Source organism: Pseudomonas sp. DG56-2 (assembly GCF_004803755.1).
Lineage (GTDB): Bacteria > Pseudomonadota > Gammaproteobacteria > Pseudomonadales > Pseudomonadaceae > Aquipseudomonas > Aquipseudomonas auratipiscis.
In genome coordinates this window covers 4082363-4140033 of sequence record NZ_CP032311.1, presented here as the reverse complement: position 1 = coordinate 4140033, position 57671 = coordinate 4082363, and the positions used below count along the sequence as shown (strand labels likewise).

At 58.7% G+C, this 57671-nt stretch carries 50 protein-coding genes, 1 other RNA gene and 1 pseudogene (2 of these 52 running past the window's edge); 17 read left to right on the top strand and 35 right to left on the bottom strand.

Annotated elements, in window-relative coordinates:
- The 7 genes from D3Z90_RS18900 to puuE form a co-directional block, all read right to left on the bottom strand.
- Nucleotides 1-776: the 5' portion of an outer membrane protein OmpK gene (locus D3Z90_RS18900; RefSeq protein WP_136477458.1), read on the bottom strand. The gene continues 13 nt to the left of window position 1, outside the view; the window shows 776 of its 789 coding nt (coding positions 1-776); it begins with the start codon at nt 774-776; its stop codon lies off the left edge, out of view.
- Between the two features lie 363 nt (nt 777-1139).
- Entirely contained in the window at nt 1140-1925 is a 786-nt protein-coding gene (locus D3Z90_RS18895) for an outer membrane protein OmpK (protein ID WP_136477457.1), read from the bottom strand.
- A 134-nt stretch (nt 1926-2059) separates the two neighbouring features.
- A complete protein-coding gene (locus D3Z90_RS18890; protein ID WP_136477456.1) occupies nt 2060-3415 on the bottom strand; it encodes a nucleobase:cation symporter-2 family protein in 1356 nt (451 codons plus the stop codon).
- Between the two features lie 119 nt (nt 3416-3534).
- Nucleotides 3535-4860: a urate hydroxylase PuuD gene (locus D3Z90_RS18885; RefSeq protein WP_136477455.1), complete on the bottom strand. Its 1326-nt coding sequence runs from the start codon at nt 4858-4860 to the stop codon at nt 3535-3537.
- Nucleotides 4861-4910: 50 nt separating this feature from the next.
- On the bottom strand, nt 4911-5414 hold the full coding sequence (locus D3Z90_RS18880; protein WP_136477454.1) for an ureidoglycolate lyase: 504 nt from the start codon (nt 5412-5414) through the stop codon (nt 4911-4913).
- A 48-nt stretch (nt 5415-5462) separates the two neighbouring features.
- The gene (gene uraD, locus D3Z90_RS18875) at nt 5463-5978 is read right to left on the bottom strand and encodes a 2-oxo-4-hydroxy-4-carboxy-5-ureidoimidazoline decarboxylase (protein WP_136477453.1); all 516 of its coding nucleotides are present in this window, start codon (nt 5976-5978) and stop codon (nt 5463-5465) included.
- Nucleotides 5978-6904, bottom strand: a complete 927-nt coding sequence (gene puuE / locus D3Z90_RS18870) for an allantoinase PuuE (RefSeq protein WP_136477452.1) — start codon at nt 6902-6904, stop codon at nt 5978-5980. The genes uraD and puuE overlap by 1 nt, the downstream gene beginning before the upstream one ends.
- A gap of 384 nt (nt 6905-7288) precedes the next feature.
- Between puuE and uraH the strand changes: the two genes are divergently transcribed.
- The gene (gene uraH, locus D3Z90_RS18865) at nt 7289-7642 is read left to right on the top strand and encodes a hydroxyisourate hydrolase (RefSeq protein ID WP_038613230.1); all 354 of its coding nucleotides are present in this window, start codon (nt 7289-7291) and stop codon (nt 7640-7642) included.
- Nucleotides 7643-8510: 868 nt separating this feature from the next.
- On the opposite strand, the gene D3Z90_RS18860 is transcribed toward uraH, so the two are convergent.
- Complete coding sequence (locus D3Z90_RS18860; protein WP_136477451.1) at nt 8511-9860, bottom strand: NCS2 family permease; 1350 nt, start codon at nt 9858-9860, stop codon at nt 8511-8513.
- A gap of 357 nt (nt 9861-10217) precedes the next feature.
- On the opposite strand from D3Z90_RS18860, the gene D3Z90_RS18855 reads away from it, so the two are divergent.
- Nucleotides 10218-10985, top strand: a complete 768-nt coding sequence (locus D3Z90_RS18855) for a GntR family transcriptional regulator (RefSeq protein ID WP_136477450.1) — start codon at nt 10218-10220, stop codon at nt 10983-10985.
- A 151-nt stretch (nt 10986-11136) separates the two neighbouring features.
- Complete coding sequence (gene aqpZ, locus D3Z90_RS18850; protein WP_136477449.1) at nt 11137-11874, top strand: aquaporin Z; 738 nt, start codon at nt 11137-11139, stop codon at nt 11872-11874.
- Here the strand turns inward: aqpZ and guaD are convergent.
- The 4 genes from guaD to xdhA all read right to left on the bottom strand — a co-directional run bounded on the left by guaD (nt 11831) and on the right by xdhA (nt 17909).
- Nucleotides 11831-13135: a guanine deaminase gene (gene guaD, locus D3Z90_RS18845; protein ID WP_136477448.1), complete on the bottom strand. Its 1305-nt coding sequence runs from the start codon at nt 13133-13135 to the stop codon at nt 11831-11833. The two genes, aqpZ and guaD, sit on opposite strands and share 44 nt — an antisense overlap.
- A 10-nt stretch (nt 13136-13145) precedes the next feature.
- Entirely contained in the window at nt 13146-13991 is an 846-nt protein-coding gene (gene xdhC, locus D3Z90_RS18840) for a xanthine dehydrogenase accessory protein XdhC (RefSeq protein WP_136477447.1), read from the bottom strand.
- A gap of 74 nt (nt 13992-14065) precedes the next feature.
- On the bottom strand, nt 14066-16462 hold the full coding sequence (gene xdhB, locus D3Z90_RS18835; RefSeq protein ID WP_136477446.1) for a xanthine dehydrogenase molybdopterin binding subunit: 2397 nt from the start codon (nt 16460-16462) through the stop codon (nt 14066-14068).
- Nucleotides 16455-17909: a xanthine dehydrogenase small subunit gene (gene xdhA / locus D3Z90_RS18830; RefSeq protein WP_136477445.1), complete on the bottom strand. Its 1455-nt coding sequence runs from the start codon at nt 17907-17909 to the stop codon at nt 16455-16457. Before xdhA ends, xdhB begins: the two co-directional genes overlap by 8 nt.
- Before the next feature lie 270 nt (nt 17910-18179).
- Between xdhA and D3Z90_RS18825 the strand changes: the two genes are divergently transcribed.
- The 6 genes from D3Z90_RS18825 (at nt 18180) to ffs (ending at nt 27334) form a co-directional block, all read left to right on the top strand.
- Complete coding sequence (locus D3Z90_RS18825) at nt 18180-18839, top strand: GntR family transcriptional regulator (protein ID WP_136477444.1); 660 nt, start codon at nt 18180-18182, stop codon at nt 18837-18839.
- 2 nt (nt 18840-18841) lie between these two features.
- Nucleotides 18842-22330, top strand: coding sequence for a chromosome segregation protein SMC (gene smc / locus D3Z90_RS18820; RefSeq protein ID WP_136477443.1), 3489 nt, complete (start codon nt 18842-18844; stop codon nt 22328-22330).
- Between the two features lie 203 nt (nt 22331-22533).
- Entirely contained in the window at nt 22534-23409 is an 876-nt protein-coding gene (gene zipA / locus D3Z90_RS18815) for a cell division protein ZipA (RefSeq protein ID WP_136477442.1), read from the top strand.
- A 127-nt stretch (nt 23410-23536) separates the two neighbouring features.
- A complete protein-coding gene (ligA, locus tag D3Z90_RS18810; protein WP_136477441.1) occupies nt 23537-25891 on the top strand; it encodes an NAD-dependent DNA ligase LigA in 2355 nt (784 codons plus the stop codon).
- A 59-nt stretch (nt 25892-25950) separates the two neighbouring features.
- The gene (locus D3Z90_RS18805) at nt 25951-27090 is read left to right on the top strand and encodes a putative zinc-binding metallopeptidase (RefSeq protein WP_136477440.1); all 1140 of its coding nucleotides are present in this window, start codon (nt 25951-25953) and stop codon (nt 27088-27090) included.
- A gap of 147 nt (nt 27091-27237) precedes the next feature.
- Nucleotides 27238-27334: signal recognition particle sRNA small type (gene ffs, locus D3Z90_RS18800), an RNA gene on the top strand.
- A gap of 779 nt (nt 27335-28113) precedes the next feature.
- On the opposite strand, the pseudogene D3Z90_RS27410 reads toward ffs, so the two are convergent.
- The 3 genes and pseudogenes from D3Z90_RS27410 to D3Z90_RS18785 form a co-directional block, all read right to left on the bottom strand.
- A pseudogene (locus tag D3Z90_RS27410) lies at nt 28114-28547 on the bottom strand (hypothetical protein); the annotation flags it as partial.
- A 202-nt stretch (nt 28548-28749) separates the two neighbouring features.
- Entirely contained in the window at nt 28750-28884 is a 135-nt protein-coding gene (locus D3Z90_RS27145) for a hypothetical protein (protein ID WP_256658256.1), read from the bottom strand.
- 186 nt (nt 28885-29070) lie between these two features.
- Nucleotides 29071-29502: a helix-turn-helix domain-containing protein gene (locus D3Z90_RS18785; RefSeq protein ID WP_136477438.1), complete on the bottom strand. Its 432-nt coding sequence runs from the start codon at nt 29500-29502 to the stop codon at nt 29071-29073.
- A gap of 81 nt (nt 29503-29583) precedes the next feature.
- On the opposite strand from D3Z90_RS18785, the gene D3Z90_RS18780 reads away from it, so the two are divergent.
- A complete protein-coding gene (locus tag D3Z90_RS18780) occupies nt 29584-30078 on the top strand; it encodes a DUF2938 domain-containing protein (protein ID WP_136477437.1) in 495 nt (164 codons plus the stop codon).
- Nucleotides 30079-30084: 6 nt separating this feature from the next.
- On the opposite strand, the gene D3Z90_RS18775 is transcribed toward D3Z90_RS18780, so the two are convergent.
- Nucleotides 30085-30846, bottom strand: a complete 762-nt coding sequence (locus D3Z90_RS18775) for an ABC transporter substrate-binding protein (RefSeq protein WP_136477436.1) — start codon at nt 30844-30846, stop codon at nt 30085-30087.
- Nucleotides 30847-30975: 129 nt separating this feature from the next.
- On the opposite strand from D3Z90_RS18775, the gene dnaX reads away from it, so the two are divergent.
- The 3 genes from dnaX to recR all read left to right on the top strand — a co-directional run bounded on the left by dnaX (nt 30976) and on the right by recR (nt 34125).
- Nucleotides 30976-33030, top strand: coding sequence for a DNA polymerase III subunit gamma/tau (dnaX, locus tag D3Z90_RS18770; protein WP_136477435.1), 2055 nt, complete (start codon nt 30976-30978; stop codon nt 33028-33030).
- Nucleotides 33031-33099: 69 nt separating this feature from the next.
- Nucleotides 33100-33426 carry a YbaB/EbfC family nucleoid-associated protein gene (locus D3Z90_RS18765; protein WP_028945400.1) on the top strand — a complete coding sequence of 109 codons (327 nt, stop codon included), beginning with the start codon at nt 33100-33102 and terminating at the stop codon, nt 33424-33426.
- A 96-nt stretch (nt 33427-33522) separates the two neighbouring features.
- Nucleotides 33523-34125 (top strand): recombination mediator RecR, encoded by a 603-nt coding sequence (gene recR, locus D3Z90_RS18760; protein WP_136477434.1) that lies wholly within the window; start codon nt 33523-33525, stop codon nt 34123-34125.
- Nucleotides 34126-34216: 91 nt separating this feature from the next.
- On the opposite strand, the gene D3Z90_RS18755 is transcribed toward recR, so the two are convergent.
- From D3Z90_RS18755 to ccoN (D3Z90_RS18680), 16 genes are all read right to left on the bottom strand, one after another.
- The gene (locus tag D3Z90_RS18755) at nt 34217-34765 is read right to left on the bottom strand and encodes an adenine phosphoribosyltransferase (RefSeq protein ID WP_136477433.1); all 549 of its coding nucleotides are present in this window, start codon (nt 34763-34765) and stop codon (nt 34217-34219) included.
- Nucleotides 34766-34820: 55 nt separating this feature from the next.
- Nucleotides 34821-35555 (bottom strand): Crp/Fnr family transcriptional regulator FnrA, encoded by a 735-nt coding sequence (gene fnrA, locus D3Z90_RS18750; RefSeq protein ID WP_136477432.1) that lies wholly within the window; start codon nt 35553-35555, stop codon nt 34821-34823.
- Nucleotides 35556-35734: 179 nt separating this feature from the next.
- On the bottom strand, nt 35735-37117 hold the full coding sequence (hemN, locus tag D3Z90_RS18745; RefSeq protein WP_136477431.1) for an oxygen-independent coproporphyrinogen III oxidase: 1383 nt from the start codon (nt 37115-37117) through the stop codon (nt 35735-35737).
- Nucleotides 37118-37222: 105 nt separating this feature from the next.
- Nucleotides 37223-37906 carry a sulfite exporter TauE/SafE family protein gene (locus D3Z90_RS18740; RefSeq protein ID WP_136477430.1) on the bottom strand — a complete coding sequence of 228 codons (684 nt, stop codon included), beginning with the start codon at nt 37904-37906 and terminating at the stop codon, nt 37223-37225.
- Nucleotides 37899-38111, bottom strand: coding sequence for a cbb3-type cytochrome oxidase assembly protein CcoS (gene ccoS, locus D3Z90_RS18735; RefSeq protein WP_136477429.1), 213 nt, complete (start codon nt 38109-38111; stop codon nt 37899-37901). The genes D3Z90_RS18740 and ccoS overlap by 8 nt, the downstream gene beginning before the upstream one ends.
- Nucleotides 38112-38123: 12 nt before the next feature.
- Nucleotides 38124-40577, bottom strand: a complete 2454-nt coding sequence (locus tag D3Z90_RS18730; RefSeq protein ID WP_136477428.1) for a heavy metal translocating P-type ATPase — start codon at nt 40575-40577, stop codon at nt 38124-38126.
- Between the two features lie 77 nt (nt 40578-40654).
- The gene (locus D3Z90_RS18725) at nt 40655-41194 is read right to left on the bottom strand and encodes a FixH family protein (protein WP_136477427.1); all 540 of its coding nucleotides are present in this window, start codon (nt 41192-41194) and stop codon (nt 40655-40657) included.
- A gap of 12 nt (nt 41195-41206) precedes the next feature.
- Nucleotides 41207-42622 carry a cytochrome c oxidase accessory protein CcoG gene (gene ccoG / locus D3Z90_RS18720; RefSeq protein ID WP_136477426.1) on the bottom strand — a complete coding sequence of 472 codons (1416 nt, stop codon included), beginning with the start codon at nt 42620-42622 and terminating at the stop codon, nt 41207-41209.
- A gap of 274 nt (nt 42623-42896) precedes the next feature.
- Nucleotides 42897-43877 (bottom strand): cytochrome-c oxidase, cbb3-type subunit III, encoded by a 981-nt coding sequence (ccoP, locus tag D3Z90_RS18715; protein ID WP_136477425.1) that lies wholly within the window; start codon nt 43875-43877, stop codon nt 42897-42899.
- Nucleotides 43874-44071 carry a CcoQ/FixQ family Cbb3-type cytochrome c oxidase assembly chaperone gene (locus D3Z90_RS18710; RefSeq protein ID WP_010225992.1) on the bottom strand — a complete coding sequence of 66 codons (198 nt, stop codon included), beginning with the start codon at nt 44069-44071 and terminating at the stop codon, nt 43874-43876. The genes ccoP (D3Z90_RS18715) and D3Z90_RS18710 overlap by 4 nt, the downstream gene beginning before the upstream one ends.
- A 5-nt stretch (nt 44072-44076) precedes the next feature.
- Nucleotides 44077-44685 carry a cytochrome-c oxidase, cbb3-type subunit II gene (gene ccoO, locus D3Z90_RS18705; protein ID WP_136477424.1) on the bottom strand — a complete coding sequence of 203 codons (609 nt, stop codon included), beginning with the start codon at nt 44683-44685 and terminating at the stop codon, nt 44077-44079.
- Nucleotides 44685-46127, bottom strand: a complete 1443-nt coding sequence (ccoN, locus tag D3Z90_RS18700) for a cytochrome-c oxidase, cbb3-type subunit I (RefSeq protein WP_136477423.1) — start codon at nt 46125-46127, stop codon at nt 44685-44687. Before ccoN (D3Z90_RS18700) ends, ccoO (D3Z90_RS18705) begins: the two co-directional genes overlap by 1 nt.
- A 487-nt stretch (nt 46128-46614) precedes the next feature.
- Complete coding sequence (gene ccoP, locus D3Z90_RS18695; RefSeq protein WP_136477422.1) at nt 46615-47562, bottom strand: cytochrome-c oxidase, cbb3-type subunit III; 948 nt, start codon at nt 47560-47562, stop codon at nt 46615-46617.
- Entirely contained in the window at nt 47559-47756 is a 198-nt protein-coding gene (locus tag D3Z90_RS18690) for a CcoQ/FixQ family Cbb3-type cytochrome c oxidase assembly chaperone (RefSeq protein ID WP_136477421.1), read from the bottom strand. The genes ccoP (D3Z90_RS18695) and D3Z90_RS18690 overlap by 4 nt, the downstream gene beginning before the upstream one ends.
- A gap of 5 nt (nt 47757-47761) precedes the next feature.
- Complete coding sequence (ccoO, locus tag D3Z90_RS18685; RefSeq protein ID WP_136477420.1) at nt 47762-48370, bottom strand: cytochrome-c oxidase, cbb3-type subunit II; 609 nt, start codon at nt 48368-48370, stop codon at nt 47762-47764.
- 10 nt (nt 48371-48380) lie between these two features.
- Entirely contained in the window at nt 48381-49805 is a 1425-nt protein-coding gene (gene ccoN / locus D3Z90_RS18680) for a cytochrome-c oxidase, cbb3-type subunit I (protein ID WP_136477419.1), read from the bottom strand.
- Nucleotides 49806-49854: 49 nt separating this feature from the next.
- Between ccoN (D3Z90_RS18680) and D3Z90_RS18675 the strand changes: the two genes are divergently transcribed.
- The gene (locus tag D3Z90_RS18675; RefSeq protein ID WP_136477418.1) at nt 49855-50556 is read left to right on the top strand and encodes an alpha/beta family hydrolase; all 702 of its coding nucleotides are present in this window, start codon (nt 49855-49857) and stop codon (nt 50554-50556) included.
- A 106-nt stretch (nt 50557-50662) separates the two neighbouring features.
- Here D3Z90_RS18675 and D3Z90_RS18670 read toward each other — a convergent pair whose 3' ends face one another.
- Nucleotides 50663-50947, bottom strand: a complete 285-nt coding sequence (locus D3Z90_RS18670) for a pyrimidine/purine nucleoside phosphorylase (protein ID WP_136477417.1) — start codon at nt 50945-50947, stop codon at nt 50663-50665.
- 70 nt (nt 50948-51017) lie between these two features.
- A complete protein-coding gene (locus D3Z90_RS18665; RefSeq protein ID WP_136477416.1) occupies nt 51018-51569 on the bottom strand; it encodes an exonuclease domain-containing protein in 552 nt (183 codons plus the stop codon).
- 169 nt (nt 51570-51738) lie between these two features.
- On the opposite strand from D3Z90_RS18665, the gene D3Z90_RS18660 reads away from it, so the two are divergent.
- Nucleotides 51739-52542: an ABC transporter substrate-binding protein gene (locus D3Z90_RS18660; protein WP_136477415.1), complete on the top strand. Its 804-nt coding sequence runs from the start codon at nt 51739-51741 to the stop codon at nt 52540-52542.
- 59 nt (nt 52543-52601) lie between these two features.
- On the top strand, nt 52602-53612 hold the full coding sequence (locus tag D3Z90_RS18655) for a GNAT family N-acetyltransferase (protein WP_136477414.1): 1011 nt from the start codon (nt 52602-52604) through the stop codon (nt 53610-53612).
- Nucleotides 53613-53677: 65 nt separating this feature from the next.
- Here the strand turns inward: D3Z90_RS18655 and D3Z90_RS18650 are convergent, their stop codons facing one another.
- Complete coding sequence (locus tag D3Z90_RS18650) at nt 53678-54208, bottom strand: RNA polymerase factor sigma-70 (protein ID WP_136477413.1); 531 nt, start codon at nt 54206-54208, stop codon at nt 53678-53680.
- Nucleotides 54209-54544: 336 nt separating this feature from the next.
- Here D3Z90_RS18650 and D3Z90_RS18645 point away from each other — a divergent pair, with 336 nt between their 5' ends.
- Nucleotides 54545-57671: the start of a non-ribosomal peptide synthetase gene (locus tag D3Z90_RS18645; protein ID WP_136477412.1), read on the top strand. 9836 nt of this gene lie beyond the right edge of the window; the window shows 3127 of its 12963 coding nt (coding positions 1-3127); its start codon is at nt 54545-54547; its stop codon lies off the right edge, out of view.

Genomic DNA, 57671 nt, shown 5'->3' with positions numbered 1-57671 from the left:
TTGACCAGGAAGCTGGCGGTGTTCTGATCGGTATCGAAGGCGTCGCTGTCTTTGATCCCGTACTTGTTCTTCCAGTAGTCGTATTCAAAACCGACGTACAGTTGCTTCTCACCCCAGTTCAGCGCTTTACCCAGGTCATACTTGACCTGTGGGTTGAAGTGCAGGTTGGCGTGGTAGGTGCCACGGCGGCTGGTGGCATCGTTGTCGACGACCCAGTCCATGAAACCATCGATGAGAATGTCGGATTTGCCCACAGGAATGGTGTAGGACCATACCGGGGTGATCTGCCAGACATTGTCACCGGCACGGCTGCCTTCGGTATTGCGCTGGTAGAAGTTCAGCTGGAAGTAATCGAAGCCCGGGATTGCCAGGTCGAAACCAGGGCCGATCAGATAGGACTCGGTATCGCCTTCGCCAAACTCGTAGGTCATGGCCAGCAGCACGTCCTTGATCGGACCAAACTCGAGTTTCTGATCGAAGATCTTGCCGAACGACAGGCGTGGGCTGAACTCGCCGTAGTAGGTGTTGGGACCGTTGTTGAAGTCCTTGTCACCGTTGTAGAAGATCTTGTCGACGAAGAAGAAGTTGTCACCGTATTTCCAGCCATCGGCGTGCTCGAAGGTCACGGTCTGCTGAACTTCCGGGTTGACGGCAAAGTTCTTGCCCCACAGATAGGTCAGGCTGTTGTTCTGCCATTGCAGCAGATCACCGGCGGTGGCGGCCGTGCTGGCCGCCAGCAAGCTGCCGGCAAGAATCAGGCTATTGGTCATGCGCATCGCTGAGTTGCTCCCTTGATTGAATCTGTTGGTCGGTACTCTGAGTGGCACCGTTGGGTCCAAATACTTGTCTTTTGAGTCAGTTTTTTTCGATTACCCACAGCTATTTGGCAAGAGCTGCGCCAACTTTCCGCGTACGGCGCAACAATCCTGCTCGACATCGTTCTGAACAGATGAAAAGGGTGTTTCAGGCTGGCGTAACGCTTGCCAACCGCCCGAATTCATTGACTGAGCGGTCAGCAAACGCAGGCAAGATCCCTCTTGCCCTGATCGAGAGGGCGCGCAGATTACTGGCTTGCGCGCTGGTCCTCAAGTGCTCCGTCATGGAGCAGGTATAGCTAAAACTGTGCGTTTGGTCAGGTTTTAGAAATGAAACTTAACCAGGGCGCTGGTCACGTTCTGATTGGTGTCGAGGCGCCCATTGTTTTCAATGCCGTATTTATCTTTCCAATAGCTGTACTCGATACCGACGTACAACTGCTTGGCACCGAAGTCCAAGGCCTTGCCCAGGTCGTATTTGACCTGAGGGTTGAAGTGCAGGTTGGCGTGGTAGGTGCCCCGTCGGCTCTCGTCGTTGTCCACTACCCAATCAATGTAGCCATCGAACAGGATGTCGGATTTGCCCATTGGAATGGTGTAGGAAAAAGTCGGAGTAATCTGCCAAACGCCGTCACCTGGGCGGCTGCCCTCGGTGTTGCGTTGCATGATGTTGAGGGTGAAGTAGTTGAAGCCGGGAATCGCCAGATCAAAGCCGGGGCCGATCAGGTAGGCCTCGTTGTCGCCTTCGCCAGACTCGTAGGTCATGGCAATCAACACGTCCTTGATCGGGCCGAACTCGAATTTGCGATCGAAGATCTTACCGAGCGACAAACGTGGGCTGAACTCACCGTAGTAGGTGTTACTGCCCTTGTTGCGGTCGGTACCGCCGTTGTAGAAGATCTTGTCGATGAACAGGAAGGTGTCGCCGTATTTCCACTTGTTGGCGTGCTCGAAGGTCACGGTCTGCTGGATGGCAGGGTTGACCTTGAAGTCTTTGCCGTAGAGATACGTCAGACTTTCGGTGTGCCAGAGCAGCAGGTCTCCTGCGGTGGCTGGCAAAGCGGCCAGCAGACTGCTACCCAACAGGAGGGAAGTGGTGATGCCTTTCATGTTGTGATTCCCGGCATTGTTATTGTTGGTTTTGGGTTGTTTCGGCGCGAAGCGCCCCGGTCGGCTCGCTCCCACGAGCCGACGGTCCTGCGTGTTGCTCGGGTAAAACCGGGCGGCAAGCGCCGCCCAAAGGCTTAGTGCTGGTGGACGGCGTCGTTATGCGCCGCACGCTCGGCGCCGCCGAGGATGTTGAACAAAAGATTGAGGATCAGCGCGCTGACCGTCGCCATGGCGATGCCGCTATGGGTGATCGGCTCCATCCACTGTGGCATTTGCGCGAAGAACTCCGGACGGACCACCGGAATCAGGCCCATGCCTACGCTGACGGCGACCAGCAACTGGTTACGGCGATCGGCGATGTCCGCTTCCTGGAGGATCTTGATCCCGGTGGCTGCGACCATGCCGAACATGGCAATCGACGCCCCGCCCAGCACTGCAGGCGGAATTGATGCGATCAGGAAGGCAGCCTTAGGCAGCAGGCTGAGCAGAATCAGGAAGCCCCCGGCAACGACGGTGACGTAACGGCAACGCACGCCGGTCATTTGCACCAGACCGATGTTCTGGGCGAAGGAGGAGTGGGTAAAGGTGTTGAAAAAGCCAGCGACGAAGGAGGCACCGGCATCGCACATCAGGCCGCGGCGCAACATGCCAGGGGTGACCTCACGGTCGGTAACCTTGCCCAGTGCCAGGAACATGCCGGTGGACTCGACGAAGATGATGACCACGACAAGACACATGGACAGAATCGGCGCGAGGCTGAAGGTCGGCATGCCGAAGTGCAGCGGCGTCACGACTTGTACCCAAGGTGCTTCGTTGAGACCGGAGAGATCGACCATGCCGATCGATCCAGCCAGTATGTAGCCCAGGCCCATGCCGATGAGCACCGAGACATTGACCCAGAAGCCGCGCATGAAACGATTGACCAGAAGGATGGTGATCAACACCAGCGCGGCCACGAGCAAGTAGATAGGGGAGCCGAAGGTTTCCGCTTCAGCGCCGCCACCGGCCCAATTGACCGCTACCGGAAACAGCGAAAGACCAATCGAGGTGATGACCGTGCCGGTCACCAGCGGCGGGAAGAAGCGCACCACTTTGGACATGAACGGGGCGATCAGCATGCCGAAGAAGCCGGCGGCAATGGTTGCACCAAAGATGCCTTGCAGGCCGACACCGGGCATACCGGCCATGGCTACCATGCTGCCGACTGCAGCAAAACTTGCGCCCATCATCACCGGCATACGAATGCCGACTGCGCCAATGCCGAACGACTGGACGATGGTGGCGACACCAGCGACCAGCAGGTCGGCATTGATCAGGAAAGCGACTTCTTCACGAGAAAGGCCGGCGGCCTGGCCGATGATCAGCGGTACGGCAATCGCACCCCCGTACATCAGCAAGACATGTTGTAGACCCACCAGGAACAGTTGGAACATTGGTAGTGGCTGTCGTGGGGGCGCAACAGGAATGTACGCCTTGCGTGACTCGGACATGCAACACCTCGGTTTTGTTTTTATTCTTTAGAGCTGCAAGCTCAAGCGCCAGGCTTCGAGTAGAAGCAGGAATACGCGCCTGGCTTGCAGTTTGTAGCTTGTTGCTTGGAACCTGTTGCTTAGTTCGTTGGTGCACCCTTGGCGATCCACGCGCCAATCAGTTCACGTTCCTGCTGGGTCATCTGTGTGATGTTGCCCAGGGGCATGATCTGGGTGGCGACAGCCTGTGCCTGAATGCGCGCAGCTTGTTGCTGGATCTGCTGCGGGGTGTCGAGCATTACCCCGGCAGGCGCAGCGCTGAACAGTGGGCTGGTCGGCTTGGCCGAATGGCACACGGCGCAACGTTCCTGGATCACGCTGTGGATCTTGTTGAACCCGGCATCGTCGAGTTTGGCAACGTTAGCAGCGGGGGCTTCGACAGGCGCAGCAGCCTGGGCAGGCTCGGCGGCTTTCTCAGCAGCTTTTTCGGCAGCGGTCTTGCCACCCAATGCGGTTTCCGGCAGTGGTTGGTACTCGACTTTGGCGGCGGCCTGCTCAGGTGCGGTTGGCATTGGCGCAGGGCCAGTGACGTAAGCCAGGCAGATCATCGACAGGGCACCGACCGGCAGGGTCCATGCATACTTGTTGCTGTCGTGACGGGTGTTGAAGTAATGACGAACCAAGACTGCAGCCACTGCGATACCAGCGAGGATCAACCAGTTGTACTGGCTGCCGTAGGTGCTCGGAAAGTGGTTGCTGATCATGATGAACAGCACCGGCAGGGTGAAGTAGTTGTTGTGGCGCGAACGCAACAGGCCCTTGGCTGGAAGCAGCGGGTCAGGCGTCTGGTTGGCTTCGATAGCGGCTACCAGTTGGCGCTGGGCCGGCATGATGATGCGGAACACGTTACCGACCATGATGGTGCCGATGATCGCGCCGGTGTGCAGGTAAGCACCGCGGCCGCTGAACACTTGGCTGAAACCGTAGCAGGCAGCGATAACCAGCACGAACAGCACCAGGCCGAGAAGGCCAGGACGCTTGCCCAGTGGCGAGTCGCACAGGAAGTCGTAGATGAACCAGCCTGCGATCAGCGAGCCAACACCAATAGCGATACCTTCAGCACCGCTCAGAGAGCTACCTGGGGCCAGCAGGTACAGAGTTGGGTTCCAGTAGAACACCAGGCACAGCAGGGCAATACCCGACATCCAGGTGAAGTAGGCTTCCCATTTGAACCAGTGCAGGTTCTCCGGCATTTTCGGCGGAGCCAGCTTGTATTTCTCCAGGTGGTAGATCCCGCCACCGTGAATCGCCCAGAGATCGCCAGATAGACCATCGCGCGGGTTGGCGCGGTTGAGGTTGTTTTCCAGCCATACGAAATAGAACGACGCGCCAATCCATGCCACGCCAGTGATCATGTGAACCCAACGCACGCTCAGGTTCAGCCATTCCAACAGATGTGCTTCCACAGTCTTTACCTCTACCCTGGCACCCTGTAGCCGGGTGCTCGGGCCTTCTCTTATTGGTGGGGGGCGAGGATCAGTTGCTCATCCTCATTGAAGAAATGCTCATCGCAGTTATTGCCAGTGCCACTGCGATCAACCACCAGGAAGTCATCCCGCTTTTCGATCGTCAGCACCGGATGGTGCCAGACGCCGCGATGGTAATTGATGCCCTGCCTTCCATTGCTGATGAAGGCGCGGACAAGACCTGATACAGGTGCATCGCCAACGGGCGCGACCACGATCAGAAAGGGGTTGCCGAGCAGCGGAATAAATGCCTGGCTGCCCAGCGGATGGCGCTCCAGCATGCGAACGGTCAGCGGCATGTCCTGCGCGTCGGCGCGGAAGATGCTGATGATCGCGTTGTCCTCGGGCTGGGCGGTTTCAACCGTTGCCAGCTTGTGGAAGCGCATGGTCGAACCGTTGTTGATCATGAAGTGGTCGCTGCCGTCGGTTTCGATCACGTCACCGAAAGGGGCGAAGGCTTCTTTGGTCAATGGCTCAATCACTAAAGTGCGCATGCGGATTCTCTTTATTCTGTGTTGTGGAGGGTAAGGCCGGGCCTTCCCTTAAAGTTGCAGCAGGCGGAACAAGGCAATCAGGTTGATCTGCGCCAGGGCTTCCTTGAACTCGGCCTCGACCGAGTTGTGGATGCGTTTCTCGAAAGAGGCGAGGATCTGGTGCCGATTGCTGCCTTTTACCGCCATGATGAACGGAAACTTGAATTTCTCTTTGTAGGCATCGTTGAGCGTGGTGAAACGCTCGAATTCTTCGGCGTTGCACTGATGGATACCGGCGCCGGCTTGCTCGTTGGTGCTCGACTCGGTCAGTTCACCCTGGATTGCGGCTTTGCCGGCGAGGTCCGGGTGAGCGTTGATCAGTGCCAGTTGAGCGGCGTGGTCGGCGCTCAAGAGGATGTCGCTCATGCGCTGGTGCAGCGCTTCGATCTGATCGATTTCCTGCAATTGGCCCAAGTCGTAGGCTTTCTCGGCTACCCACGGCGAGTGCTCGTAAATATCGGCAAAGGCTTCAACGAACGCACTGCGCTCAAGGGATGAAGGCTTGAGGGTTTTAAAAGCGGTCATTAGGCGTTCTCGGCTTTGTAGGGGTGGGTGGCATGCCAGTGACGGGCGATGTCCACGCGCCGGGTGAACCATACTTGCTCATGGCTCTTGGCGTATTCGATGAAGCGCTTGAGTGCAGCCAGACGGGCAGGACGACCGATCAGGCGGCAATGCAGGCCGATGGAAAGCATCTTCGGTGCTTCGGCGCCTTCTTCGTACAGCACGTCGAATGCATCCTTGAGGTACTGGAAGAACTGTTCGCCACAATTGAAGCCCTGTACCTGGGTAAAGCGCATGTCATTGGTGTCGAGGGTGTACGGGATCACCAGGTGCGCCTTGCCGGTCGGGTTGTTGGGTTCCCAGTAAGGCAGGTCGTCGTCGTAGGTATCGCTGTCGTAGAGGAAACCGCCTTCTTCCATCACCAGGCGGCGAGTGTTCAGCCCGGTACGGCCGGTGTACCAGCCCAGTGGACGTTCGCCCGTCAGCTCGGTGAGGATGCGGATGGCTTCGAGCATATGCTCGCGCTCCTGCGCCTCGTCCATGTTCTGGTAGTCGATCCAGCGGTAGCCGTGGCTGCAGATCTCATGGCCGGCTTCGACCATGGCGCGGATTACATCCGGGTGACGCTGGGCGGCCATGGCCACGGCGAAGATGGTCAGCGGAACGCCGGTGTCCTTGAACAGCTTGAGCAGGCGCCATACGCCAGCACGGCTGCCATACTCGTACAGCGATTCCATGCTCATGTTGCGAGCACCCTGCAGAGGCTGGGCGGCGACCATTTCCGAGAGGAAGGCCTCCGATTCCTTGTCCCCGTGAAGAATGTTGCGTTCACCGCCTTCTTCGTAATTGAGCACGAAAGACAAAGCGATGCGGGCATTCCCCGGCCAGCGCGGATGTGGTGGGGTGTTGCCGTAACCGATCAGGTCGCGAGGATAATCAGCGCTCACTGCAGTCTTCCTTCTTATACGTGTAAACGGATGGCGTGGCGCCCGTAAAGGGTAATGCCCACGACGATGGATTGATTGTATACAACTTTGTTTGCGGTTTGTAAGCCTGTTTTTTTCAATTTCTCACTCTTTTCGACCCACAACGGCTTTGCAAGAAACCTGCCTGTTTGGTCAGTTAATGACGCGGACGTCGGCCAGTAGCGTGGTTTTGCGACTGATGGCGTATTTACAGGGGGTGGAGAGCGTGTCAGGAAAGAATACCGAATTATTGTGTACAATTTTACATTAAAATGTCTTAATAATCCGACAGCCGTACGCTGCCGAGCCTTCTGCCGGTGCCGTTCGGGTTTTTTTGCCCATAGATAGAACAGAGGCGCGCAAGCAATGGGACGTTTGACCACGCATGTACTGGATGCCGCTCATGGCTGCCCTGGCAGCTCGATCAAGGTCGAGCTGTACCGGGTTGAAGGCCAGCAGCTTGAGTTGGTGCACACCACCCTGACCAACAGCGATGGCCGTTGCGACGCGCCTCTGCTGCAGGGTGATGATTATCGCAGTGGCGTTTACCAACTGCAGTTCAATGCCGGCGACTACTACCGCGCCCGTGGCGTACAACTGCCGGAGCATGCCTTCCTGGACGTAGTGGTACTGCGCTTTGGCATCAGCGCCGAGCAGGATCACTACCACGTTCCGCTGTTGATCTCGCCGTACAGTTACTCGACCTATCGTGGAAGCTAGTTGGTCGCTAGAAGAATCTTCGTAGGTCCTTGCCCGCTCACACTGCGGGCTTTTTTTTGGTTGTTCACGGAATTCCGGGAACTACGCACCGGGGCCTGCTGGCGGGCGAGCACCGGAGTATGGCTCGTGTGTCGATGGGCATATCCGTTTGATGTGGTGGCACCACTGGCTGGTTTCGCCTTTACGGCGACCCACTTTTGTCGGGGTGTAAAGTGGGCAAAACCCCCTGTCCCTGCATTCGGCCCTACGCTGCGCTCCGGGTTCCCTCATTCCACCCTTGCTCCCGCGGGGACCGCGCCGAAGGGCCATCCATGGCCGTCGCCCCACTCCGCAAGGGTTCCATTCGGCCTGCTGAAGGGACGATTTGTGGCGTCTGCACGATTTGTGTAGGTAGAAGCACAGCAGCGGCAACAGCAACACCAACAACAGCGAGGTGCTGGTGTGCAGCTTTTGCTTTTGATCTGGCTCTTCGTACATCGCCAGCCCAGACACCCTGGATCGTCCCTTCAGTAGGCTGAGCGTAGGTATTGCGTAGTCGGGTGCAGGCCATGGATGGCCTGCGAGCACCGTAGGGCCAGGACGGCCCTTCGGTGCGGTCCCGACGGGAGCAATGCCGGAGCGAAGGGACCCGGAGCGCAGCGTAGGGCCGAATGCAGGGACACACGGTTTTGGTTCCTTTTGCCAAGACAAAAGGGACCCGCCGTAAGGGCGGAAGGGGCCAACAGCGGCGCCGCATTGAATGGATAAGCTCGCAGACTCAAATCCCAGCCCAGCCTAGACCAGCCCCAAGATCATGCCCCCGGGACTCCGTGAAGAACCAATAAAAAGCCCCACCCGAAGGTGAGGCTCTGTGTGGCAATTGCGCTACTTACAGGAATACAAACTTGGCAATGAAGATCGCGGTCAACACCCACAGGCTCGCCGAGATTTCGCTGAAGCGACCTGTACCTGCCTTGAGCACCACGTAGGTGATGAAGCCCAGAGCAATACCGTCGGCAACCGAGAAGGTCAGCGGCATCATGATCGCGGTGACGATCGCCGGGATGCTGTCGGTGGCTTCATCCCAATTGATGTGGGCCATGCTGCCCATCATCAGCATGGCCACATAGATGAGGGCACCTGCAGTAGCGTAAGCGGGGATCATGCCGGCCAGCGGCGCGAAGAACATTGCGGCAATGAAGAACAAGCCAACTACAACTGCAGTGAGACCGGTTCGTCCACCTGCGGCTACACCGGCAGCACTTTCCACATAGCTGGTGACGGGCGGTACACCCACCACGGCGCCGAATACGCTCGAAGCACTATCAGCCTTCAAGGCCCGCGAAAGGTTTTCGATGCGCCCGTCAGCTTTCACCAGATTGGCCCGTTGCGCTACACCCATCAGAGTGCCGGCGGTATCGAACATGTGCACGAAGAGAAACGCGAACACTACGGCAATCATGCTGACGTTGAATACGCCTGCCACATCCATTGCCATCCAGGTCGGCGCCAGGCTCGGTGGCAGTGAGAACACACCGCCATATTCGACCAGGCCCAGGCCCCAGCCCGCCAGGGTGACGCTGATGATGCTGATCAGGATCGCACCGAACACGCGGTGGTAGCTAAGCACCGCGATCATCAGAAAGCAGATTGCCGCCAGCAGCGGGCCAGGTTCATGCAGGGAGCCAAGCTTGATCAGGGTGGCAGGGCTGTCGACGACAATCCCGGCAGTTTTAAGACCGATCAGTCCGAGGAACAATCCGACGCCGGCACCCATTGCATGACGCAAACTGACGGGAATGCTGTTGAGCAGCCACTCACGTACGCGCGACAGCGTCAGCAGCATGAACAGCACCCCGGAGACAAACACTGCGCCCAGCGCGGCTTCCCAGGTGTAGCCCATGGTGCCAACCACGGTATAGGTAAAGAAGGCGTTGAGCCCCATGCCTGGCGCCAGACCCACCGGCCAGTTGGCATAAAGGCCCATCAACAGGCAGCCGAGGGCGGCGGCAATACAAGTTGCGACGAATGCAGCTCCATGATCTATGCCGGCGTCGGCCATGATGTTGGGGTTGACGAAAATGATGTAGGCCATGGTGATGAAGGTGGTCAACCCGGCGATCATTTCGGTTTTGACGGTAGTGCCGTGTAGCTTGAGTTTGAAAATCCGCTCCAGCCAACTCGTTTCGAGTGGTGGGGCAAGATCCAGCGTAGGGGCTTCGGATTTGCGGCTTTCCACAGCATGTACTCCTCAAGTCTTTTCTTGTTTTTCAGAGCCAGTCCTGCGCACGCACTGGGGAGCTCTGTGAGGCGGATGGGATGGCAGGCTACCGGACTTTTGTTGACTTCTGGGTCAGGAAGTTGCACGCATGGATTATGCGTTTGTATACAAAGAATGCAAATAATGTTTTCGTTGCTGTGCGCAAATAATTTGCGTGCGTAGCTATAAAGCCCATCCCCCCTGCAGAAATCGCTGCGGCTGTGTACAATGTGCCCATACCTTAATCGTTTAATTTTCTTATCAAGACTTGCCTTCGCCCCACTGGCTGGTATTACAGTCAGGGTCCGACCGGCCGATCCCTGTGCTCGAGTGCCCATGAACGAACAGCTGCAACCTCTCAAGAAACCAGTGCGTACCGGCAAGGCTGGACGCAGCGGAACCCAGGACGACATCGTCTACGCGCATATTTTCGAGGCCATTCTCGAGCAGCGATTGGCGCCGGGTACCAAGTTGAGCGAGGAAGCGCTGGGCGAGATCTTTGGCGTCAGTCGCACTATCATTCGTCGTGCGCTGTCGCGTCTGGCTCACGAAAGCGTGGTGCTGCTGCGACCTAACCGCGGCGCGGTGGTGGCCAGCCCTACAGTTGAAGAGGCGCGCCAGGTGTTCTTCTCTCGGCGTATGGTCGAGCGGGCGATCACCGAGCTTGCGGTCGAGCATGCCACTGGCGAGCAATTGAACGAATTGCGCCAGATGGTGCGCGATGAGCGCGACAGTTTTTCCCGTGGCGACCGTGGCGCCGGCATTCGCCTGTCTGGCGAGTTCCACCTGAAACTCGCCGAAGCCGCTGGCAATGCACCCTTGATCAGCTTCCAGCGCAGCCTGGTGTCGCAAACTTCCCTGATCATCGCCCAGTACGAAAGCGGCAACCGCTCGCACTGCTCCTACGATGAACACATGCAACTGATCGATGCTATCGAAGCCCGTGATGTCAACCAGGCGGTTAGCCTGATGATGCACCACATGGATCACATCGACAGCAAGCTCAACCTCGACGAAGACAGTGCCTCGGATGACCTGCATGCGGTGTTCTCGCATTTGCTGCAGACCAAGAAGCGCGGTAGTCCTGCACCAGTGAAGGGCTGAGACATTTCTTGGGGCTGCAACGCAGCCCCATTGGATACTGGCACTTCATCCAACCTCTGCTAGATTCTCAGCTGATCCACCCCGCAAACCTTCATCAAGCAGTTGGGCTTGCGCGCATTGCGTGAAACGTCAACGACTTGAGGATAGGCACATGTCATCACCTCTGGGTACACGTATGGGTGCTGAGTTGGTCGGCACGTTCTGGTTGGTGTTGGGCGGTTGTGGGAGTGCGGTGCTGGCGGCGTCTTTACCCGCCGGAATCGGGCTTGTCGGTGTGGCCATGGCCTTTGGTCTCACCGTTCTGACCATGGCGTTCGCTATTGGTCATATCTCCGGATGTCATCTCAATCCGGCCGTGTCGCTCGGTCTGGTAGTGGGTGGGCGATTCCCGGCCAAGGAGCTGCTGCCTTACGTTGTCGCACAGGTGGCTGGGGCGATCATTGCCGCAGGCGTGATCTATTTCATCGCCAGTGGCAAGGCCGGGTTCGATATTGCTTCCGGGCTGGCCTCCAATGGCTATGCCGAGCATTCCCCGGCGGGTTATTCGCTGGCGGCAGGCTTTGCCAGTGAAGTCGTGATGACCGCGATGTTCATCCTGATCATCATGGGCGCTACCGACCGTCGTGCACCTGCTGGTTTTGCCCCGATTGCCATCGGCCTGGCTCTGACCCTTATTCACCTGATTTCGATTCCGGTGACCAATACCTCGGTCAACCCCGCGCGCAGTACAGGCCCGGCGCTGTTTGTCGGTGGTTGGGCGTTGCAGCAGTTGTGGCTGTTTTGGGTGGCGCCGCTGATCGGAGCAGTGATCGGCGGCGCGTTGTACAAGGGGCTTTTCGAGGGGCTTAGCGCTGATGAACGCAGCGGCCGGCAGCAAAGGTCTGCTTGACGGTCCGGTCATCGCCCAGGGTCATCAGCACGAACAGCGTCTCGTCGATGCTGTTCGACTGCTGGATGCGGTAGTCCATCAGTGGTGTGGCCTTGTAGTCCAGCACCACGAAGTCGGCGTCATTGCCGGGCTTGAGGTTGCCGATACGATCGTCGAGATACAGTGCCTGGGCGCCGCCCAGGGTGGCGAGGTACAGCGACTTGAACGGACTCAGTCGTGCGCCTTGTAGCTGCATGACCTTGTACGCTTCGTTGAGCGTATTGAGCAGCGAGAAGCTGGTGCCTGCCCCCACGTCGGTACCCAGGCCCACCTTGACTTTGAACTTCTCGGCTTGCGGCAGGTTGAACAGGCCGCTGCCGAGAAACAGGTTGGAGGTGGGGCAGAAGGCGACCGCCGAACCGGTTTCGGCCAGACGCTGGCATTCCTCGTCGCACAGGTGCACACCGTGGGCGAACACGGAGCGTTTGCCGAGCAGTTTGAAGTGATCGTAGACGTCCAGGTAGCCCTTGCGCTCTGGAAACAATGCTTTTACCCAGTCGATTTCCTTGAGGTTTTCGCTCAAGTGGGTGTGCATATACAGGTCTGGAAATTCACTCAGCAGTTGGCCGGCCAGGGCCAGTTGCTCCGGGGTGCTGGTCGGTGCGAAACGTGGCGTGACCGCATAATGCAGGCGAGCCTTGCCGTGCCAACGTTCGATCAATGCCTTGCTTTGGGTATAGCCCGATTCGGCGGTGTCGGTCAGGTAGTCCGGGGCATTGCGATCCATCATCACCTTGCCGGCGATCATGCGTAGATCCAGGCGCTCGGCTTCTTCAAAGAAGGCGTTGACCGATTCAGGGTGCACGCTGCCAAACACCAGGGCAGTGGTGGTGCCGTTGCGCAGCAGTTCTTCGACGAAGATTTTCGCCACCTTATCGGCATGCGCCTTGTCGGCAAACTGCTTTTCGCAGGGGAAGGTGTAGGTGTTGAGCCAATCCAGCAGTTGCTCGCCGTAGGAGCCGATCATGCCGGTCTGCGGAAAGTGAATATGGGTGTCGATAAAGCCAGGGGTGATCAGCGCATCCTGATAATGCTGCACTTCGATGTCGGCTGGCAGGGTCGGCAGCAAATCGCTGGCGTGGCCTAGGGCGCTGACCTTGCCGTTGTCGACCAACAGCAGGCCATCTTCGAAATACTCGTAAGACGCTTCGATGCCTACCTCGGCAGGGTCGGCGACACTGTGCAAAATGGCGGCACGGTAAGCTTTGCGGGTTGCGCTCATAGGGCTCTCGTCATATGGCTTGGCTGCGCCGAGAGGGCGGCAGCAATTGGGCAATGGGGCCGGCGTTGACAGCAGTATCGTGCTGGCCAAAGCTGGCGTTGTAGGTGGCGATGATTTCCGCGGCGATGGAGACAGCGATCTCGATCGGTAGCTTACCTTTGACCTCGGCCAAGCCCATCGGGCAGCGCATGCGTTGCATGCGCTCCTCGGTAAAGCCGCGGTCTCGCAGGCGGTGTTCGAACTTGACCCGTTTGGTTTTCGAGCCAATCAAACCGAACCAACTGAAATCATTGCGCTTGAGGATTGCAGCGGTCAGTTCCAGGTCCAGTTGGTGGTTGTGGGTCATGACGATGCAATAACTGCCCGCGGGCAGGTCGTCGACTTCATCGACCGGCTCTTCGCTGACAATCTTGCTGACCCCGGCTGGAATATTTTCGGGAAATTCCTGCTCGCGCGAATCGATCCAGCGCACCCGGCAGGGCAGCGCGGCGAGCAAGGGTACCAGAGCGCGGCCGACATGACCTGCACCGAACACGGCGATTTGTGCCTGCACCTGGCCCATCGGTTCAAACAGCAACACGGTGGCGCCGCCGCAGCACTGGCCCAGGCTGGCACCGAGGCTGAAACGTTCAAGATGTGGCGATTCGCGACGCTCGGCGAGCATTTCGCGGGCGATCTTCATCGCCTTGTACTCAAGGTGTCCGCCGCCAATGGTATCGAACAGTTGCTCGGCGCTGACCACCATCTTCGAACCGGCATTGCGCGGTGTAGAACCGCGCTCTTCGATGATGGTCACCAGCACGCAGGCTTCGCCACGGGCTTGCAGGTCGGCGAGGGCATTGATCCAAATGTGCATAGCTGATTTGCCTCGTTGATCGCGGGGCAATTGAGCTCCCACAAGGTGGGAGCTCAATTGCCCGTGATATCACCTTACGGTGTGACGGTCTCGACCTCGGTAGCCGGCTGCTGCGCCGCCACCACCTTGCGCATCTGCTCGCAACCCCACAGCACCCGCTCAGGTGTAGCCGGGGCGTCGACCTTCGGCTGCACACGGTAGTCGGCAAGGCTGGCCACGGCGTCCTTGATCGCGCACCAGGCAGCGATCCCCAGCATGAACGGCGGTTCGCCGACAGCCTTGGAATGGAAAACGGTGTCTTCCGGGTTTTTGCGGTTCTCCACCAGCTTGACCCGCAGGTCTATTGGCATGTCGGCCACCGCCGGGATCTTGTAGCTGGCCGGGCCGTTGGTCATCAACTTGCCCTTGGCGTTCCATACCAGTTCTTCGGTGGTCAGCCAGCCCATGCCCTGAATAAAGCCACCTTCGACCTGGCCAATGTCGATGGCCGGGTTAAGCGAGGCGCCGACATCGTGGAGGATGTCGGTGCGCAGCATCTTGTATTCGCCAGTCAGGGTGTCGACGATCACTTCGGCACACGCGGCGCCGAACGCGAAGTAATAGAATGGGCGGCCGCGGGCCTGGCTGCGGTCGTAGAAAATCTTCGGGGTCTTGTAAAAACCTGTGCTGGACAACGATACCTGAGCGAAATAGGCCTGCTGTACCAGTGCTTCGAAGCTGAGAATTTCGTCACGCACGCGGACATGGCCATTGCGAAACTCGACGTCCTCTTCGCTGACCTTGTAGTGACGAGCGGCAAATTCAGTCAAGCGCTTCTTGAGGATTTCGGCAGCGTTCTGCGCCGCCTTGCCGTTCAGGTCAGCGCCGCTGGAGGCCGCGGTGGGGGAGGTGTTGGGCACTTTGTCAGTGTTGGTCGCGGTAATCTGGATGCGCTCGAAGTCGACCTGAAATACTTCGGCAACCACCTGGGCAACCTTGGTATTGAGGCCTTGGCCCATCTCGGTGCCGCCGTGGTTCAAGTGAATGCTGCCGTCGGTGTAGATGTGCACCAGTGCGCCGGCCTGGTTGAGAAAGCTGGCGGTGAACGAGATGCCGAATTTTACCGGTGTCAGCGCCAGGCCTTTTTTCAGGATTGGGCTGTTGGCATTGAAGCGGCGGATGGACTCGCGGCGCTGCTGGTAGTCGCTGCTGGCTTCCAGCTCCGCGGTGATTTCCTCGAGCATGTTGTGCTCGACGGTCTGGTAGTAGTGGGTGACGTTGCGATCGGTCTTGCCGTAGTAGTTGGCCTTGCGCACAGCCAGCGGATCAACGGCAAGATGGCGAGCGATATGATCCATCACCTCTTCGATGGCGACCATGCCTTGCGGACCGCCAAAGCCGCGATAGGCCGTGTTGGAGGCAGTATTGGTCTTGCAGCGGTGGCCATGGATAGTGGCATCGCCGAGATAGTAGGCGTTGTCGGAATGGAACATGGCGCGGTCGACGATCGAGGCCGACAGGTCAGGCGAGCAACCGCAGTTACCGGCCAGGTCGAAGTTGATCCCATGCAGGCGACCGCTGTCGTCAAAGCCGACGTCGTACTCGATGTAAAAAGGGTGACGCTTGCCGGTCATCAGCATGTCTTCGACCCGCGGCAGGCGCATCTTGGTTGGCTGGCCGGTCAGGCGAGCGATGACAGCACACAGGCAGGCCGGGCTTGCGGCCTGGGTTTCCTTGCCGCCAAAGCCGCCACCCATGCGGCGCATGTCGACGACGATCTTGTTCATCGACACGTCGAGGACTTCGGCAACCAGCTTCTGTACTTCGGTGGGGTTCTGAGTGGAGCAGTAAACGATCATCCCGCCGTCTTCGGTAGGCATCACCGAGGAAATCTGGGTTTCCAGATAGAAGTGTTCCTGACCGCCAATGTGCAAGGTGCCTTGCACGCGGTGCGGGGCGCTGGCCAGGGCGCTCACCGAGTCGCCGCGCTGATGGGTGTGGCTGTCGAGCACGAAGTGTTTCTTGCGCAGCGCTTCAACGACATCCAGCACCGGCTCCAGGTCTTCGTATTCGATGATGGCGGCCATTGCCGCACGACGTGCGGTATCCAGGTCGCGCGCGGCAACGGCAACCACCGGTTGCCCGACGAACTCCACCTTGTCGATAGCCAGCAGCGGATCACCGGGCAGCAACGGGCCGATGTCCTTAAGGCCGGGGATGTCATCATGAGTGATGGCAATACGCACACCCTCAAAGGCATAGCAGGGGCTGGTGTCGATACTCAGGACCCGAGCGTGGGCGCGATCGGACAAGCGCGCGTAGACGTGCAACTGGTTAGGGAACTCCAGGCGGTCGTCGATATACATTGCTTCGCCGGACACATGTTTGTCGGCGCTGTCATGCTTGAGGCTGCGACCGACACCGGTGGTCAGGTCCTGGCTGAACAGTTCGGCCATTTGCGCCTGGCTTTTGGCGACGTGATGGTTAGACATAAGCGGTCACCCGAGTCTCGATGTGCGGCGTTTGCAATTCGATGAAGTATTTGCGCAGCAGGTTCTGTGCGCTGAGCAGGCGATATTCCTTGCTGGCGCGGAAGTCCGACAGCGGGGTGAAGTCTTCAGCCAGGGCCTGGCAGGCGCGCTCGATGCTGGACGAGTTCCAGGCTTTGCCGATCAGTGCCGCCTCGCAGGCGCGGGCGCGCTTGGGGATAGCAGCCATGCCACCGAAGGCTATGCGCGCAGCTTCGACCACACCGTTTTCGATACGCAGATTGAACGCGGCGCAGACAGCAGAAATATCGTCATCCAGGCGCTTGGACACCTTGTAGGCACGGAACGTCCAGGCACTGCGGGCGCGCGGCACAATGATCTTCTCAATGAACTCGCTTTCCTGGCGTGCGGTGATGCGGTAGTCGATGAAATAGTCTTCCAGCGCCAGGGTGCGAGAGCTGTCGCCCTTGCGCAGGACAATTTGCGCATCGAGGGCAATCAACAGGGGCGGGGAGTCGCCAATCGGCGAAGCATTGCCAATATTGCCACCCAAGGTGCCCTGGTTGCGGATTTGCAGGGAGGCAAAGCGGTGCAGCAGTTCACCGAAGTCCGGGTACTCGCGACTCAACGCGTCATAACAATCGGTCAACGGGGTGGCAGCACCGATCTCCAGGTGCTCGTCGTAGCTGTCGATGCGTTTGAGTTCGGCGACGTTGCCAACATAGATCATCACCGGCAAGGTTTTGTGAAATTGCGTTACTTCCAGCGCCAGGTCGGTGCCGCCGGCGAGCAGGCGGGCCTCCGGATGCGATCCGTAGAGGTCGGCGAGATCGGCCACGGTCAGCGGCACCAGGCAGCGCTTGTCGCCACTGTTGAGCTCACCGGTTTCGCTTGGCGCAATGGCTTTGAGGCGAGCGATGGTCTGGCTTTGGTTGCTATCGAACTGGTCAGGCTTGGCCTGGCAGCAGGATTGCTCGGCCGCGGCGAGAATTGGGCGATAGCCAGTGCAGCGGCAAAGGTTGCCAGCCAGTGCTTCCTGGGCCTTGTGCAGGTCCGGTGCATCGCTGTTCTTTTGCAGGGCAAACAGCGACATGACAAAACCAGGCGTACAGAAGCCACACTGAGAACCGTGGCAATCGGCCATAGCCTGTTGCACGCTGTGCAACTGACCTTGGTGCTTGAGACCTTCGACGCTGATCAGTTGTTTACCGTGCAGGGACGAGACGAAAGTCAGGCACGAGTTCAGGCTGCGGTAGCGAATGAGTTCGCGGCCGCTGTCGTCTGCGGCCAATTCGCCTACTACCACGGTGCAGGCGCCGCAATCGCCGCTGGCGCAGCCTTCCTTGGTACCGGACTTGCCCAGGTGCTCGCGCAGGTATTGCAGCACCGTCAGGTTGGGATCCAGGGCATGCTCACTGCGCAGCTCCTGGTTAAGTAGAAACTGGATCACGGAAGGCCTCACACGCGGTTTATTGTTGTTGAGCGGACTGTAAGCAGACTTGATTTTTAGGTCAACAATTTTCTGACTTTTGGGTCAGGAAAAATCACGCAATGTTTCCGACCACCACAGGCGCTCCTTCTTTGAGCATAGTTGCTTGTGACGTTGGACAGTTTTTTGCTTCATTTATGCCAACTTCTCGCTGCAGGCCCCTGCGCGGCGCAGAGGCAAGTGCGCTACAATTGCGCCCTTTGCACTGTTCAATGATTTTGAAGGAAAACCATGACGTTCAAGGCTCCGGACAGCCTCTCCGAGCAAATTGCCCACTACCTCGCCGAGCGCATCATTCGCGGTGAGCTCAAGCCTGCCGAGCGTATTCAGGAGCAAAAGGTCACCCAGGCTTTGAACGTCAGTCGTGGTTCAGTGCGCGAAGCACTCCTGATCCTTGAGCGACGGCACCTGGTAACTATCCTGCCGCGCCGTGGTGCGCATGTGACCGAGCTCGATGAGCACGGGGTGCGCAGCCTGTGCAACCTCATGGGTGAACTCTACATTCTGCTCGGCAATGCAGTAGCGCAGAACTGGCAGGTAGAGCGCGACTTGCTGGCCTTTTTGAATATTCAGCAGCGCCTTACCGTTGCCTTGGAGCGTCAGGACATCAAGGTATTCGTTGAAGAAAGCTTTTCGGTCATGCGTGCTGCCTATCCGTTTGCCAACAACCCCTATCTGGAAGAAACCGTAGAGAACTTGCACCCGGCCATGAGCCGCGCCTATTACCTGGCGCTGGATCAGCGCAAGGCTGAGATGAACGACTTTCTTGCGTTGTTCGCCAGCCTGCTGGAAGCCGTCGTTGCGCGTGATCTGGTGCGCATTCGCACGGTGCTGACTGAATATTGCCAGCGCAGCTGCGAGCTGGTGCTGGCGGCATTGGCGTCTGCCTGAGCATGCGCCTCAAGTGCATTCGCCTGGCCGGGTTCAAGTCGTTCGTCGACCCCACCACAGTCAACTTCCCCAGTAACATGGCGGCGGTCGTCGGGCCCAACGGCTGCGGCAAATCCAACATCATCGATGCGGTGCGCTGGGTGATGGGCGAAAGTTCGGCAAAAAACCTGCGCGGCGAGTCGATGACCGACGTCATCTTCAACGGCTCCACCAGTCGCAAGCCAGTGAGCCAGGCCAGCATCGAGCTGGTGTTCGACAATTCCGACAGCACCTTGGTCGGGGAGTATGCCGCTTACGCGGAAATTTCCATTCGCCGCAAAGTGACCCGCGACGCACAGAACACTTACTACCTGAACGGTACCAAATGTCGGCGCCGCGATATCACTGATATCTTCCTCGGCACCGGTCTGGGTCCGCGAAGCTACTCGATCATCGAGCAGGGGATGATCTCCAAGCTGATCGAAGCCAAGCCGGAAGACTTGCGCAATTTCATTGAAGAAGCAGCAGGGATTTCCAAGTACAAAGAACGCCGGCGCGAGACCGAAAGCCGTATCCGTCGCACCCATGAAAACCTCGAGCGTCTGACTGACCTGCGTGAAGAGCTGGAGCGTCAGCTTGAACGCTTGCATCGCCAGGCCCAGGCCGCCGAGAAGTACAAAGAGTACAAAGCCGAGGAGCGCCAACTCAAAGCGCAACTGGCCGCCTTGCGCTGGCAGGCCCTGGATCAACAGGTTGCTCAACGCGAAGTGGTGATCGGTGATCAGGAAGTGGCGTTCGAAGCTTTGGTGGCTGAGCAGCGCAATGCCGATGCCAATATCGAGCGCTTGCGTGATGGCCATCATGAGTTGTCCGAACGCTTCGGCCAGGTGCAGGGGCGCTTTTATTCGGTGGGTGGCGATATCGCCCGCGTCGAGCAAAGTATCCAGCATGGCCAGCAACGTTTGCGTCAATTGCAGGATGACTTCAAGGAGGCCGAGCGTTCGCGCCTGGAGACCGAGTCGCACCTGGGCCATGACCAGACGTTGCTGGCGACCTTGGGCGAAGAGCTTCAAATGCTCGAGCCCGAGCAGGAAATGACGTTGGCCGCCGCTGAAGAGTCGGCGGCTACTTTGGAAGAAGCCGAAACCACCATGCACGGCTGGCAGGAGCAGTGGGATAGCTTCAACACCCGTTCCGCCGAGCCACGCCGACAAGCCGAAGTGCAGCAGGCTCGCATCCAGCAACTCGAGCAAGTTCTCGAACGCCTGGCTGAGCGCCAGCGCAAATTGGCAGAAGAGCGTGACGTGCTCAGCGCCGATCCCGAAGATGCCGCCATTCTCGAACTGGGCGAGCAAGTCGCTGCCAGCGAGTTGGTGCTGGAAGACCTGCAACTGCAAGAGCAGCAGGTGATCGAGCAGTCTGAAACCTTACGTGAGCATCTGCAGCAGGCCACCCAGGCACAGCAGCAGGCGCAGGGCGAGTTGCAGCGCCTGGGCGGGCGACTGGCCTCGCTGGAAGCCTTGCAGCAAGCTGCGTTAGACCCTGACGCCGGAACCGCACAATGGTTGCGTGAGCAAGGCCTGGAACAGCGCCCGCGTCTGGCCGAGGGGCTGCGTGTAGCGCCGGGCTGGGAGCTGGCAGTAGAAACTGTGCTGGGCGCCGATTTGCAGGCTGTGTTGGTCGATGACTTCAGTGGCCTTGATCTGGCAGCGTTCCGTCAGGGCGATCTGCGTTTGCTTGAAGCGAGCACCGACACTGCGCGCGCACCGGGCAGTTTGCTCGACAAGGTTGAAGGGCGGATCGATCTGGCACCCTGGCTGGGGCAGGTGTTGCCGGTGGAAAGCCTGGAGCAGGCCCTGGCTCGGCGCGGTAGCTTGAAAGACGGCCAGAGCCTGGTCAGCCGCGACGGCTATTGGCTTGGGCGTCACTTTTTGCGGGTCTGCCGCGCCAGTGATGCCCAGGGTGGTGTGCTGGCCCGGGGGCAAGAGCTGGAGCGATTGGCACTTGAGCGTCTGGAACGGGAGGCGGCGCTGGAATTGCTGGATGTGCAACTTCAGAACCAGCGTGAACAACTGCAAGCACTTGAAGAGCGTCGCGAGCAGTTGCGGCGTAACACTCAGGGCGAAGCGCGTCAGCAGAGCGATCTCAATGCGCGCCTTAGCGCCGTAAAGGCGCGGGCCGAGCAGTTGAGCCTGCGGCGCCTGCGACTGGAAGAAGAACTCGCGGAAGTGCTCGAACAGCGAGCATTGGAAGGCGAAAACCTCGGTGAGTCGCGCTTGCAACTGCAGGATGCCCTGGAGCTGATGGCCCAGGACACCGAGCAGCGAGAGCTGCTCATGGCCCAGCGTGACAGCCTGCGCGAGCGTCTCGACCGGGTGCGCCAGGAGGCTCGCCAGCACAAGGATCACGCCCACCAGTTAGCCGTGCGCTTAGGGTCATTGCGAACCCAATACGACTCTACTCGTCAGGCCCTGGAGCGCCTGGAGCAGCAGTCGGAGCGCCTGGCGCAAAAGCGCGAGCAGCTCAGCTTGAATCTTGAGGAGGGCGAAGCGCCTCTGGAGGAATTGCGCCTCAAGCTCGAGGAACTGCTGGAAAAACGCATGAGCGTGGATGACGAAATGCGTTTGGCGCGCTTGCACATGGATGAGGCCGACCGTGAGCTGCGCGACGTGGAAAAGCGTCGAACCCAGGCCGAGCAGCAAGCGCAATTACTACGCGGTCAGTTGGAGCAGCACCGGCTTGAGTGGCAGGGCTTGAACGTACGGCGCAACACGCTTCAGGAACAGCTGCAGAGCGATGGTTATGACCTGCAAGGGGTGCTTGCGACCTTGAACGAAGCGGCTAGCGAACAAGAGGCCGAGCAGGAGTTGGAGCGCATCGATGCGCGCATCCAGCGTTTGGGTGCGATCAACCTGGCGGCCATTGATGAGTATCAGCAGCAGTCAGAGCGCAAGCGCTACCTCGATGCCCAGAATGATGACCTGGTCGAGGCTCTGGATACCCTGGAAAACGTTATTCGCAAGATCGACAAAGAAACCCGTAACCGCTTCAAAGATACCTTTGATCAGATAAATGCCGGATTACAGGCACTTTTCCCAAAAGTTTTCGGTGGTGGCAGCGCTTATCTGGAACTGACGGGCGAAGATCTACTCGATACAGGGGTGACAATTATGGCGCGGCCACCGGGCAAGAAGAACAGCACCATTCACCTGCTCTCCGGCGGGGAGAAAGCGCTGACTGCCCTGGCCCTGGTTTTTGCCATTTTCAAATTGAATCCGGCACCGTTCTGCATGCTCGATGAAGTCGATGCACCGCTGGACGATGCCAACGTCGGACGCTATGCCCGACTGGTCAAGGAAATGAGTGAGACGGTGCAGTTCATCTATATCACCCACAACAAGATCGCCATGGAGATGGCGGACCAGTTGATGGGGGTTACCATGCACGAGCCGGGTTGCTCTCGTCTCGTAGCTGTGGATGTGGAGGAGGCGATGGCTATGGTCGACGCCTGATTCGAGGCGATAAGGCCTGAACCTGAGGTAAATGGCCCTGTCAGTTGCGACAGACGGTGTAAAGTTATCTTTGGTCGTGCTAGCTTAATGTCACTTATTTTTTGCGTGGGTAAAACGCCTGTCAGAACATAGAGTTGGCGCCACGTTTTAAAGGGGTTTAAACCCTTTATTTTTCAGCATTTTTTACAGAGGCACAGGATTACATGGAAATCGGTCTGCGCGAGTGGCTGATCGTCATCGGCATAATTGTCATTGCCGGTATTCTTTTTGACGGCTGGCGCCGTATGCGCGGCGGCAAGGGCAAGCTGAAATTTCGCCTGGATCGCAGCTTTTCCAATGCGCCGGATGACGACAGCAGCGCCGAGGTAATCGGCTCGCCACGGGTATTGGACACCCATCAGGAGCCTGAGCTGGATGAGCACGACTTGCCGTCGATGAGTGCGGGGCGCGAGCGTGACACCAGCAGCAAGCCTAAAGCCTCCAAGCGCAAGCGTGGCAACGAACCACATCAGGGCGACCTGAACCTGGCGGCTGAGCCGCGTGAGCGCGAGCCGGATCTGTTCGCTAGCGTCGACGATGACTTTCCCGATGAAACTCGCAGTACCGGGACTGCCTTTGGCAGCAGTGAAGCGCGCGATCTGCCACCGGTTGAAGAGGTGCTGGTGATCAGTGTGATCTCTCGTGATGAAGGCGGCTTCAAAGGTCCGGCACTGCTGCAGAACATCCTGGAAAGCGGTTTGCGTTTCGGTGAAATGGATATTTTCCACCGTCACGAAAGCATGGCCGGTAATGGTGAAGTCCTGTTCTCGATGGCCAACGCCGTTAAGCCAGGCGTGTTCGACCTGGATGACATCGACCATTTCAGCACCCGCGCGGTAAGCTTTTTCCTGGGGCTGCCAGGCCCGCGTCATCCCAAGCAAGCCTTCGATGTCATGGTGGCTGCGGCGCGTAAGCTGGCCCACGAGCTCAATGGCGAGCTTAAAGATGATCAGCGCAGTGTAATGACTGCCCAGACCATCGAGCATTACCGTCAGCGCATTGTCGAGTTCGAGCGTCGCGCCCTGACCCAGAAACGCTAAGGCATCGCAGGGCAAGCCCACTCCTGTAGGTGGGAGCGGGCTTGCCCCGTGATAAGGCCCCGAAGGCCCGCCCCGAACACGCAAGAGCAGCCCAGGCTGCTCTTTTGCTTTGCAAGAGAATATGAAAATGACCGCCGAATCCCGAATCCTTGAACTGCGTGCCGAGCTCGACCAGCACAACCATCGCTACTATGTGCTTGATGAGCCCAGCGTTCCGGACGCCGAGTACGACCGTCTGTTCAATGAACTCAAGGCACTGGAGGCCGAGCACCCTGAGCTGGTAACGCCTGACTCGCCGACTCAGCGGGTCGGCGGTGCGGCATTGTCGGCATTCAGTCAGGTGCGCCACGAAGTACCGATGCTCAGCCTGGGCAACGCCTTCGAGGAGAACGACCTGCGTGAGTTCGACCGGCGCGTGGTCGAGGGTCTGGACCTGCCAGCAGGCGACCTGTTCGGTGATGCAGCGGCAGTGGACTACAGCTGTGAGCCCAAACTCGATGGCCTGGCTGTCAGTCTGCTGTATCGCGACGGGCAACTGGTGCAGGGCGCCACCCGAGGTGATGGCACCACGGGCGAAGACATCAGCGTCAATGTTCGTACCGTGCGCAACATTCCCCTGAAGCTACAAGGCGAGGGCTGGCCTGCCGTGCTGGAAGTGCGCGGTGAGGTGTACATGTCCAAGGCCGGGTTCGAGCGCCTGAACCTGGCGCAGATCGAGGCGGGCGCCAAAACCTTCGCCAACCCGCGCAACGCCGCGGCGGGCAGTTTGCGCCAGTTGGATTCGAAGATCACCGCCAGCCGCCCGCTGGAATTCTGCTGCTATGGCTTGGGCCAGGTTTCGGCGCCACTTGCTGATACGCACATCGGTACCCTCGAGCAGCTCAAGGCCTGGGGCTTGCCGATCAGTCGCGAGCTGCGGCATGCCGCAGGCGTGGCCGAGTGCTTGGCGTACTACCGCGATATCGGTGCGCGTCGTAACGACCTGCCTTACGAGATCGATGGCGTCGTGTTCAAGGTCAACAGCCTGGCTTCCCAGCGCGAGTTGGGTTTTCGTGCCCGCGAACCGCGTTGGGCCATTGCCCACAAGTTCCCGGCAATGGAAGAGCTGACTGAAGTGCTGGATGTTGAATTCCAGGTAGGTCGCACCGGCGCGGTAACTCCGGTAGCTCGGCTGAAACCAGTGAAGGTGGCTGGGGTTACGGTCTCCAACGCGACATTGCACAACATGGACGAAGTGGCGCGCCTGGGCCTGATGATCGGCGACACGGTTATCATTCGCCGCGCGGGCGACGTGATCCCGCAGGTCATGCAGGTTGTGACCGATCGACGTCCGGACCATGCGCGTCCCGTGCACATACCCACGCAGTGCCCGGTATGTGGTTCGCAGGTTGAGCGCACCCAACTGATCAAACGCAGCAAAGGCAAGGAAACCGTCAGTGAGGGTGCGGTGTACCGTTGTGTGGGCCGCCTGGCCTGTGCCGCGCAACTCAAGCAGGCGATCATTCACTACGTTTCGCGACGGGCCATGGATATTGAGGGTCTTGGCGAAAAAAGCGTCGAACAACTGGTGGATGAAGGCCTGATTCGTTCTCCGGCAGACCTCTATCAGCTGACGTTCGAGCAGATTGTCGACCTGGAAGGATTTGCCGAACTGTCGAGCAAGAATCTGCTGGCAGCCATAGCCGCCAGCAAACAGCCTGGCCTGGCACGCTTCATCTATGCCCTCGGCATTCCTGATGTAGGCGAAGAGACAGCCAAGGTGCTAGCGCGCTCTCTGGGCTCGTTGCAGCGGGTTATGGCGGCATTGCCGCAGGTACTCACTTACTTGCCGGATATTGGCCTGGAAGTGGCGCATGAGATTCACAGCTTCTTTGAAGACGAGCACAACCGCACCGTCATTGCGCAATTGCTTGAGCGTGGACTGCAATTGCAGGATGAAGGCGAGTTGGCGGCGGAGTTCGCTGCAAGCACTACCCTGGCCGGCTTGATCGCCAAACTGGATATTCCTTCGGTAGGGCCGACGGGCGCCGAGAAGCTGGTGGCCAAGCTCGACAGCCTGGAGAAGATCATCGCTGCCGACGGTATCGACTTACGTCAGGCATTGGCTGCCAAGCAGGCGGACGCAGTGCGCAATTATTTCCAGGTGCCGGCAAACGCGGCGCTGGCCTTGGCCATCGAAGCGCAGTTGCGTGACTTTGGCATGCATTGGACGAGTGAGAAAAAGGTTGCTGCCGGCTTGCCGCTGGCTGGTCAGACCTGGGTGTTGACTGGCTCGCTGGAGCGCATGAGCCGCGATATTGCCAAGGACAAGCTCGAAAGCCTGGGTGCCAAGGTGGCCGGTTCGGTGTCGGCCAAGACTCACTGTGTGGTCGCTGGGCCCGGTGCCGGCTCCAAGTTGGCCAAGGCCAACGAGCTGGGTCTGAAGGTGTTGGATGAAGATGCATTCGTGACCTTCCTGACCGAGCAGGGAATTGCTGTGTAAGCGTAGAAACTCGTGGCGGTACCTGTGGTCTAGTCCTGGGAGTAGCCAGGAGGGCCATCATGTACCGTTTTTTCGAGCAATTGAGCGGCAGGATCGCCGCCGTACTAGCCGGTCGTGAACAGCGCGCGGCAAGGGTTTGGCAATGCCGTTGCGGGCAGTCGGTATTTTTTCGCAACAGCCGTTGTCTGGCGTGTCAGGCCGCGTTGGGTTTTTGGCCGCCAGACCATCAGATCAGCAGCCTGTCGGCGGGTGCTGGTGAAGGCCTCTGGCTACTCGATGGTGCGCCTGAGGCGGGCGCTCAGCGCCGGTGCGCCAATCTCGATACCCCGGCGGCCTGCAATTGGCTACTGAGTGCTGATGAGCCGCACAGTTTGTGCCTGGCTTGTCGCTTGACTCAAACGCTTCCTGACCTGTCTATTGCCAACAACCCTGCGCGCTGGTGCAAGCTGGAGATGGCCAAGCGGCGCCTGGTCGCGCAACTGCTGGACCTGGGGCTTACAGTTACGCCGAAAAGCGCCATCCACACACAAGGCTTGGCGTTCGACTTCATTGGCGTCGACCTGGAGGGCAATGCGCCTACCACGGGTCACGCCGATGGGCTGATCACCCTGGATGTGCGTGAGGCCGACGATGACTGGCGCGAGCGGGTGCGGGTGCAGTTGCATGAACCCTATCGAACCTTGCTGGGCCATATGCGCCACGAAGTCGGCCACTACTACTGGGATCGCTTGATTGCCCAATCAGACTGGTTGGAAGATTTTCGCGCCTTGTTCGGTGATGAGCGCCTGAACTACGCCGAGGCGCTTGAGCGTCATTACCAGCAAGGCGCGCCCGCAGATTGGGCGCAAGCCCATGTCAGCGCCTACGCGACCATGCACCCTTGGGAAGACTGGGCGGAAACCTGGGCCCACTACCTGCACATGAGCGATGCTCTCGATACCGCCTTGGCCCTGGGCATGAACGCTAAAAGTCTGGACCTTGACTATCCACCGTTCCAGCATGAAGACCTGTATTGCCCAGACGACCCCAGCGCGGTTTGCTTCCTGGCGTTTCTCAATGCCTGGGTCGAACTCTCGGCGATGCTTAACGAACTGTCACGCAGCATGGGGCAGGCGGATTTTTATCCCTTCGTGTTGAGCAAGCCGGTGGTGGCCAAGCTGCACTTTATCCACATGCGGATTGCTCGCCAGACGCCATGAGCGCGGTGTGAGGGTTGCCTCGCCACCCACGAAAACGAGCCAAGTCATTGAGTGGCGATGGTTTTTTTTGAATTAATGGTTGTATCTTCACTTGATGCCGGTACAATGGCGCGGCTCGTCGCCAGATGAGCTGCGTTATGGTGACCCCATCGGTCCCCCCGCAACGATTACCCGTGAACCTGGTCAGATCCGGAAGGAAGCAGCCACAGCGGGAACATTGTGTGCCGGGGTGTGGCTGGTGGGGTCGCCACCTATCTCTAAATCCTTGGTTCTAAAAGGGTTTCTCGCTCAAAAATCTCGAAGTGGAACAGCGTCTAGGAACACCCGGTCGGGTAGCTCTTGGCTTGCGCATTGGGCGCTTGTTTTTTGGCGTTTACTTTCCTAGCGGTAGGCACAGAGATACCCATGTTGGTATTGCGGTAGTCATGGCGCCAATCCTTTTTGTTGGCCCGAAAGGTTACTTGGAAAAGCTTCAAGCTGATGTAGGGCATTTCTGAAATTTCTAATGAAGCATGTCGGGGCGCCGAACGTGATTATTTCTGTCAGGTGTTAGTGCAGCGTTAAAGTGACATGTTTAAGTCGGCTTTTCCTGTGGTTGTCGCTATGAAAAATATAAGTGTCATCGCTCGCGGAGTCGTTATTTTAGAATGCCAGTCTTTCTAAGAGAAAAAAGTATTAATAGTCCAGCAAGAAGTACGATCGAGGCCCACTTCAAAGTTACTAGCTTTCGCTTTAAAGGGCGCGGAAGGTTTCGCAAGTCTTCGACGCTGACACCACCATGCTTTAGGTAATATCCAGGGAATGTGACAATTCCAGCTATCCATCCTGTCAGTAGAAGCTTTCCCCAAGGCCCGCCATTCCTAAGCGGGATCTGACTAACGACTGCGGGGCAATTTTTTAGATGCGCGAGGATCAAATCCATCTGGGTATAAGCCATATGAAGCGCAGTCCCAAGACAAATGAGTATCCCAGAAAATTCGAGTATTCCTGAAACTAAAAATATCTTATCAGCAACACTCAATGTCATTTGGTAGCCTCGTAAATAACCTCGCTAATTTCTTCCCCAAGTATTCCGCCAATAGCTCCAGAGGCAAACGAGCCAGTCCCAACCACTAGAATCCCTCAAGCCAAAGTGGCTAAACCGCCACTCGGGACACCAAGTGCCACGCATATCGTTGCAGTCGTTGATCCAGTAAGCGCGAAGCCAGCGATTGCACCTCCAGCGACTCCGCCGGCGAAGCTGCCGGACTCAGTGAATTTTACTTTTTTGCAAGCGTCAGTGCTCCGACGGAGGTCCCGAGCCAACCACCGTACTTGAGGTATTTGGCAGCCTTGGCAACCCCTTCCATGTGCGTGGCATATCCGGGGATCTGATCTGGCGCACCGGCCTTCGTCCAGCGGTGTACCAGGCTACGACTGGAGATCCCCAGTGCGCTTTTGAGCTTCGGGTGATCAGGAAGATAGTCTGGATTCCCTGTTCAGGGGTTTTATGGCCTAGCGCGACATCATCAGCAATACGCTTGGCATAATAAGAAACCTCTCGGTTAAACTGCATGCGTGTACTAGCGTTCTTAATATGCCGGGCACTAATGGTGTGGGCTTTCCCAATAAGTTTGTTAGCTGTGCTGTTCACGTCCCAGATATCATAACTATTCGAATTCATCCCTTCGTTCCTTCCTTGATCGAAGTGGAATGGAGTTTTTCCTGAGTGGCGGCGGCTTTTGACGTTGTGTTGGCCGCTGGAATCAATCCTAGCGCCTTACTTACGAACAGCATCGAATGTAAGGTAGTCATGGCACCAATCCTTTTTGTAGGCCCAAAAGACTACTTCAAAAAAGATTAAACTGAATGTAGGGTATTTCTGAAATTTATAATGAAGTATGTCGGGCCGCTGGAAGGCTAATATTTCTGTCAGGTGTTAGTGCGGCGTTGAAGCGACACGCTTATTGAGTTTGAACAAAGCGAGCAGGCGATATGCCCCTAGCCGCCTGTACTTCCCTGGCCACTGATATTGGATTTCAGCTTCGCATTAGGCAACGCGCCTGCGGCGGCCAGCTTCAACAAGCGCTGAAACGTCGGGCAGTTCAAATGATCCTCCTGCGGACAGTGAGCTGCATGGCGCAGGCCTTTGCTCATCGCCTGCAGGCGTCTGGCGTTGGCTTCGAGTTCTTCAGCCTTTTCTACCAACATCTGTCGATCGACGCGCAGATGGATCAGCATGCTGCTCACTTCGTCCAGGGAAAAACCGGACGCCTGCCCCAGTGATATCAACGCCAGGCGCTCGATGACATCGGCGGCGAATTGGCGTCGCTGGCCCGGGGCTGCCAGTGAGGTGATCAGCCCTTTTTTCTCGTAATAACGCAATGTCGAAGCGGGAACTCCGGTGCGTTTGGCGACGTCGGCAATGTCCATGTCTGACCCTTGACTTGAAGTTGACTTCAACTTCTATGCTGCGTGGCAGGTTTCATGACGTCAATAGCGCGAGGGTTTCACATGCCTATCTCCACTTTTGTTATCGCAAGCTTAGTGATCGGTGCCGGGGCCACACTGCTCATCGATCTTTGGGTGATGGTGCTTCGGCGTCTTGGGGTACCTACGCTGAATTTCGCCATGGTTGGGCGTTGGGCGGGGCATCTGTTGCAAGGTAGATTGCGTCATGCCGCCATTGCCAAGGCCCAGCCGGTTCGCGCCGAGCTTATGTGGGGCTGGATCATCCACTACGCCATCGGTGTGCTGTTCGCTGCCTTGTTGCTGGCAGCTTGTGGTAGCGATTGGTTGCAGTCGCCGCTGCTGTGGCCCGCCCTGGTCGTGGGTGTGGGTTCGGTGGTGGCGCCACTGTGCATCATGCAGCCGGCGATGGGGGCAGGGTTCGCTGCCTCGAAAACACCGACGCCATTGCGCAATTGTCTGCGCAGCCTGGTAACGCACACGATATTTGGCCTGGGTTTGTACCTGTCGGGATTGGGGTTTTCTGTGTTTGCGGCGTGAGCTGCGTCAGTTGGCTGGCAGGGGCAAGGTGGGCTGGCTGCCGTAGCGCTGGAAAATCCGCTCGATTTCTCCCGACTGCTTCATTTGCGCCAACGCCCGCAGCAAGGTTTGTGTAGGGACAGACGGGGCGTTGCGTACCATGCACCCCAATTGCTGCTCTTCCAATACCGCCAGCCCCTTCAGGCGCTGCTCTGCGGGGAGTTGTCGGTTGAACCAGTCCAGGCTCAGCTGGCTGCTCACCGCATAGCTGTAGCGCCCGGCCTGGAGCTTTTGCAGCACTTGCAGCTGGTTGCGCGCATCGTCTCGCTCGAAGTGGCCATTATCGAATTGTGGCTGCAGCACAGGATATTTGAAGCCAAGTACGGTGCCGATAGCCTGCCGAGGCATTTGCGCCAGGTTTGTGGGCACCGCTTTTGAGTTCAGGGTAACCAGGAGGTCGCGCTGTTTGAACAGTGGCTGGCTCCAGCTGTAGTTGTTGTGTGCATCGTCGGCCCAGGCCGGCATGACAAAGCAGCGCACGTCTACGCTGCCACGCTCCATGGCCATTGGCAGGCGCAAGCGGGGGATCACCACAAACTCGGGGCGATGTCCGGTGTGCACGGCCAACGCATTCATCATGTCAAACATGATGCCGTCGACCGGTTGGTTGTTCTCGATGTGTACCAACGGCATGGTCCAGCTATCGGCAACGGCAAAGCGCATAGGCGGTAGCTCATCTGCCGTAAGCTGGCCGATGTACAGCATCAACAGGTTTAAAACCCAGCGCATCCACTTCTCCCTGTGTCGCCTCAGCATCCCGGCGAACAAAGCTTATACGTTAGGCCGCATAGCGGATGCAATTTCAGGGCTGCTCCGCTAGGATTAGCGGTCTTTGATCTAGCTATTTGACGGTTTTCGATGAGTTATCAGGTTCTTGCACGTAAATGGCGTCCGCGCTCGTTCCGCGAAATGGTCGGCCAGACCCATGTGCTCAAGGCCTTGATCAACGCGCTGGACAACCAGCGCCTGCACCACGCCTACCTGTTTACCGGTACTCGAGGCGTGGGCAAGACCACGATTGCGCGAATTATCGCCAAGTGCCTGAACTGCGAAACCGGGATCACGTCCACGCCATGTGGCACCTGTTCGGTATGCCGGGAGATCGATGAGGGTCGTTTTGTCGATCTGATCGAAATCGACGCCGCCAGCCGTACCAAGGTCGAGGATACCCGCGAGCTGCTGGATAACGTGCAGTACGCACCGAGCCGTGGTCGCTTCAAGGTCTACCTGATCGACGAAGTGCACATGCTTTCCAGCCACTCGTTCAACGCTTTGCTCAAGACCCTGGAAGAGCCACCGCCTTACGTCAAGTTCATTCTCGCCACCACTGATCCGCAGAAGCTGCCGGCAACCATTCTTTCTCGCTGCCTGCAGTTTTCGCTGAAGAACATGACGCCGGAGCGGGTGGTCGAGCACTTGAGTCATGTGCTGGGCGCCGAAAACGTTCCTTTCGAAGATGATGCGTTGTGGTTGCTGGGCCGTGCGGCTGATGGCTCGATGCGCGATGCCATGAGTCTCACCGATCAGGCTATTGCCTTCGGCGAAGGCAAAGTATTGGCCGCAGATGTGCGGGCCATGCTCGGTACGCTCGATCATGGGCAGGTCTATGGCGTGCTGCAGGCGCTGCTCGAAGGTGATGCGCGTGCTTTGCTTGAAGCCGTGCGTCATCTGGCCGAGCAGGGGCCGGATTGGAGCGGTGTGCTGGCCGAGATGCTCAATGTGCTGCATCGCGTCGCCATTGCCCAGGCGCTACCTGAGGCGGTCGATAACGGCCAGGGCGATCGTGACCGAGTACTGGCCCTGGCGCAGGCGCTGCCCGCCGAAGATGTTCAGTTCTACTATCAAATGGGGCTGATCGGTCGCCGGGACCTGCCATTGGCGCCCGAACCGCGCAGTGGCTTCGAAATGGTCCTGTTGCGCATGTTGGCGTTCCGTCCAGCCGATACCGATGATGCGCCGACTCCGGTGCTAAAGCCGGTGGGGATCAGCCAGGCCACAGCTGATTCGGCAACAGCGGTGGCAGCACCTGGCGTCGTTGCGCCTGCGGTGACGCCTATAGCGGTTGTCGAACCTGCTCCTGTCGTTGCGCAGTCGTTACCGGTTGCCGAGCCTGTACCCGAGCCCGAGCCCGAGCCCGAGCCCGAGCCCGCTGCGGTCGACACCGAGGAAGCGGCGCCTGAGCCGGTGATCGATCTGCCCTGGAACGATGCTGTGCCGGTCGAGCCCGACGCTGCGGCTGAGCCGATAATCGAAACCCCACAGCCGGAGCCCGTACCGGCGCCAGCACAGCCTGCTGCTCGCCAGGATGAGCCGCCTCTCAACGACCACATCGGCTACAGCCCGGCAGGTATGGATCGGGACGACGAGCCGCCGCTGGATGAAGATTACTACGAGCCTGAGATGGATCCGGCAAGTTACAGCTACCTGGACGAGCTGGCCATCGAGCATGTCCATGAGGACACCCCGGCCGTTGCCCCCGAACCGTTGCCGGCAGCCATGCCGGCCACTGGCCTGGCGTTGCAATGGCTGGAATTATTCCCGCAGTTGCCGATTTCCGGGATGACCGGCAGTATCGCCGCCAACTGTACGTTGATCGCCGCCGAAGGCGATGATTGGCTGCTGCACCTGGACCCGGCCCACAGTGCCCTGTTCAACGCTACCCAGCAGCGCCGCTTGAACGACGCCTTGAACCAGCATTTCGGGCGTCCGCTGAAGCTGTCTATCGAATTGATCCGCCCGGAGCAGGAAACCCCCGCTCAGGCGGCGGCGCGCAAGCGTGCAGAGCGCCAGGGAGAAGCCGAGGCGTCGATTGACGCCGATCCGCTCATCCAGCAGATGATCAAGCAGTTTGGTGCAATGGTTCGACACGATACCATTGAACCTGTAGACGCCCCGGTAACCCAGGGCGAATGACCGAATGACACAAGCGGCCCGGGTCGAGCCCGCGCCGCATCCCGTAAGTCTAAATTTGAGGTGATCCCCATGATGAAAGGTGGCATGGCCGGCCTGATGAAGCAGGCTCAGCAAATGCAGGAAAAAATGGCCAAGATGCAGGAAGAACTGGCCAATGCCGAAGTGACCGGCCAATCGGGCGCTGGCCTGGTGAGTGTGGTGATGACCGGTCGTCACGACGTCAAGCGCATCAGCCTGGATGACAGCCTGATGCAAGAAGACAAAGAAGTCCTGGAAGACCTGATCGCTGCCGCCGTCAACGACGCCGTGCGCAAGGTCGAGCAGAACAGCCAGGAAAAAATGGGCGGCATGACTGCTGGCATGCAGTTGCCACCTGGCTTCAAGATGCCATTCTGAGTCGATACTTGTAGTACCTTCGGTGGGAGCGCGACTGTAGGGTCGTTGCTCCCATCGTCGTTTTTCCCGCTTTTTTGAAATTTCAGGCTAACCACCATGAGCTTCAGCCCACTGATTCGCCAATTGATCGATGCCTTGCGCACCTTGCCCGGTGTCGGCCAGAAAACCGCTCAGCGCATGGCTCTGCAATTGCTTGAGCGCGACCGCAGCGGCGGTCTGCGCCTGGCTCAGGCGCTGAGCCAGGCCATGGAAGGGGTTGGCCATTGTCGTCAATGCCGAACCCTGACCGAGCAAGAGCTGTGCCCGCAATGTGCTGATCCGCGCCGTGACGATACGCTGCTGTGCGTGGTTGAGGGGCCGATGGATGTCTATGCGGTAGAGCAGACCGGCTATCGCGGTCGTTACTTTGTGCTCAAGGGGCACTTGTCACCGCTAGATGGCCTGGGGCCCGAGGCCATCGGCATTCCGCAGTTGATGGCGCGAATCGAGCAGCAAAGCGCCTTTACTGAGGTCATCCTGGCCACCAACCCGACGGTGGAAGGCGAGGCGACTGCTCATTACATCGCCCAGTTGCTGGCCGACAAGGGGCTTGTGGCTTCGCGTATTGCCCACGGCGTGCCATTGGGTGGCGAGCTGGAATTGGTGGATGGCGGTACGCTGGCGCATTCATTTGCCGGGCGTAAGCCGATTTCGTTGTGAGCTGCAGTTATTGAATGTGGGTCAAGCCCGCTCCCTCTGCCGGTGGTCCAAGCGATGGGAGCGAGCTTGCCTGACGATGCGCTCTAAAGGATTACCGCTCGCTCAGCGAGAATTCGGTCAGGCAGAAGGTCGGTACGCCGGCAGCGTTCAGGCGCTGGGAGCCTTCCAGTTCGGGCAGGTCAATAATTGCCGCCGCCTCGAACACTTGTGCACCCATGCGGCGTACCAGGTTGGTGGCTGCCAGCAAGGTACCGCCAGTGGCGATCAAGTCGTCGAAAACCAGCACCGAGTCACCTTCGCACAAGCTGTCTGCATGCACTTCCAGGAATGCTTCGCCGTATTCGGTCTGGTAGCCTTCGGCAAGGACATCGGCCGGCAGCTTGCCCTGTTTGCGGAACAGAATCAGTGGCTTGTTCAGTTGGTGGGCAATGATCGAACCGATCAGAAAACCGCGCGCATCCATGGCCCCGATATGGCTGAATTCAGCCTCGACATAACGTTCGATGAAGGCGTCAGCCACATGACGCAGGCCCCGTGGCGACTGGAACAGCGGGGTGATGTCTCGGAAGATTACACCGGCTTTCGGAAAGTCGGGAACCGGGCGGATAAGGGCTTTGAGGTCGAAAGTGTCGCTGTGCATGGGGGCGGGTGTCCTGAGAAACGAATACCCGCCAGTATACCTTTATCCTGCGGGCTCAGCTCTCTATAGCGCCGCCGGCCAGCGCACACAGCTGGATCGGATCAAGAATGTGGATTTCCTTGCCTTCGGCGGCGATCAGGCCGTTTTGCTGGAAACGGGTGAAAACGCGTGAAACCGTTTCCACGGCCAGGCCCAGGTAGTTGCCGATTTCGTTGCGCGACATGCTCAGGCGGAACTGGTTGGCCGAATACCCACGCGCACGGAAGCGTGCGGATAGGTTGACCAGGAACGTCGCGATGCGCTCGTCCGCGGTTTTCTTCGACAACAGCAGCATCATTTGCTGGTCATCGCGAATTTCGCGGCTCATCACCCGCATCAGCTGACGACGCAGTTGTGGTAGTTGCACCGACAGTTCGTCGAGGCGTTCGAAGGGAATTTCACAGACCGAAGTGGTTTCCTGGGCCTGGGCCGACACCGGGTAGGCTTCGGTGTCCATGCCGGACAGGCCGACCAGCTCGCTTGGCAGGTGAAAACCGGTGATTTGTTCTTCACCGCTGTCACTGAGGCTGAAGGTTTTCAGGGCGCCGGAACGCACTGCATAGACCGAAGCGAAATTGTCACCCTGGCGGAACAGAAACTCGCCTTTTTTCAGCGGACGCCCGCGTTTGACGATTTCATCCAGTGCGTCCATATCTTCCATGTTCAATGACAATGGCAGGCATAGAGGCGCCAGGCTGCAATCCTTGCAATGGGCCTGGTTATGAGGGCGCAGTTTGACTGGCTCGGACATTTCTTCATTCCTTGGTGTAAAGCACACATAAGCCGTAAGGGTAACTCAGGGCATGGGGTTTCGGCCAGCCCGCGCCTGGGTAAGGTGGGCTGGTTGAGGTGCGGCTTATCGTCCGACCTCACTCTGAACAATAGTGTGCTTAACAAGTATTACTGTAAACAGTACCCGCATTTGAACCGTCAGATCACCCGGGAAAAACGCTGTTGGTTGTGCATGCCGAGGTAGGCGTCAAACACCATACACACCGAGCGTACGAGCAGGCGCCCGGCCGGACGTACCTCGATGCGCTGGTTGCTGAGGCTGATCAAGCCATCGTTGTGCATGGCTTGCAGCGCGGGCCATTGGTCTTTGAAGTAACCGCGAAAATCGATAGTGAATTGCTGTTCGATGGTTTCGAAGTCCAACTCGAAATGGCAGATCAACTGTTGGATCACTGCGCGGCGCACGCGATCATCGCTCGTGCAGAGCAGCCCACGACTGGTGGCCAGCTGAGCCGTCGACAGTGTGTCCTGATAATTATTCAGGTCGCTGGTGTTCTGGCAGTACAGCTCGCCGATCTGGCTGATGGCAGACACGCCAAGGCCGATCAGGTCGCAGTGACCGTGGGTGGTGTAACCCTGGAAGTTGCGCTGAAGGGTCGATTCTTCCTGGGCGATGGCCAGTTCGTCATCAGGTAGTGCGAAGTGGTCCATGCCGATGTAGCGGTAACCTGCTGCTGTCAGCTGCTCGATGGTGTTGTGCAGCATCTCAAGCTTAGTGGCAGGGCTTGGCAAGTCATTGCTGTCGATGCGCCGCTGGGGCATGAAGCGTTCCGGCAAGTGCGCATAGTTGAACACCGATAGCCTGTCCGGTTGCAATTTGATGATTTCATCGACGGTGCGCGCGAAACCTTCCGGCGTCTGTTTGGGTAGGCCATAGATCAGGTCGATATTGATCGAGCGAAATTGCAGCGTCCGTGCAGCCTCGATGATCGCGCGCGTCTGTTCCAGGCTTTGCAAGCGATTGATGGCGCGCTGTACCGCGGGATCCAGGTCCTGGACGCCAAGGCTGACACGATTGAAGCCCAACTCTCGCAACAGACCCATGGTTGGCCAGTCGGCCTCTCGCGGGTCGATCTCGATGCCATAGTCACCGGAGTCGTCGTCCAGCAGGTTGAAATGCTGGCGCAAGTGAGCCATCAGTTGACGTAATTCAACGTGGCTTAGAAAAGTTGGAGTACCGCCACCAAAATGCAGCTGTTCGACAGTCTGCTTGGGGTCCAGGTGGCAGGCGATCAGCTGGATTTCCTGCTCCAGGCGCTGCAGATAAGGCTGGGCGCGAGCGCGATCCTTGGTGATGACTTTGTTGCAGGCACAGTAGTAGCAAATATTGGCGCAGAATGGCACATGCACATACAGCGACAACGGGCGTACCGCACGGCGGCTGTCTCGCAGAGCGTGCAGCAAATCGAAGGAACCGACTTCGCTGTGCAGTTGCACTGCGGTCGGATACGAGGTGTAGCGTGGACCGGACAGGTCGTAGCGACGGATCAGGTCGGAGTCCCAACGGAGTGCGTCGAGCATGTGGGCAATCCCCAGAATAGGCAGCAATGGGCGAAGTCTAGGGGGTGGTGAATATGCCGTCTTGATTTGCATCAACGGCGTTTTTGTTTGCATCTGGCAGGTGTGTCAGTGGCCCATCAGCCAATGTTGGTGCGGGCCGGGAAGGGTCCAGAGGCCAAACAGAATCACCAGCAAGCCTCCAGCGACACGCACACCACGTTTGCGCAGCAAGGCATTGGTGCGTTCGGCGGCAAGGCCTGTGGCAAGCAACACCGGCCAGGTGCCAAGACCAAAGGCCAGCATCAACAGGGCACTGTTGCCGGCATTGCCCTGACTCGCTGCCCATAGCAGCGTGCTGTAGACCAGGCCGCAGGGCAGCCAGCCCCACAGGGTGCCAAGCAGCAGGGCACGGGGCAGGCTGGAAACGGGTAGCAGGCGATTGGCGATAGGTTGAATATGCCGCCATAGGCCGCGTCCCAGACTTTCAATGCGGGTCAGACCGCTCCACCAGCCTGCCAGATACAAGCCCATGCTGATCAGCAGTAAGGCCGCCACTACGCGCATGGCCACGGCAACCGGACTGTTGGCTACCGCCCAACCGGCCAGCCCGAGCAGCAGACCGGCCAGGGCGTAGCTCAAGATGCGGCCGAGGTTATAGGCCAGTAGCAAGCGAAAGCGGCGGCTGCGCTGTTCCTTGGGAATGGCCAGGGTCAGGGCGCCCATCAAGCCACCGCACATACCCAGGCAGTGTCCGCCACCCAACAGACCGAGAATCAATGCCGAGCTGAGCAACGGGAGCAGATCAAGCACGAGGAGGCGCGCCGTCTTCGGGTTTCTTGCCGTCGGCTTGGTCCATGGCAGCGGTGTGCTGCGGGTCTTGGTCGTCGAACAGAATGCTGTGCGCCGGGCCGTCGAGGTCGTCGTACTGGCCGCTGTCCACTGCCCAGAAGAAGATGAACACAGCAATGGCGACGATCAGCAGCGCGGCCGGAATCATTACATATAACGCGGGCATGGAGGCTCCTGATCAGGCCGTGGCCGGGTGTGAGTCGCGGGCCGCTGCGTCGGCGGCTACGGGATCGCTGATACGGGTAAGGCGCAGCGCGTTGAGTACTACGATCAGCGAGCTGACCGACATGCCCACGGCCGCCCATATCGGTGTGATCCAACCCAGGGCTGCAAAGGGCAACATCAGGCCATTATACAGCGCTGCCCAGAGCAGGTTCTCGATAATGATCCGGCGTGTGCGACGCGCCAGGCTGAAGGCCTGGACCAGCGCGTCGAGGCGGTTGGACAACAGTACTGCGTCGGCGCTGGTCTTGGCCAGGTCGGTGGCCGAGCCCATGGCGATACTGATATCCGCGGCAGCAAGCACTGGCACATCGTTGACGCCGTCGCCGAGCATCAGCACTTTGCGTCCCTGTTGTTGCAGGGATTTGAGCTTTTCCAGCTTGTCATCAGGGCGCAGGCCACCGATGGCCTCGTCGATCTGTAGTTCGGCAGCGACGCTTTGCACCATCGGCGAACTGTCGCCAGACAGCAACAAGGTTTGCCAGCCACGGGCGCGACACGCTGCGAGCAGATCGGCGGCATCGCTGCGCAGGCGGTCATCAAGCACTAGCCAGGCCAACGGGCCTTGGCTGTTGCCGAGGAGCAACCATTGCCCTGGCTCTGCTGGCATCGGCGGAACCGGGGCTGCGCTCAGGGCGCAGACGAACCCGGGTTCGCCGATGCGCAGGCGTTGGCCTTGTACCAACCCTTCGAGCCCCAGGCCAGGCTCGGCCTGCACCTCTTCGGCGGCCACGCTGGCACGGCCGAAGGCGCGAGCAATCGGGTGCTCGGAGCGATTCTCTAGCGCCGCGGCGAGCATCAGGCACTGATCGGCATCGCTGCTGGCCAGCGGGCGAATGGCGCGCAAGGTCAAACGACCTTCGGTAAGGGTGCCGGTCTTGTCGAAGATCACCGTGTCGATCTGGTTCAGGCCTTCAAGCACATGACCGCGGGTTAGCAGGAGGCCGAGCTTGTGCAGCGTGCCGGTAGCGGCGGTCAGTGCAGTCGGGGTGGCCAAGGACAGGGCACAGGGGCAGGTGGCGACCAGCATGGCCAGGACAATCCAGAATGCGCGCGATGGGTCTAGCTCCCACCACAGCAGGCCGATGACGGCAGATGCAACCAGGGAGAACAGCAGGAAGCACTGTGAGGCGCGGTCGGCGATTTCTGCCAGACGCGGCTTTTCCGACTGCGCGCGCTCCAGCAAGCGGACGATGGCGGACAGGCGCGTATCCTGGCCCAGGGCCAGGACTTCGACGGTCAGTGCGCTTTCGACGTTGAGGGTGCCGGCTGTGACAGCGTCGCCCGGTTGGCGGGGCTGCGGCAGATATTCACCGGTCAGCAGCGATTCATCGACACTGGATTGGCCACTGACGATCCGCCCGTCGGCGGGAATCACGTGGCCGGGTTGAATCAGGACACTGTCACCCAGTTGCAGTTCTCGAAGCAGGATTCGTTCGCTCTGGCCCGCTGCGCCCAGACGCAGGCACGAGGCCGGCAGCAGGTTGACCAGTTGCGCCGTGGCCGCGGCGGTACGCTCACGTGCGCGGCGTTCCAAATAGCGACCTGCCAGGAGGAACAGGGCGAACATGCCCACCGCATCGAAGTACAGTTCGCCGCTGCCGGTGATTGCGGTCCAGATACCCGCACCATAGGCAAGGCCGATGGCCAGAGATACCGAGACATCCATGGTCAGGTGGCGCGTGCGCAAGTCGCGGGCGGCGCCTCGGAAGAAGGGCGCGCAGCTATAGAAAACGATTGGAGTGGTAAGGAACAGCGCGACCCAACGCAGGATGGTGTGTAGTTCCGGGCTAAGGTCGATGTTGAATTCAGGCCATGTGGCCATGGTTGCCATCATGGCCTGAAACCATAACAGGCCGGCCACGCCGAGTTGGCGCAAGGCTGTGCGGTTTTCATTGGCCAGTTGTTCAGCTGCGCGGTCGGCCTGATAGGGGTGGGCCGCGTAACCGATGTGGCGCAACTGTGCCAGTAACGTGGACAGCGGCAGTTGGCTGTCGGCCCAGTTCACGTGAAGGCGGTGGTTGGACAGGTTAAGCCGAGCTTCGGCGACCCCAGGCAGGCTGCGCAGGTGCTTTTCGATCAGCCAGCCGCACGCGGCGCAACTTATGCCCTCGATCAGTAAAGTGGTTTCGGCCAGTTCACCGCTGTGGCGAACGAAGGGCTTCTGCACGTCAGCTCGGTCATACAGGGCCAGTTCGTCGACCAGTTGCTGGGGCAGCGCTTCGGGGTTGGCGCTGGCTTCACTGCGGTGCTGGTAATAGCTCTCCAGATTGCCAGCGACAATGGCTTCGGCCACGGCCTGGCAGCCGGGGCAGCAAAATTCGCGGACCTGGCCGAGTACCACGGCGGTGAAGTGGCTGCCGGCGGGAACGGGCAGGGCGCAGTGGTAGCACGGCGTGGGGCTGGTCATGGCAATCTATCGCAAGGTCTTGGGTGACTCTGATCGCGGGGCTGTTGGGGCGGGCGTGCGCCGCGATCAGGGACGACTTATTTTTCGAGGTGTTCAGCCCCTTGCAGTGCTTCGTCGCCCAACTGCAGGGTTTTGTCGTGGCCGACCTGTTCTTCTTCGAACAGACGCCATACATGTTCATCCTGGCTGCCGAGCAGTTCGACGAAACGACGACCTTCTACTTTGTCGTTGAGTTGGCCAATGTAGCGTCCGGCTTCGCTTTCGCTTTGAGTCAGGACAATTTTCCGGTCCTTTTCCGGCTGGGTGGGCGAGATCAGATTCAGCTCAAGGGTTTTCGGCAGGCTGTCGCCAGTGAGGCGCAAATCGACTTCGCCGGTCAACTCATCAAGGTGCACGCTCGCCTTGAGGTTCAGGGTCTGGGCCAGCAGTTCGCGGTCCAGCGCGCGGTTGATGCCTTTGCCTGCCTCGTAGTAGTTGTCGTTGACCAGGTTGTCCGGGTTGTTCACCGCGATCGTCACCATGGTCAGGCTGAGGGTCACCGAGGTGGCCAGCACCCCGATGATGATCCACGGCCATAGATGCTTGTACCAAGGGCTTGCGGCGGTAGCAGAAGGCATAAAGGCAGTCTCTTATCTAATTTGTGGGCCAATGAATCGGCTCTTGGCTTCAACCTGGGTGGCGCTGTCGTCAGCGTCCCTGAGGATGAAAGTAACTTCGTTGGTGCTGGATGGCAGTTTTTCCGGGGCCATCGACAGTTGTACCGGCAAGCTGACAATGTCGCCGGCCGCTACGCGGATTTCCTTCGCACCATCGAGCTTGAGATCCGGAAGACCGGCAGCTTCAAGCACATACACATGATCTTGCTGGTCTTTGTTCATCACTTTCAGGCTGTAGACGTTTTCGATCCAGCCCTGGGCATTTTCGCGGTACAGGACGCGGTCTTTACTGACGTCGAAGCCTACCAGCGAGCGCATGATGAAGGCACTGGAAAGCAGGCCGATCATGGCCAGCAAGACCAGCGCGTAACCGATCAGGCGAGGGCGCAGCATATGGGTTTTCTGCCCGGAAAGGTTGTGCTCGGTGGTGTAGCTGATCAAACCTTTGGGGTAGTTCATCTTGTCCATGATGGTGTCGCAGGCATCGATGCAAGCGGCGCAGCCAATGCATTCGATCTGCAAGCCGTCGCGAATGTCGATGCCGGTCGGACAAACCTGGACACACATGGTGCAGTCGATGCAATCACCCAGGCCCTTGGCTTTGTAGTCGATGTCCTTTTTGCGCGGACCACGGGTTTCACCGCGGCGAGGGTCGTAGGAAACAATCAGGGTGTCCTTGTCGAACATCACACTCTGGAAGCGCGCATAAGGGCACATGTAGATGCACACCTGTTCGCGTAGCCAGCCGGCATTGCCGTAGGTGGCCAAGGTAAAGAAGCCGACCCAGAAATACGCCCAACCATCGGCCTGGCCGGTAAAGAACTCCACCACCAGTTCGCGAATCGGTGAGAAGTAGCCGACGAAGGTCATGCCGGTCACAAAGCCGATCAGCAGCCATAGGCTGTGCTTGGCCAGCTTGCGCAGGAATTTATTGCCGCTCATGGGTGCTTTGTCGAGCTTCATGCGCTGGTTGCGGTCACCTTCAGTGACCTTTTCGCACCACATGAAAATCCACGTCCAGACACTTTGCGGGCAGGTATAACCGCACCAGACACGACCGGCGAATACGGTGATAAAAAACAGACCGAAGGCTGCAACGATCAACAAGCCGGAAAGCAGGATGAAGTCCTGGGGCCAAATGGTTGCGCCAAAGATGTAGAACTTCCGCTCTGGGAGGTTCCACCAGACTGCCTGGTGCTCACCCCAATTCAGCCACACCGTGCCGAAATACAGGAGGAACAGGACGGCGCCGCCGACCATGCGCAGGTTACGGAAAATACCGGTAAAGGCCCGGGTATAGATTTTTTCCCGAGCGGCGTAGAGATCGACGCTGTTCTTGTCTTTATTGGCAGGCGGGGTGACATCATGTACTGGAATCTGCTTGCTCATCATTGAGTCCCACGGCAGTGGAATTACGCCGCGATCAGTGCGTGCCGACCGCAGTCAGAAGTTTATGCTGCTCTAGACCGGATGATACGCCTGTAGTGGCAGTATGGGGCATGGCTGCGACCTTTAGCCGCGTTGGGTTTGCCTGATGTTTAGTGTAGTGGGTGTGTCAATTGATCTGGGTCAAGCCCACGGCGCGCGGGCTTACGACCGCCTCAGTTGCTATAAAAAAAGCCCCGCCGTTTGCACGTGCAGGGCTTCGGGCTTGCCGTACGAATTACTTCGCGTCGGCAGTCTTTTCAGCCTGGTGTGACAGGCTGTAGACATAGGCGGCCAGCAGGTGGACCTTGTCGTTACCCTGAATCGCTTCCTGTGCAGGCATCTGGCCCTGGCGGCCGTAACGGATGGTCTGCTGCAGTTGGGCGAAGCTTGAACCGTAGATGAAGGCTTGCGGGTGAGTCAGGTTAGGCGCGCCCATCGCTGGAGTACCTTTGCCTTCTGGGCCGTGGCAAGCCACGCAGTTGGCAGCGAAGATCTTCTGGCCATTGGCTACGTCAGCTTTTGCACCCTCTGGCAGCTTGCGGCCATCGAGGTTGGTCAGTACAAACGCGGCAACGTCGGCAACGCCTTGCTCACCAATGACTTCCGACCAAGCCGGCATTACGCCATGACGACCGCCCATGATGGTGGCCTTGATGGTCTCGGGCTCGCCGCCCCAGCGCCAGTCATTGTCGGTCAGGTTAGGGAAGCCGTAGGAACCCTTGGCGTCGGAGCCGTGGCAAACCGAGCAGTTGGAGGCAAACAAGCGGCCGCCCATCTTCAAGGCTTGTGGGTCCTTGGCGACTTCTTCAATTGGCATCGAGGCAAACTTGGCGAAGATCGGACCAAACTTGGCGTCCGAGCGGGCCATTTCCTTTTCCCATTCGTGAACACCGGTCCAGCCTGGCTGACCGTTGGCGAATTCGGTCTTTTTCTCGTTATCTACGTACTGGTAGCCCGGCAATACACCTTTCCAGTTGCCCAGGCCCGGGTACAGCACCAGATAGCCCAGCGCGAAAACGATAGTGCCGACGAACAACCAGAACCACCACTGCGGCAGCGGGTTGTCGTACTCCTCGATACCGTCATAGACATGGCCGACGGTTTCATCGGTGATATCGCTGCGTTGGCCCTTGCGGGTGGACAGCAGCAGCCAGGTCAGGGCAAAAATGGTGCCCAGACTCAAAACGGTGACGTACAGACTCCAGAAGGTAGTCATTCGTTGTTACTCCTAGACGCTTTCGCTTGCGCTTGCTCGACGTGCTTGCTGGCTTCGGGATCATCCGCGAAGGGCAGCATGGTCGCTTCGTCGAACTCAGACTTGCGTCGAGAACTGAACACCCACAACGCCAGGCCGATAAAGGCCACCATCACCACGACGGTGCCCAGGCCACGAATCATCCCGATATCCATCAATATCACCGTTTGCTTTTGATGATGGTGCCCAGGCCCTGCAGGTAGGCCACCAGAGCGTCCATTTCAGTCTTGCCCTTGACTGCGTCGCGGGCACCGGCGATGTCTTCATCGGTGTACGGCGTGCCTAGGGTGCGCAAGACTTCCATCTTCTTGATCGTGTCTTTGCCGTCGAGCTTGTTCTCTACCAACCATGGATAGGCAGGCATCTTCGACTCAGGCACGACGTTGCGCGGGTTGTACAAGTGCGCACGGTGCCAGTCATCGGAGTAGCGACCGCCGACACGGGCCAGGTCCGGACCGGTACGCTTGGAACCCCACAGGAACGGGTGGTCCCAGACGCTTTCACCGGCTACCGAGTAGTGGCCGTAGCGTTCGGTTTCGGCACGGAACGGACGAATCATCTGCGAGTGGCACTGTACACAGCCTTCGCGGATGTAAATGTCACGGCCTTCCAGTTCCAGTGCGGTGCGTGGCTTCATGCCCTCGACCGGCTTGTTGGTAACGTCCTGGAAAAACAGTGGGACGATCTGGGTCAGGCCGCCAATGCTGACGGCAATGACCATGAAGAAGGCCAGCAGGCCGATATTCTTCTCGACTACTTCGTGCTTCATCAGTGGGCTCCAACTACAGCGATCTGTGCAGCAGCTTCAGCTTCGGCCGGCTTCGAGGCACGGACGGTGCGGAACACGTTGTAGGCCATCAGCAGCATGCCGGAGGCGAAGAACGCACCGCCCAGGGCGCGGACGATAAAGCCTGGATGGCTGGCCTGCAGGGCTTCAACGAAGGAATAGGTGAGGGTGCCGTCGTCGTTGATTGCACGCCACATCAGGCCCTGGGTGATGCCGTTTACCCACATCGAGGAGATGTACAGCACGGTACCGATGGTAGCCAGCCAGAAGTGCGCGTTGATCAGGCCGATGCTGTGCATCTGCTCGCGACCGTAGACTTTCGGGATCATGTGGTACAGCGCACCGATCGAAATCATCGCCACCCAACCAAGAGCGCCGGCGTGTACGTGACCTACGGTCCAGTCGGTGTAGTGCGACAGCGAGTTGACGGTCTTGATTGCCATCATCGGACCTTCGAAGGTCGACATGCCGTAGAACGCCAGGGAAACCACGAGGAAGCGCAGGATCGGGTCGGTGCGCAGCTTATGCCAGGCGCCTGACAGGGTCATCATGCCGTTGATCATGCCGCCCCAGCTTGGTGCCAGGAGGATGATCGACATCGCCATGCCCAGCGACTGCGCCCAATCTGGCAGCGCGGTGTAGTGCAGGTGGTGAGGACCGGCCCAGATGTACAGAGTGATCAGTGCCCAGAAGTGCACGATCGACAGGCGATAGGAGTAGATCGGACGCTCGGCCTGCTTGGGTACGAAGTAGTACATCATGCCGAGGAAGCCGGTGGTCAGGAAGAAGCCCACCGCGTTGTGGCCGTACCACCATTGAATCATTGCATCGGTTGCGCCCGAATAAGCCGAGTAGGACTTGAACAGGGTGACCGGCAGGGATGCGTGGTTGACGATATGCAGCATCGCGGTAACCACGATGAACGCACCGTAGAACCAGTTACCGACATAGATGTGCTTGGTCTTGCGCTTGACGATGGTACCGAAGAACACCACACCGTAGGTGACCCAGACAATGGCAAGCAAAATGGCGATCGGCCATTCCAGCTCTGCGTATTCCTTGGTCGTGGTGTAACCCAGGGGCAAGGTGATGAGCGCACCCACGATGACCGCTTGCCAACCCCAGAAGGTGAAGGCCGCAAGGCTATCGGAGATCAGTCGCGCCTGGCAGGTACGCTGCACGACATAGTAGGAGGTGGCAAACAGCGCACAGCCACCGAAGGCGAAAATCACCAGGTTGGTGTGCAGTGGGCGAAGGCGTCCAAAGCTCGTCCATGGCAGGTCCAGGTTCAGCTGGGGCCATACCAGTTGCGAGGCGATGAAGACTCCAAGCCCCATGCCAAGGATCCCCCAGACCACCGTCATGATGGCGAACTGGCGGACGACCTTATAGTTATAAGCAGTCGGACTGATTGCTGTGCTCATTCTAAGGTTCCACGGTTTGGGTGTTTTTGTAGGTTAAAAAATCGGCGCAAGTATGTATAAACCGTGTGGTTATTGCAACGCGATGGCTGCACTGCCGACCTCTGCCAAAGCCCGCTCCGACGCTGTTCCGAGCGCTTTCGGCGAGCAAAGTGTACACAATTATCTTGTTGATATGTGTACCGTTGTTAATGTTTTCTTGTCCAATCGGTCAAGCTTGCTGTGATCTTTTTTTCCTGCAAAGAAGACGAGATGAAGAGGTCGAGCCGGTCCCATCTACCTTTTCACGCATTCTTCAATAGCCACAGTCGGGCAAGGGAATTAACAGGCCCCTGGTGGCGGTTGCCGTGGCAACAAGCTTAGTTCCGATCAGAGCAGGTGCAAGGTGGGGTGGCGGGGGAGGTGCGACACTTGGTCGCAAGGCGTAAACGGAACCGCCGCATTCAATGGAATGCGGCGGGTTGAGTCAAGGCTCAGTTACGCGAGGATTTTACTTGGCAGAAAGGTCGTTGCTTTGCGCGGGCTCATCCTGGGACAGGCTGTAGACATAGGCCGCCAGCAGGTGGACTTTGTCATTGCCCTGAATGGCTTCCTGTGCAGGCATTTGCCCCTGGCGACCATAACGAATGGTCTGTTGCAGTTGGGCAAAACTTGAGCCGTAAATGAAAGCCTGAGGGTGAGTCAGATCAGGTGCACCCATCGCTGGCATACCTTTGCCTTCCGGGCCGTGGCAGGCCACGCAGGTGGTTGCGAAGAGTTTCTCACCGTTGCTGGCATCGGCCTTGGTGCCCTCAGGCAACTGCCGTCCATCAAGCTTGGTCAAGACAAATGCGGCAACATCGGCAACACCTTGCTCACCAATTACCTCGGCCCAGGCCGGCATTACGCCGTGACGGCCGCCCATGATCGACTGCTTGATGGTTTCAGGCTCGCCGCCCCAGCGCCAATCTTTGTCGGTGAGGTTGGGGAAGCCATAGGCGCCCTTGGCATCGGAACCGTGGCAGACCGAGCAGTTGGACGCAAACAGACGGCCGCCCATTTTCAGCGCTTGCGGGTCTTTCGCTACTTCTTCCACCGGCATGGCAGCAAATTTAGCGAAGATCGGCCCGAACTTGGCGTCAGCCTTGTCCATTTCCTTCTGCCATTCATTGACCTGGGTCCAGCCGTTTTGATAACCCGGCAGGATGCCTTTCCAGTTGCCCAGGCCCGGATAAAGGATCAGGTAGCCGACCGAGAACACCAGGGTGCCAACGAACAGCCAGAACCACCACTTGGGCAGCGGGTTGTCGTATTCCTCGATGCCGTCGAAGCTGTGACCCATGGTCTGGTCGCCAGCTCCGGGTTTTTCACCCTTGCGCGTGGCCAGCAGCAGCCAGGTCAAGCCGATCAGGCTGCCAATGGTCAGTACGCAGATGTACGCACTCCAGAAGGTGGTCATTGCCCGTTACTCCTCGATGCGGGTTCGTTGGCGGCAGGTACTAGGCGATCATCGGCAAACGGCAGCAAGCTTGCTTCGGCAAACTCGCGGTCGCGCCGACCGTTGAACACCCACAGCGACAGGCCGATGAAGGCGATGGCCACCAGCAGGGTGCCCAGGCCGCGCAGTTGGCCTATATCCAGTGTGAAGTCCATGGCGCTTACCTCTTGTTCTTGATCGCGGTGCCGAGCACCTGCAGGTAGGCGACCAAGGCATCCATTTCGGTCTTGCCCTTGATCGACTCCACTGCACCGCTGATATCCGCATCGGTGTAAGGCACGCCCAGGGTGCGCATGGTGCGCAACTTGGTTTCGGTGTGGCTGCTGTCGACTGGAGCGGCCACCAGCCATGGGTAGGCAGGCATCTTCGACTCAGGCACGACGTTGCGCGGGTTGTACAAGTGCGCACGGTGCCAGTCATCGGAGTAGCGACCGCCGACACGGGCCAGGTCCGGACCGGTACGTTTGGAACCCCACAGGAACGGGTGGTCCCAAACGCTTTCACCGGCTACCGAATAGTGGCCGTAGCGTTCGGTCTCGGCACGGAACGGACGAATCATCTGCGAGTGGCACTGCACACAGCCTTCACGGATGTAGATGTCACGCCCTTCCAGTTGCAGCGCGGTATAAGGCTTCATGCCTTCCACCGGCTTGTTGGTGACGTCCTGGAAAAACAGCGGGACGATCTGGGTCAGTCCGCCGATGCTGACGGCAAAGACCATCAACAGCACCAGCAGGAAGACGTTTTTCTCAATGACTTCGTGTTTCATCTGGATCTCCTCAGGCCAGCTGCGCGGTGGCAGGGGCGGTCGCGGCCACTGGGGAACGCACGGTGCGCCAGGTGTTCCAGGCCATCAGGAACATACCGGTCAGGAAGATCGCCCCGCCGACAAAGCGCACGATGAAGCCAGGGTGGCTAGCTACCAGGGTTTCGACGAAGGAGTAGGTCAGGGTGCCGTCGGCGTTGACTGCGCGCCACATCAGGCCCTGGGCGATACCGTTGACCCACATCGAGGCGATGTAGAGCACAGTGCCGATGGTGGCCAGCCAGAAGTGAGCGTTGATCAGCCCCAGGCTGTACATTTGCTCGCGACCGAAGACTTTCGGAATCATGTGGTACAGCGCACCGATCGAAATCATCGCTACCCAGCCAAGAGCGCCGGCGTGTACGTGGCCGATGGTCCAGTCGGTGTAGTGGGACAGGGCGTTGACGGTCTTGATCGCCATCATCGGACCTTCGAAGGTCGACATGCCGTAGAACGCCAGCGAGACCACGAGGAAACGCAGGATTGGGTCGCTGCGCAGCTTATGCCATGCGCCCGAGAGGGTCATCATGCCGTTGATCATGCCGCCCCAGCTTGGTGCCAGGAGGATCAGCGACATGACCATGCCCAGTGATTGGGCCCAGTCTGGGAGTGCGGTGTAATGCAGGTGGTGAGGGCCGGCCCAGATGTACAGGGTGATCAGTGCCCAGAAGTGCACAATGGACAGGCGATAGGAGTACACCGGACGTTCGGCCTGTTTAGGCACGAAGTAGTACATCATCCCCAGGAAGCCTGCGGTCAGGAAGAAGCCTACGGCGTTGTGGCCGTACCACCATTGCACCATGGCGTCGGTTGCGCCGCCGTACAGTGAGTAGGACTTGGTCAGGCTGACCGGAATTTCCATGTTGTTGACGATGTGCAGGATCGCAACGGTGATGATGAATGCACCGAAGAACCAGTTACCCACATAGATGTGCTTGGTGGTGCGCTTCATCAGGGTGCCGAAGAACACCACGGCGTAAGCGACCCAGACAATGGTGATCAGGATATCGATCGGCCATTCCAGTTCGGCATACTCCTTGGAGCTGGTGAAGCCCAGAGGCAAGCTGACTGCCGCCAGTACGATCACCAATTGCCAGGCCCAGAAGGTAAAAGCGGCAAGGCGTGGAGAGAACAGGGTGGTCTGGCAGGTACGCTGGACCGAGTAATAGGACGCGGCAAACAGTGCGCAACCGCCAAAGGCGAAGATCACTGCGTTGGTGTGCAGTGGACGCAAGCGCCCAAAGCTGGTCCAGGGGAGGTCGAAGTTGAGTGAAGGCCAGACGAGTTGCGCGGCAAGAAAAACGCCGAGCCCCATCCCGACGATTCCCCACACCACCGTCATAATGGCGAATTGGCGGACCACCTTGTAGTTGTAGGCGGTACTGCTGGTTGTGTTCATGTATGGGTTCCCATCCACGGTTATAGGCAGGCTAAATAGCGAGGCAAGCATGAGTAATGGGCAAGTGGCCGGTATTGACGGGGATCAATGGGCACGGCTGATCGAAAGTCGCGGGTGGCGCTGGAATGCCCCGCAAAATCAGGGGGATGGCGAGCATGCAGGGTGTCTGATTCTGGCGCATGGCGCGGGCGCGCCAATGGACAGCGAGTTCATGGAAGAAATTGCGCAAAGGCTGGCTGCACAAGGGCTGGGGGTAGTGCGTTTCGAGTTTCCCTACATGGCACAGCGGCGCCTGGATGGTGGCAAAAGGCCTCCTAATCCGCAGGCTAAACTGCTGGAGTGTTGGCGCGAGGTGTATCAGCACGTGCGACCATTGGTCACTGGGACGTTGGCCATTGGCGGTAAGTCCATGGGCGGGCGCATGGCCAGCTTGCTGGCTGATGAGTTGGCTGCCGATGCGCTGGTATGCCTGGGTTATCCGTTCTATGCCGCTGGCAAGCCGGAAAAACCACGGGTGGCGCATTTGGCTGAATTGAAGACCCCGACGCTGATCGTTCAGGGTGAGCGGGATGCCTTGGGAAATCGGCAGGCAGTGGAGGGCTATGCACTGTCACCGGCAATACAAATAGCTTGGCTGGAAACGGGGGATCACGACCTGAAACCGTTGAAGGCGTCAGGATTTACCCACAGCGCTCATCTGGCGACGGCAGCGCAGAACATTATGGCGTTCGTGAGTAAATCAGAGCCCTAATGGCGCACGTTCCGTGGCAGCGGGCTTCACCTGGCGATAATCCTGGGTGCGGAACGAGCGCTTTATGGCAGATTGCCGCGCCCGCCCGCTTCCCTCGACTAGCGTCTCAGCCGCGGTACTCGCAAAGGTAAGCGGTATCCACAGCGACCTTCAGTTGGAACTTGCTGTTGGCTGGCACGTTGAACTGGCTGCCTGCAGAAAAGGTTTCCCAGTTGTCGCTGTCAGGCAGTTTTACGGTCAGTGCGCCGGAAACCACATGCATGATCTCGCGCTGCGCGGTGCCGAATTCGTACTCGCCAGGGGCCATTACGCCGACAGTGGCTGGACCTTCGGCGCTTTCGAATGCAATCGATTTGACCGTGCCATCAAAGTACTCGTTGACCTTAAACATGGGCGACTCCTGAAAAGGGGCTGAAAAGGCTGGCCAGTATGCCCAAGGCATCTGGCGCCGTCATCCGCTTTCAGGCGCCGCTGGCCGGCAGGCTCAACGGTAACAAACGTGCGGTGTTGCGCGCGTCTTCCAGGGCCCGATGTTGCTGCCCGCTAAACTGCAGGCCGGCCAGCTGCAGCGCACCGTTCAGGCCTAGCGGGCGCTGGAGTTGGCGAGCCTTGGCGAAGCGCTGTTTGAGGTTGATATGTGGCAGGTCGGCAAGCAGGCTGTGCATCTGATGCAGCTGCCACTCCTGGACAAGTTGCTGGCGGTCATAGTCGCCCCAGCTGACCCAGGCTTGCAGATGCTTTTGATGGTGGCCGATCCAGCGCTCGAACTGCGTCCAGACCTCTGTGAACGAGGCTGCTGTATCAACGCTCGCTTGGCCGATGTGGGTAAGCTCGCGGCAGAAGGGGGTAAGCTGCGGACGTCGCCGTGGTTTGACGAAACGCTGGAAATGATCGATTTCCCGACCCTGTCGGTTGACCAGGGTTGCGCCAATTTCGATAACTTCCATATCTGTGACCGGCCAACCTCCGTCATCTGTGGTTGCTTCCAGATCGATCACCAGCCAATGCCCCATAGTAGGCTCCATTCCAAGAGTTGTTAGAGCGTAGCCAAACTTCAGCGTGGGCGGTATCCCCTGGCGAATTGCCTGTAAGCGCCATTTGGCGCAATCGAAGGTTGTGCAGCGCCGGGAAAACGCCTAGCTTAGGTTGATTCCGGTTAGAACCCGTAAAGAGTGTGTTGCTTTGACTCCAACGCCCATGCCGCAGGTCATGTCCTTGCTGTTGATGCTCGCCACGCTGTGGCTGGCGCCGTTGGCACAGGCAATCGAGGTCGTCGAGGTCAAAGTCGGCGCTGCGCATTTCCCGCCCTATACCATGCGCCCCGAAAAGGGGGCAGATACCGGACTGTTGCCACAGCTGATCGACGCGTTGAACAACGCTCAGCAGCGTTACCACTTCATTTTGGTGCCTACTTCCATACCGCGCCGATTTGGCGATTTTCGCCAGGGGCGTACCGATATGGCGATTTTCGAGAACCCCGAATGGGGTTGGCAGGACATCGACCACGAAGCAGTCGACATGGGACTTGAAGACGCCGAGATATTCGTCACTCATGTTCAAGCCGACCGTGATGAGCGCTATTTTTCCGATCTCACGGGCAAGCGTCTGGCCCTGTACAACGGTTATCACTATTCCTTCGCTGATTTCAATCCCGATCCGCAGTACTTGGCCGAACGTTACAATGCAACGCTGACCTATTCCCACGACAGCAACCTGCTGATGGTTCAGCGCGGCCGGGCAGATGTTGCCTTGGTGACTCGCTCCTACCTCAGCGATTTTCTCAAGCGTAATCCAGGCAGCGTTGGACAATTGCTGACCTCTGAGCGGGTGGATCAGGTTTACCGTCATTACGCCTTGTTACGTCCCGGTGCGCCGATCAATGGAGCGCGATTCGCTGCGTTGCTGCAAAAGCTGTACGACAATGGTGAATTGTTGCGCATTTTCCAGCCCTATCGCATCGGCGTTACCTCGCCCCTGGCTAACTAAATTTGCGCACCCTGGCTACGTTCTGAAGGTTAAGCCACTTTCCTTTTCGAGCCCAGACCATGCCCTTCGACCTTGCTTCGCAAACGCTGTCATTACCCCGCTGGCACAGCCTGGAGGCCGATGAAAGCGACGGTCGCCTGAGCCTTGAACTTGAGGGGCGCGCTCTGATACGCGTGCGATTGGTGCGCGGCGACAGTTTCGACATTCATCTTGAGCAGTGTGATCAAGAGCGGCGCCAGCAAGCGCTGTGGGCGGCCTGCTACTGGTTGTTCGCCCGCGATCCCGATTGCCAGCGTTTGACCTGGTATTTGAGTGCCGAGCCTGTTGAAGCGTTGGCAGACGGCTTGTTGATAACTCAAGCCCGGGCGGGTGCATACAGCTGTGAAAGGATGCAGTTCTGGCAGCTGCCGCATCCTTGGCTCACGCGCACTGCGAACGGCGTGTACCCACAGCAGATGCAGCTCACCGAGGGCAAGCGGCACCCGCGCCGCGCACCCAAACCGCACGGGGAGGTGTACCGGCGATTCGATCCACGTCTGGGCGCCTGGGTGTCATTGCGCACCGTGGACATCGATACCGACCTGGAGCGCTTCAATCGCTGGCAGAACAATCCACGGGTTTTGAATTTCTGGCAGGAAGGCGGCAGTCTTGAACAGCACCGCGCGTACCTGAACAAGTTGCAAGTCGATCCGCACAGCCTGACCTTGATAGGTTGTTTCGACGATCAGCCATTTGCCTATTTCGAGGCCTATTGGGCCAAGGAGGATCGTATCGCGCCGTTTTATGCTGTTGATGATTACGATCGAGGCATTCACATGCTTGTAGGTGAGGAACATCACCGTGGCCCGCACAAAGTGGCGAGCTGGATGGCCGCATTGGTGCACTACTTGTTTCTGGATGACCCGCGGACGCAGCGAGTGGTAGCCGAGCCGCGTGCCGACAACAGCAAGATGATCGGCTACATGCAAGCGCGGCGTTTTTACCGTGAAAAAGAATTCGATTTCCCGCACAAGCGCGCGGCACTGATGGTGCTAGGGCGAGAGCAATTCTTCGAGAGTTGCGAACTTTAAACTTCAAGTTTCAAGCTGCGCGTTGACCACCACCAACTTGCAGCTTAACGCTTGCAGTTTGCCGCTCAGGTCCGCCGATTGGACACTTTGCGGCAATGTACCAGGGCGTCGCGAATCATGAAGTTGACCAGGGTTGGGGAGACGCCCAACTCCTTGGCAATATCCTTTTGCGCCACCCCATGCAGGCGGTACATTTCAAACGCGTAACGAGTACGTTCTGGTAGTTCGTTCAGTGCATCGGCAATGTTTTCCAAGGTGGCGAAATTCATGTGCGTGGCTTCGGGCGAGGCACCCTGGATCACCACATTCAGGCCCTCTTCTTCGCTGCCGGAATACCTGAGCTCCATGGACTGCTTGCGATAGTGATCGATCGCCAGGTTACGCACGATCTGGAACAAGTAACTCAGTTGGGCCTTGAACGAGGAAGTAATCGGCGGGGCTGAACTGAGCCGGAAGAAGGCGTCCTGCACCACGTCTTCAGCGCGTGAGCGGCAGCCGGTGATGCGAGCGGCGATCTTGACCAGAATACTGCGGTTGTCGACAAACGCCTGGAGTAACGGTGAATCGCACTTACTTGTGGATTGTTGTTCCGCCATGGAAATCACCTTAGCTCTAAGAGGGAGGGGGAGCGCTCCTGTTGGGGAGGCTTCCTACGACGTGCGACAAATTATTCTTAATGATAATTATTGTCAAATGAGAAAAGTAATGTATACGCGGGTATTTTGGTTATAAGCCGCAAAGTGTGATTGGCTTCAAAAACTCCTCGCCCAAGCCCCTGAACGCAAAGCTCTCAGTCGCTAATTATTTGCCCAGGCCATCCGTTCCTCTGTGTACATCCCTGGGCGCTCGGCAAGCGCTTGGTGCTACCGCTGAGCCGGTACGCATCACTACCGAGCCCTGATTTAACGCATAGACTCTGGCAGGAACCTCCCATGACGGACGCCTTCGAACTTCCGGTTACGCTGGTCCAGGCATTGGCACAGCGCGCTGCGCAAACGCCGCAGCGAATCGCCCTGCGCTTTCTTGCCGACGACCCGCAACAGGAGGCCGTGCTGGATTATCGGGAGCTGGACTTGCGTGCCCGAACCATCGCCGCAGCACTGCAGGCACGTACCGACTTCGGTGACCGCGCTGTGCTGTTGTTTCCCAGCGGCCCGGATTACGTGGCGGCTTTTTTCGGTTGCCTGTATGCCGGAGTGATCGCGGTGCCGGCTTATCCGCCGGAGTCTTCGCGCCGTCATCACCAGGAGCGCCTGCTGTCGATAATTGCCGATGCACAGCCGCGCCTGCTGCTGACCTCCAGCGCCTTGCATGACAGCCTGCAGGCACTGGAAGTGTTGAGTGAGGCAACAGCACCGCAGTTGCTGGCAACCGATCAGTTGTCGGGAAGCCTCGCCGACGCCTGGCAAGCACCAGCGCTGCAGGCTCACGACATCGCTTTCCTGCAGTACACCTCAGGCTCTACGGCTTTGCCCAAGGGTGTGCAGGTCAGTCATGGCAACCTGGTGGCAAACGAGGTACTGATCCGTCAGGGCTTTGGTATCGATCTCAACCCTGATGATGTCATCGTCAGTTGGTTGCCGCTGTACCACGACATGGGCCTGATCGGTGGCTTGCTGCAGCCCATCTTCAGTGGGGTGCCTTGTGTATTGATGGCGCCAACCTATTTCCTTGCTCGGCCGCAACGCTGGCTGCAGGCGATCAGTGATCATGGCGGCACCATCAGTGGCGGACCCGATTTCGCCTATCGCCTGTGCAGCGAGCGTGTCAGTGATGCAGCCCTGGCCAATCTTGACCTCAGTCGCTGGCGGGTGGCGTACTCCGGGTCCGAACCGATCCGCCAGGACAGCCTGCAGGCGTTTGCCGAAAAATTTGCCAGCTGTGGCTTCAATGCCCAGAGCTTCTTTGCCAGCTATGGCCTGGCTGAGGCGACGCTGTTTGTCAGTGGCAGTACTCGTGGCCAGGGAGTTGGCGCGGTGAGCCTGGATGCCACGGCGCTGGCGCGCAACTGTGCCGAGCCTGGCAACGACATAGTGCAGATGAGCTGTGGGCGCAGCCAGCCGGAGCATGATGTGCAGATCGTCGATCCACACCAGCTCACGGTGCTGGACGACAACCGCGTTGGCGAGATCTGGGCCCGTGGCCCGAGCATTGCCACCGGCTACTGGCGCAACCCACAAGCGACGGCGCGTACCTTTGTCGAGCAAGGTGGGCATACCTGGTTGCGTACCGGCGACCTGGGTTTTCTGCGTGAGGGCGAGCTGTTCGTAACCGGCCGCCTCAAGGACCTGTTGATTGTGCGAGGGCACAACCTCTACCCGCAGGATCTGGAAAAAACGCTGGAGCGGGAAGTGCAGGTATTGCGCAAGGGGCGAGTGGCCGTGTTTGCCGTCGACAACCTGGGTGAGGAAGGTATCGGTGTTGCAGTCGAAGTCAGTCGCAATGTGCAAAAGACCATCTCGGCGCAGCGCTTGATCAAGGCCCTGCGCCAAGTGATCGCCGACGCCTGTCAGCAAGCCCCGGCAGTGGTCTTGCTGCTCAATCCTGGCGCGTTGCCCAAGACTTCCAGCGGGAAGCTGCAGCGCTCGGCTTGTCGCGTGCGAATGGACGACGGCAGTCTGGATTGTTATGCGCGCTTCCCTGAAGCGCAGCATGCGCCGGCGCTTGACCAAAGCATGCATGGGACCAGGCTGCACGGCCTGATCGCACGGGCATGGTGCGAACAGCTGGGCATTGAACAGGTGGCGCAGGATGATCACTTCTTTCTGCTCGGCGGCAACTCGATTTCCGCCACTCAGCTGACTGCGCGCCTGGCGGATGAACTGGGTTTGCAACTGAGCGTGCGGTTGCTGTTCGAGTGCCCGCAGCTGGATACCTTCAGCAGCGCTGTGGCGGCACTGCAACAGCAGGGGGGCGCGGCGCATGACGCCATCGAGCGTCTCGACCGGCACCAGGCGTGGCCGCAGTCTCTGGCGCAACATCGTATGTGGCTGCTCTGGCAACTGGATAAGCACAGCGCCGCCTATAACATACCCGGAACCCTGCGACTGCGCGGTGAACTTGATCATGCCGCTGTGCAGTCGAGCTTCCAGTCGCTGGTCGAGCGGCACGAGTCGCTGCGCACCGTATTCAGCGAGGTCGATGGGCAGGCGCTGCAGCAGGTGTTGCCGATGCTTACACTCGAGGTGCAGCATCTGGACCTGAGCGAGCTTGAGCTCGACCCTGTCATGACTCGGCGCGAAGCCGAAGCGCAGCAGCCGTTCGATCTGCAAGCCGGTCCGTTGCTGCGAGTGACCCTGGTGCGTCTGGCAGATGAGGAACATCAACTGTGGGTCACCCTGCACCATATAGTTGCCGATGGCTGGTCGATGAACATTCTCATCGACGAGTTTTCGCGACTGTATGCCGCTCACAGCCAGGGGCAGCAAGCTGAGCTGCCTGCGCTGGCCCTGGATTATCTCGACTATGGCAATTGGCAACGACAGTGGCTGGTCGAGGGCGAGGCGGCGCGGCAATTGAACTATTGGACAGCTCAGTTAGGTGGTGAGCCGCCTGTGCTCGATCTGCCCATCGATCATCCCCGCTCCAACCAACAGCGCAAGTTGGCCGCGCGCCTGAGCCTGCGCGTGCCAGCGACGTTAAGTGAGGCACTGCGCACTACCGCCCGCCAGCATGACAGCACGCTGTTCATGATCTTGCTGGCCGGTTTCCAGAGCCTGCTGCATCGCTACAGCGGACAGTGCGATATTCGCGTCGGGGTGCCCAACGCCAACCGGGCGCGGCTGGAAACCCAGTGCCTGGTGGGCTTTTTCATCAATACCCAGGTACTGCGGGCCGAGCTGAATTCGTGCATGCCTTTTGCCGAACTGCTGGCCCAGGTGCGTGAGGCCACCGTGCAGGCTCAGGCCCATCAGGACCTGCCGTTCGAGCAACTGCTCGCAGCCTTTCCCGAGGCGCGCGAGCAGGGTTTGTTCCAAGTCATGTTCAACCATCAGCAACGTGACCTCGGCGCGTTGCGACGCCTGCCGGGCCTGCTCGCCGAAGAGTTGCCATGGCACA

Coding starts and splice junctions, on each gene's coding strand:
- D3Z90_RS18895 (WP_136477457.1), bottom strand. CDS start 1,925: ATGAAAGGCATCACCACTTCCCTCCTGTTGGGTAGCAGTCTGCTGGCC.
- D3Z90_RS18890 (WP_136477456.1), bottom strand. CDS start 3,415: ATGTCCGAGTCACGCAAGGCGTACATTCCTGTTGCGCCCCCACGACAG.
- D3Z90_RS18880 (WP_136477454.1), bottom strand. CDS start 5,414: ATGCGCACTTTAGTGATTGAGCCATTGACCAAAGAAGCCTTCGCCCCT.
- uraD (WP_136477453.1), bottom strand. CDS start 5,978: ATGACCGCTTTTAAAACCCTCAAGCCTTCATCCCTTGAGCGCAGTGCG.
- uraH (WP_038613230.1), top strand. CDS start 7,289: ATGGGACGTTTGACCACGCATGTACTGGATGCCGCTCATGGCTGCCCT.
- D3Z90_RS18855 (WP_136477450.1), top strand. CDS start 10,218: ATGAACGAACAGCTGCAACCTCTCAAGAAACCAGTGCGTACCGGCAAG.
- aqpZ (WP_136477449.1), top strand. CDS start 11,137: ATGTCATCACCTCTGGGTACACGTATGGGTGCTGAGTTGGTCGGCACG.
- guaD (WP_136477448.1), bottom strand. CDS start 13,135: ATGAGCGCAACCCGCAAAGCTTACCGTGCCGCCATTTTGCACAGTGTC.
- xdhC (WP_136477447.1), bottom strand. CDS start 13,991: ATGCACATTTGGATCAATGCCCTCGCCGACCTGCAAGCCCGTGGCGAA.
- xdhB (WP_136477446.1), bottom strand. CDS start 16,462: ATGTCTAACCATCACGTCGCCAAAAGCCAGGCGCAAATGGCCGAACTG.
- D3Z90_RS18825 (WP_136477444.1), top strand. CDS start 18,180: ATGACGTTCAAGGCTCCGGACAGCCTCTCCGAGCAAATTGCCCACTAC.
- smc (WP_136477443.1), top strand. CDS start 18,842: ATGCGCCTCAAGTGCATTCGCCTGGCCGGGTTCAAGTCGTTCGTCGAC.
- zipA (WP_136477442.1), top strand. CDS start 22,534: ATGGAAATCGGTCTGCGCGAGTGGCTGATCGTCATCGGCATAATTGTC.
- ligA (WP_136477441.1), top strand. CDS start 23,537: ATGACCGCCGAATCCCGAATCCTTGAACTGCGTGCCGAGCTCGACCAG.
- D3Z90_RS18805 (WP_136477440.1), top strand. CDS start 25,951: ATGTACCGTTTTTTCGAGCAATTGAGCGGCAGGATCGCCGCCGTACTA.
- D3Z90_RS27145 (WP_256658256.1), bottom strand. CDS start 28,884: ATGACTACCTTACATTCGATGCTGTTCGTAAGTAAGGCGCTAGGATTG.
- D3Z90_RS18785 (WP_136477438.1), bottom strand. CDS start 29,502: ATGGACATTGCCGACGTCGCCAAACGCACCGGAGTTCCCGCTTCGACA.
- D3Z90_RS18780 (WP_136477437.1), top strand. CDS start 29,584: ATGCCTATCTCCACTTTTGTTATCGCAAGCTTAGTGATCGGTGCCGGG.
- D3Z90_RS18775 (WP_136477436.1), bottom strand. CDS start 30,846: ATGCGCTGGGTTTTAAACCTGTTGATGCTGTACATCGGCCAGCTTACG.
- dnaX (WP_136477435.1), top strand. CDS start 30,976: ATGAGTTATCAGGTTCTTGCACGTAAATGGCGTCCGCGCTCGTTCCGC.
- D3Z90_RS18765 (WP_028945400.1), top strand. CDS start 33,100: ATGATGAAAGGTGGCATGGCCGGCCTGATGAAGCAGGCTCAGCAAATG.
- recR (WP_136477434.1), top strand. CDS start 33,523: ATGAGCTTCAGCCCACTGATTCGCCAATTGATCGATGCCTTGCGCACC.
- D3Z90_RS18755 (WP_136477433.1), bottom strand. CDS start 34,765: ATGCACAGCGACACTTTCGACCTCAAAGCCCTTATCCGCCCGGTTCCC.
- fnrA (WP_136477432.1), bottom strand. CDS start 35,555: ATGTCCGAGCCAGTCAAACTGCGCCCTCATAACCAGGCCCATTGCAAG.
- hemN (WP_136477431.1), bottom strand. CDS start 37,117: ATGCTCGACGCACTCCGTTGGGACTCCGACCTGATCCGTCGCTACGAC.
- ccoS (WP_136477429.1), bottom strand. CDS start 38,111: ATGCCCGCGTTATATGTAATGATTCCGGCCGCGCTGCTGATCGTCGCC.
- D3Z90_RS18730 (WP_136477428.1), bottom strand. CDS start 40,577: ATGACCAGCCCCACGCCGTGCTACCACTGCGCCCTGCCCGTTCCCGCC.
- D3Z90_RS18725 (WP_136477427.1), bottom strand. CDS start 41,194: ATGCCTTCTGCTACCGCCGCAAGCCCTTGGTACAAGCATCTATGGCCG.
- ccoG (WP_136477426.1), bottom strand. CDS start 42,622: ATGAGCAAGCAGATTCCAGTACATGATGTCACCCCGCCTGCCAATAAA.
- ccoP (WP_136477425.1), bottom strand. CDS start 43,877: ATGACTACCTTCTGGAGTCTGTACGTCACCGTTTTGAGTCTGGGCACC.
- D3Z90_RS18710 (WP_010225992.1), bottom strand. CDS start 44,071: ATGGATATCGGGATGATTCGTGGCCTGGGCACCGTCGTGGTGATGGTG.
- ccoO (WP_136477424.1), bottom strand. CDS start 44,685: ATGAAGCACGAAGTAGTCGAGAAGAATATCGGCCTGCTGGCCTTCTTC.
- ccoN (WP_136477423.1), bottom strand. CDS start 46,127: ATGAGCACAGCAATCAGTCCGACTGCTTATAACTATAAGGTCGTCCGC.
- ccoP (WP_136477422.1), bottom strand. CDS start 47,562: ATGACCACCTTCTGGAGTGCGTACATCTGCGTACTGACCATTGGCAGC.
- D3Z90_RS18690 (WP_136477421.1), bottom strand. CDS start 47,756: ATGGACTTCACACTGGATATAGGCCAACTGCGCGGCCTGGGCACCCTG.
- ccoO (WP_136477420.1), bottom strand. CDS start 48,370: ATGAAACACGAAGTCATTGAGAAAAACGTCTTCCTGCTGGTGCTGTTG.
- ccoN (WP_136477419.1), bottom strand. CDS start 49,805: ATGAACACAACCAGCAGTACCGCCTACAACTACAAGGTGGTCCGCCAA.
- D3Z90_RS18675 (WP_136477418.1), top strand. CDS start 49,855: ATGAGTAATGGGCAAGTGGCCGGTATTGACGGGGATCAATGGGCACGG.
- D3Z90_RS18670 (WP_136477417.1), bottom strand. CDS start 50,947: ATGTTTAAGGTCAACGAGTACTTTGATGGCACGGTCAAATCGATTGCA.
- D3Z90_RS18665 (WP_136477416.1), bottom strand. CDS start 51,569: ATGGGGCATTGGCTGGTGATCGATCTGGAAGCAACCACAGATGACGGA.
- D3Z90_RS18655 (WP_136477414.1), top strand. CDS start 52,602: ATGCCCTTCGACCTTGCTTCGCAAACGCTGTCATTACCCCGCTGGCAC.
- D3Z90_RS18650 (WP_136477413.1), bottom strand. CDS start 54,208: ATGGCGGAACAACAATCCACAAGTAAGTGCGATTCACCGTTACTCCAG.